At 46.6% G+C, this 43,063-nt stretch carries 33 protein-coding genes and 2 pseudogenes; 28 read left to right on the top strand and 7 right to left on the bottom strand.

Annotated elements, in window-relative coordinates; all coding sequences use genetic code 11:
• A partial coding sequence (locus QUA88_RS03910; RefSeq protein ID WP_333270335.1) for a tetratricopeptide repeat protein occupies positions 1 to 478 on the top strand: 478 nt, incomplete at its 5' end.
• Between the two features lie 280 nt (positions 479 to 758).
• Here QUA88_RS03910 and QUA88_RS03905 read toward each other — a convergent pair.
• Both QUA88_RS03905 and QUA88_RS03900 read right to left on the bottom strand, forming a co-directional pair.
• Positions 759 to 1,799, bottom strand: coding sequence for a glucokinase (locus QUA88_RS03905; RefSeq protein WP_333270333.1), 1,041 nt, complete (start codon positions 1,797 to 1,799; stop codon positions 759 to 761).
• A gap of 35 nt (positions 1,800 to 1,834) precedes the next feature.
• Positions 1,835 to 3,895: an amylo-alpha-1,6-glucosidase gene (locus QUA88_RS03900; protein ID WP_333270330.1), complete on the bottom strand. Its 2,061-nt coding sequence runs from the start codon at positions 3,893 to 3,895 to the stop codon at positions 1,835 to 1,837.
• A gap of 316 nt (positions 3,896 to 4,211) precedes the next feature.
• Here QUA88_RS03900 and treZ point away from each other — a divergent pair, with 316 nt between their 5' ends.
• The 11 genes from treZ (at position 4,212) to QUA88_RS03845 (ending at position 21,128) form a co-directional block, all read left to right on the top strand.
• The gene (gene treZ / locus QUA88_RS03895) at positions 4,212 to 6,035 is read left to right on the top strand and encodes a malto-oligosyltrehalose trehalohydrolase (RefSeq protein WP_333270327.1); all 1,824 of its coding nucleotides are present in this window, start codon (positions 4,212 to 4,214) and stop codon (positions 6,033 to 6,035) included.
• A 233-nt stretch (positions 6,036 to 6,268) separates the two neighbouring features.
• Positions 6,269 to 9,064 carry a malto-oligosyltrehalose synthase gene (treY, locus tag QUA88_RS03890; RefSeq protein WP_333051832.1) on the top strand — a complete coding sequence of 932 codons (2,796 nt, stop codon included), beginning with the start codon at positions 6,269 to 6,271 and terminating at the stop codon, positions 9,062 to 9,064.
• A 116-nt stretch (positions 9,065 to 9,180) separates the two neighbouring features.
• Positions 9,181 to 9,414 carry a hypothetical protein gene (locus QUA88_RS03885; protein ID WP_333028250.1) on the top strand — a complete coding sequence of 78 codons (234 nt, stop codon included), beginning with the start codon at positions 9,181 to 9,183 and terminating at the stop codon, positions 9,412 to 9,414.
• Positions 9,415 to 9,431: 17 nt separating this feature from the next.
• Complete coding sequence (locus QUA88_RS03880) at positions 9,432 to 9,956, top strand: GNAT family N-acetyltransferase (protein WP_333051494.1); 525 nt, start codon at positions 9,432 to 9,434, stop codon at positions 9,954 to 9,956.
• 11 nt (positions 9,957 to 9,967) lie between these two features.
• Positions 9,968 to 10,120: a hypothetical protein gene (locus tag QUA88_RS03875; RefSeq protein ID WP_333231314.1), complete on the top strand. Its 153-nt coding sequence runs from the start codon at positions 9,968 to 9,970 to the stop codon at positions 10,118 to 10,120.
• 257 nt (positions 10,121 to 10,377) lie between these two features.
• On the top strand, positions 10,378 to 12,282 hold the full coding sequence (gene dnaK, locus QUA88_RS03870; protein ID WP_333231312.1) for a molecular chaperone DnaK: 1,905 nt from the start codon (positions 10,378 to 10,380) through the stop codon (positions 12,280 to 12,282).
• A gap of 221 nt (positions 12,283 to 12,503) precedes the next feature.
• On the top strand, positions 12,504 to 13,016 hold the full coding sequence (locus tag QUA88_RS03865) for a DUF4112 domain-containing protein (protein WP_333259606.1): 513 nt from the start codon (positions 12,504 to 12,506) through the stop codon (positions 13,014 to 13,016).
• A 757-nt stretch (positions 13,017 to 13,773) separates the two neighbouring features.
• Positions 13,774 to 14,382, top strand: a complete 609-nt coding sequence (locus QUA88_RS03860; RefSeq protein ID WP_333051502.1) for a PadR family transcriptional regulator — start codon at positions 13,774 to 13,776, stop codon at positions 14,380 to 14,382.
• A gap of 265 nt (positions 14,383 to 14,647) precedes the next feature.
• Positions 14,648 to 16,429, top strand: coding sequence for an efflux RND transporter periplasmic adaptor subunit (locus tag QUA88_RS03855; RefSeq protein WP_333209262.1), 1,782 nt, complete (start codon positions 14,648 to 14,650; stop codon positions 16,427 to 16,429).
• A gap of 180 nt (positions 16,430 to 16,609) precedes the next feature.
• A complete protein-coding gene (locus tag QUA88_RS03850) occupies positions 16,610 to 19,813 on the top strand; it encodes an efflux RND transporter permease subunit (protein ID WP_333051505.1) in 3,204 nt (1,067 codons plus the stop codon).
• A 286-nt stretch (positions 19,814 to 20,099) separates the two neighbouring features.
• Positions 20,100 to 21,128 carry a hypothetical protein gene (locus QUA88_RS03845; protein WP_333209264.1) on the top strand — a complete coding sequence of 343 codons (1,029 nt, stop codon included), beginning with the start codon at positions 20,100 to 20,102 and terminating at the stop codon, positions 21,126 to 21,128.
• A 161-nt stretch (positions 21,129 to 21,289) separates the two neighbouring features.
• Here the strand turns inward: QUA88_RS03845 and QUA88_RS03840 are convergent.
• From QUA88_RS03840 to QUA88_RS03830, 3 genes and pseudogenes are all read right to left on the bottom strand, one after another.
• A pseudogene (locus QUA88_RS03840) lies at positions 21,290 to 21,436 on the bottom strand (transporter suffix domain-containing protein); the annotation flags it as partial.
• A gap of 243 nt (positions 21,437 to 21,679) precedes the next feature.
• Positions 21,680 to 22,498 (bottom strand): carbohydrate ABC transporter permease, encoded by an 819-nt coding sequence (locus QUA88_RS03835; RefSeq protein ID WP_333051507.1) that lies wholly within the window; start codon positions 22,496 to 22,498, stop codon positions 21,680 to 21,682.
• 263 nt (positions 22,499 to 22,761) lie between these two features.
• Positions 22,762 to 22,929 carry a hypothetical protein gene (locus QUA88_RS03830; RefSeq protein ID WP_333051509.1) on the bottom strand — a complete coding sequence of 56 codons (168 nt, stop codon included), beginning with the start codon at positions 22,927 to 22,929 and terminating at the stop codon, positions 22,762 to 22,764.
• Between the two features lie 64 nt (positions 22,930 to 22,993).
• Between QUA88_RS03830 and QUA88_RS03825 the strand changes: the two genes are divergently transcribed.
• The 8 genes from QUA88_RS03825 to rdgB all read left to right on the top strand — a co-directional run bounded on the left by QUA88_RS03825 (position 22,994) and on the right by rdgB (position 31,071).
• Complete coding sequence (locus tag QUA88_RS03825; protein WP_333051511.1) at positions 22,994 to 23,686, top strand: aldehyde oxygenase (deformylating); 693 nt, start codon at positions 22,994 to 22,996, stop codon at positions 23,684 to 23,686.
• Positions 23,687 to 23,835: 149 nt separating this feature from the next.
• A complete protein-coding gene (locus QUA88_RS03820; RefSeq protein WP_333051513.1) occupies positions 23,836 to 24,861 on the top strand; it encodes a long-chain acyl-[acyl-carrier-protein] reductase in 1,026 nt (341 codons plus the stop codon).
• A gap of 255 nt (positions 24,862 to 25,116) precedes the next feature.
• Positions 25,117 to 26,097: an acetyl-CoA carboxylase carboxyl transferase subunit alpha gene (gene accA / locus QUA88_RS03815; protein WP_333051515.1), complete on the top strand. Its 981-nt coding sequence runs from the start codon at positions 25,117 to 25,119 to the stop codon at positions 26,095 to 26,097.
• 241 nt (positions 26,098 to 26,338) lie between these two features.
• Positions 26,339 to 27,064, top strand: a complete 726-nt coding sequence (locus QUA88_RS03810; protein WP_333051517.1) for an SDR family oxidoreductase — start codon at positions 26,339 to 26,341, stop codon at positions 27,062 to 27,064.
• Between the two features lie 218 nt (positions 27,065 to 27,282).
• Positions 27,283 to 28,017, top strand: a complete 735-nt coding sequence (gene folE, locus QUA88_RS03805) for a GTP cyclohydrolase I FolE (RefSeq protein WP_333051519.1) — start codon at positions 27,283 to 27,285, stop codon at positions 28,015 to 28,017.
• A gap of 244 nt (positions 28,018 to 28,261) precedes the next feature.
• Positions 28,262 to 29,689: a phosphoglucomutase/phosphomannomutase family protein gene (locus tag QUA88_RS03800; protein WP_333231306.1), complete on the top strand. Its 1,428-nt coding sequence runs from the start codon at positions 28,262 to 28,264 to the stop codon at positions 29,687 to 29,689.
• Between the two features lie 158 nt (positions 29,690 to 29,847).
• Positions 29,848 to 30,468 carry a hypothetical protein gene (locus QUA88_RS03795; RefSeq protein WP_333051522.1) on the top strand — a complete coding sequence of 207 codons (621 nt, stop codon included), beginning with the start codon at positions 29,848 to 29,850 and terminating at the stop codon, positions 30,466 to 30,468.
• Positions 30,469 to 30,483: 15 nt separating this feature from the next.
• Positions 30,484 to 31,071 carry an RdgB/HAM1 family non-canonical purine NTP pyrophosphatase gene (gene rdgB / locus QUA88_RS03790; protein WP_333051524.1) on the top strand — a complete coding sequence of 196 codons (588 nt, stop codon included), beginning with the start codon at positions 30,484 to 30,486 and terminating at the stop codon, positions 31,069 to 31,071.
• Positions 31,072 to 31,211: 140 nt separating this feature from the next.
• Here the strand turns inward: rdgB and QUA88_RS03785 are convergent, their stop codons facing one another.
• Positions 31,212 to 31,550, bottom strand: coding sequence for a P-II family nitrogen regulator (locus QUA88_RS03785; RefSeq protein ID WP_006633346.1), 339 nt, complete (start codon positions 31,548 to 31,550; stop codon positions 31,212 to 31,214).
• A 350-nt stretch (positions 31,551 to 31,900) separates the two neighbouring features.
• Here QUA88_RS03785 and QUA88_RS03780 point away from each other — a divergent pair, with 350 nt between their 5' ends.
• From QUA88_RS03780 to QUA88_RS03745, 8 genes and pseudogenes are all read left to right on the top strand, one after another.
• Positions 31,901 to 33,199 carry an MFS transporter gene (locus QUA88_RS03780; RefSeq protein ID WP_333051525.1) on the top strand — a complete coding sequence of 433 codons (1,299 nt, stop codon included), beginning with the start codon at positions 31,901 to 31,903 and terminating at the stop codon, positions 33,197 to 33,199.
• A 353-nt stretch (positions 33,200 to 33,552) separates the two neighbouring features.
• Positions 33,553 to 33,726: pseudogene (locus QUA88_RS03775) on the top strand (RNA-guided endonuclease TnpB family protein); the annotation flags it as partial.
• 212 nt (positions 33,727 to 33,938) lie between these two features.
• Complete coding sequence (ilvB, locus tag QUA88_RS03770) at positions 33,939 to 35,774, top strand: biosynthetic-type acetolactate synthase large subunit (protein WP_333270315.1); 1,836 nt, start codon at positions 33,939 to 33,941, stop codon at positions 35,772 to 35,774.
• Between the two features lie 189 nt (positions 35,775 to 35,963).
• Positions 35,964 to 37,364 (top strand): serine/threonine-protein kinase, encoded by a 1,401-nt coding sequence (locus QUA88_RS03765; protein WP_333270312.1) that lies wholly within the window; start codon positions 35,964 to 35,966, stop codon positions 37,362 to 37,364.
• A gap of 214 nt (positions 37,365 to 37,578) precedes the next feature.
• Entirely contained in the window at positions 37,579 to 37,788 is a 210-nt protein-coding gene (locus QUA88_RS03760; protein ID WP_333270309.1) for a type II toxin-antitoxin system HicB family antitoxin, read from the top strand.
• A 206-nt stretch (positions 37,789 to 37,994) separates the two neighbouring features.
• The gene (locus tag QUA88_RS03755) at positions 37,995 to 39,269 is read left to right on the top strand and encodes an FGGY-family carbohydrate kinase (protein ID WP_333270306.1); all 1,275 of its coding nucleotides are present in this window, start codon (positions 37,995 to 37,997) and stop codon (positions 39,267 to 39,269) included.
• A gap of 105 nt (positions 39,270 to 39,374) precedes the next feature.
• Complete coding sequence (locus QUA88_RS03750) at positions 39,375 to 39,719, top strand: hypothetical protein (RefSeq protein ID WP_106146328.1); 345 nt, start codon at positions 39,375 to 39,377, stop codon at positions 39,717 to 39,719.
• Complete coding sequence (locus QUA88_RS03745; protein WP_333051533.1) at positions 39,716 to 39,916, top strand: hypothetical protein; 201 nt, start codon at positions 39,716 to 39,718, stop codon at positions 39,914 to 39,916. The genes QUA88_RS03750 and QUA88_RS03745 overlap by 4 nt, the downstream gene beginning before the upstream one ends.
• Positions 39,917 to 40,271: 355 nt before the next feature.
• Here the strand turns inward: QUA88_RS03745 and pcrA are convergent, their stop codons facing one another.
• Entirely contained in the window at positions 40,272 to 42,620 is a 2,349-nt protein-coding gene (gene pcrA, locus QUA88_RS03740; protein ID WP_333270304.1) for a DNA helicase PcrA, read from the bottom strand.
• Positions 42,621 to 43,063 lie beyond the last annotated feature (443 nt).

Genomic DNA, 43,063 nt, shown 5'->3' with positions numbered 1-43,063 from the left:
TATACTCAATCCTAAAGATGCAGACGCCTTCACATATCGCGGCAATGCTTACGACGATAAAAAGGAATACGATCGCGCCATTGCCGATTACAATCAAGCCCTTCTACTCAATCCTAAATACGCAGGAGTCTTCAACAATCGCGGCCTTGCTTACGACAATAAAAAGGAATACGATCGCGCCATTGCCGATTACAATCAAGCCCTTCTACTCAATCCTAAATATGCAGAAGCCTTCTACAATCGCGGAAATGCTTACAACCATAAAAAAGAATACGATCGCGCCATTGCCGATTTCAATCAAGCCCTTCTACTCAATCCTAAAGATGCAGAAGCCTTCAACAATCGCGGCCTTGCTTATGAACTCAAAGACGACAAATTAAAAGCAATTGAAAGCTATCGCCAAGCTTTAGCCGTCGCTCAAGATCCGCAGGTGAAGGAGTTAGCCCAGCGGAAGCTGAAAGAACTGGAAGGGAAGTAATTTTAAATTTTAGATTAAAACTAGAAAGGATATTCTATTTTACTTAGTCTACTTAATCCCAGCTATGATATAATTAGTCATCCGATTTTGTATATGAGTCTGAGGATGAGACGTTAATTTTATAATCGGTTGAGTTTGAGGGATATTTACGATCGCATAAAATTTGAGATTCTTGAATGAGGATAATCTAAGAAATCAGGATACGGCAATGCCCTTTTTCTACAATGAATCGGGGTAGGGACACGGCAATACCGTGTCCTCTATCATTTCGGTGTCTTAACTAAAGACCGGCCGCACAAACTGCGGCTCCAATTAACCCTACATTATCATTTAAAACCAATCTCACCGGCATCATTTCTAACAGCGAATCCATCCGGCCTTTATGGGTAAAAGCTCGCATAAAACCCCCTTCTTGAATCAGCGGCAAAATCTTAGCAGCAATGCCGCCAGCTACATACAAACCGCCGTAAGGTAAAAGTGATACAGCCATATTTCCCGCCACCGCACCGTAGGCTTCTACAAACATTTGCATTGTTTGTTCCGAAAGCCGATCGCACTTTTTGAGGGCCGCCTGTGCAATTGTCGCCCCCGGATCGACAGTCTTTTCAGTTTTACCGATTTCTGACTCCCATTTTTTGATAACTTCGCCTATCTCCGGCGATTCAGGAGCAAACTTTCTGTCCCGCAAAAACTGGTAAATTGAAACAATCCCTAGTCCCGAAACCACACGCTCGATCGATATTCTTTGAATGTCGTGTTTTGCTAACAAATATTTCAGCAATTCAAACTCCAACTCCGAACGAGGAGCAAAGTCACCGTGCCCCCCTTCCGAAGAAAATACTCTGATGCCATTTGCCTCTGGAATTCCAAAACAATTTCCCAAACCAGTACCCGCACCAATCACAGCAATTGGATCGTGTTGGCGGGGTTTTCCAACTTGCAAAGTGTGCAAATCTCGATCGTCCAAAGCCCACACGCCGTAGCCAACCGCGACAAAATCATTAATTAAACTAACGTGTGATATTCCTAATTCCTGTTCCAGACGCTTCGCCTCCAGCACCCAAGGCAAATTAGTCAGTTTTGCAGTGTTATTAACCACCGGGCCTGCGATCGCAAAACAAGCTTTTTCAGGCAATGGCGCAAAATCCAATTTCATAGCAGCTTCCGTCAAAAACTGCTGCACCATCGGTACTAAATCTGGAAACTCCCCGCTCGGATAGCGAAACTCGTAAAGAGCGTTCATTTCACCGTTAACAGTCCTTTCCACTAAGCGCAAAATTGTCTTAGTTCCGCCAATATCGCCCGCTAATAATAATGCCATAAATCTCTTTTTCCACCAAAGATAACATTCCCCATTTAAACACCGACAGTATTAATTGCCAACCAAGCCCGCAGCACCTCAGCCACAGTCCAAGCTTGAGCCGTGCAGCCCCGCGGCGAGTGGGGGGCGTCGCCCTCAAAAATTTCGCCCAGACTGCCAACTCCGCCGGCTCTTATATGATGTGCCATCGGTTCTAGGAATTCGAGCGCTTGTGCTGGGTCTTTGTATACGTGCAAGTGCGCCAAGACAAACGGGCCAATCAGCCAGCCCCAAACTGTGCCCTGGTGGTAGGCGCTGTCGCGCTGCAATTGGTCGCCTCCGTATACGCCGCGATACTGCGGGTGCTGCGGCGAGAGGCTGCGGAGGCCGACAGAAGTCAGAAGCTGTTGAGCGCAGGCGTCCACCACGCCACGCTGCTGGATGGGCGTCAGTAACGGTGTATAGCGGGTTTCCTGGCGCATCCCCGCTGACAAGGAGTTGGCGGAGTGAGGAGGAATCGAGTCTAGGGGCAGGGAAACGGCGAATATTTGGTTGGGCCGCAGGGAGCTATCGTGTCCGTCTGGGCCGTCCAGAACGTCGTAACAGTAACCAGTTGAGGCGTTCCAGAAGCGAGGGAATCCGGCGGCTGTTCGATCGCCCAATTGCTGGTATTCATTGTGAGGCTTGCCCAATTTTCGAGCAAAACTTGCCATAGCTTGTATAGCATTGTACCAAAGGGCGCTGAGTTCGATCGGCTTACCAATCCGAGGCGTCACCACCCAATCGCCGATTTTCGCGTCCATCCAAGTCAGTTGCACACCCTTTTCGCCGGCGTAGATTAAACCGTCATCGGGATCGAGGCGGATGTTATACCGAGTTCCCTGTATGTGCCAATCAACAATCTCACATAAAGTAGGCCAGAGTTCGCTCAAAAGTTCCTCGTCCCCCGTGACATCGATATAAGCGCGAATTGCCTCAAAGTACCACAGAGTGGCGTCTGCGGTGTTGTATTCCGGTGCGCCGCCCGCATCGGGGAAGCGGTTCGGCAGCATCCCCCGATCGACATACCGCGCAAATGTTCGCAAAATCGATCGCGCAATTTCCCATCGCCCGGTACAGATTGTGAGACCGGGTAGGGCGATCGTCGTGTCGCGCCCCCAGTCGCTGAACCAGGGATATCCGGCGATGATCGTTTTGCCTTGGGATTCCTCCGGTAGCGGGCGGCTGACGATAAATTGGTCGGCGGCTAGCACTAAGTGATTGATCCAGTCGGGAGATTCGCTCACTTTTGACCAGTTTTGCAGCAGTTCTTGATCCGCAGCGCGGCGCACTTCTAAAGCTGTACCGCCGTTGAGTTCGGTATTTTTCTCGGTGCTGGCTATCAATGTGAGAGAACTTCCCGGTGCGATCGTCATGTGAAAAGTCGCCGCGTGCAAGTGATCCTCGCAGTAGTCCAATCCGCGCCGCTTTTCGGCTGCTAGGTCAAATCCGTAATGCCAATTGTATAAAGGCGTAGAAACTCGAAAATTCGCCTCTGGTTCGGCATCCGTCAGCAGGTACAGGGGTACAGACTTGGGAAATGCAGTCACGCAAACCCCGCGTTCTAAGGTCTGTAGGCTCATCTGCCAGTCGCCGGCGCTCGTTGTGTGGTGGTAGTCGCGGTAGTTGACTAGGGCTTTGACAGCGAGGGCGATCGGTTGTGAGGCGCGGTGCAAGCGGTATTGAATATATGTTGTGTTAGCACCTTGCTGCATCCAAATCCGCTTTTCCAGGATAGCGTCGCCGAGAGCAAACCTCCAAACAGGCGTCGTGCCTTCGAGGTGAAAGCTTTCGATGTAGTTGTAGCCGTGGGGTTCCATCGTCGCGTCGGCCCAGCGGTTTGTATAAAGCGGATAGGCGCGATCGTGATACACCGCCGTCTCGTCCAGCTTGGCGAGCATCAAAGTTCGTCCCAGCGGGGGTTTGAGGGCGGCTACCAGCAAGCCGTGATAGCGGCGGGTGAGGAGATTTGCGATCGTCCCGCTAGCATAACCGCCGATCCCGTTTGTGACCAACCACTCGCGAGACTCCGCCGAGTCGAGATTGCAGCAGATTTCCCGTCCAAAAGCCATAACCATAAAATCCACACTCGCGCTGATTTTTTACCTACCTTTAGGTAGATTTTCGACATGATATCAACCAGAAATATTAACGATTCCAGGCCGTTAATTTGGCGATCGCCCCCGCGCCGATTCCTGCTCTAATTTCGGTCTCACCAACCGCTACTTTTGCCCCTTACCCAATTTTCCCCTTTGATGCCTCTGTCTAAAGTTAGTTGTTTGTTATATTAAGTAATATTACCGTCTAAACAGGCGCTGAACGTTAAGGGCAAGCATTTGATAGCGCGTCGGGCGATCGAACTACCAACCTATTTTATAAGGAGAACGGCTCAAAGTGAAGATAGGAGCAAATTACCTCGGCAATAACCAATGTGAATTTACCGTTTGGGCGCCCACCCTCAAACAAATCGCAGTCCAAATTGTTTCCCCAAAAAAACGCCTGATACCCCTGCAACAATCAGCAGAAGGTTATTGGCAAACCACAGCTACAGACATCGAACCAGGAACCCTTTACACTTACCAAATCGAAGGAAAAACCGACCGACCAGACCCAGCCTCAAAATATCAACCCCAAGGCGTACACGCTCCGTCGCAAGTAATAGATCAAAATATTTTTACTTGGACTGACACAAATTGGCAAGGCGTGCCGCTAGCCGAAATGATTATTTACGAACTGCACGTCGGCACATTCACCCAAGCCGGAACATTTGAAGCAATAATTCCCCATCTAAAACAACTTAAAGACTTGGGAATCAACGCCATCGAAATCATGCCAGTAGCCCAATTTCCCGGCGAGCGAAACTGGGGATATGACGGCGTATATCCCTACGCAGTTCAAAACTCCTACGGCAGCCCCGAAGGCTTCAAAACACTCGTCAACGCCTGCCACGAACACGGCATTTCAGTAATTCTCGATGTAGTTTACAACCACCTCGGCCCCGAAGGCAACTACCTCAGTCAATTCGGCCCCTACTTTACATCCAAATACGGCTCAATTTGGGGAGATCCCCTCAACTTCGACGACGCCTACAGCGACGGCGTGCGTAACTACTTTATTGAAAACGCCCTCTACTGGTTTCGAGACTATCACATCGATGCCCTGAGATTAGATGCAATTCAAGCAATATTTGAAGTAGGTGCAAGACCTTTTTTACAAGAACTATCCGATGCCACAGCAGATATTTCCAACGAACTAGGACGGCAACTTTACTTAATAGCCGAAAGTGACTTAAATGATGTCCGCACTATACGTCCCAAAGAACTCGGTGGCTTCGGACTAGACGCCCAATGGTGCGATGATTTCCACCACGCACTGCACGCCTTGCTCACCGGAGAAGACGACCGCTACTACCAAGATTTCGGCAAATGCGAACACTTAGAAAAAGCCTTCAAAGAAAGCTTTGTTTACTCCGGCCAGTACGCCCCCCACAGAAAGCGGAGACACGGCAATTCTGTCAAGGATGAACCGGGTCATAAATTTCTGGTGTTTGCCCAAACCCACGACCAAATCGGCAACCGCATTTTGGGAGACCGACTCTCAAAAATAGTTAACTTTGAAGCATTGAAACTCGCAGCAGGCACTGTCTTAATTTCTCCTTACATTCCCTTCTTTTTTATGGGAGAAGAATACGGAGAAGAAGCACCGTTTTTTTACTTCGTTTCCCACTCGGACGAAAACTTAATTGAAGCTATCCGCAAAGACAAACAACAAGAATTTAAAATCTTTGAAGGCCGAGGCGAGTTTCAAGACCCCCAGAGTCCAGAGACTTTCGATAAGTGTAAGTTAAACTGGGAAAAACAAACCGAAGGCAAACACAAAATCCTTTGGGAATGGCACCAACATCTGATTCAACTGCGGCGGACAATACCAGCCCTTAAAAAACTCGACAAAAACAGTCTAGAAGTGTCCAGCATTGAAGCGGAAAAAATCTTATTTCTACGTCGCTGGACAGATGACAGCCAGATATTCTGCATTCTAAACTTCAACACGCAAGATGTCACTTTTACGGCTACACTGCCCCAAGGCAACGGTCACAAAATTTTAGACTCTGCTGATGAAAAATGGATGGGTTCAGGTTCTAGCTTGCCTGAAAAGATAACTTCAGAGCAAAAATTGACCGTTAAACCGCAGAGTTTCGCACTCTATGAATTAGAGTAATTAAAACGGGAGGCAGAGCCTCCAATACAGGCGTTCCCAGGCAGAGCCTAGGAACAAGCAATAGGAGGCAGAACCTATGTAGTTCCCAGGCTCTGTCGCGGAATCTAGTCCCACAAGAAACGGGAGGCAGAGCCTCTCTCGTTCCCAGGCTCTGCCTGGGAATGCAGTTCAGGAGGCTCTGCCTCCTATATTACAAAAGAAAACCCTAAAAAACTTGGAGTAAAATTAACATGATGAGAATTCCCACAACAACTTATCGGATTCAATTTCATGGAGGTTTTAACTTTGAAGCCGCCAAACAAATCCTTAGCTATCTGGAAGATTTAGGAATTACCGACCTTTACGCTTCACCAATATTTAAAGCCAGAAAAGGCAGCTCTCACGGATACGATGTCGTTGACTCAAATCAGCTCAATCCCGATTTGGGAACATCAGAAAATTTTGAAGCCCTCACATACGAAATCAAGAAACGGAACATGGGATGGCTGCAAGATATTGTTCCGAACCACATGGCTTATGACACTCAAAATTTGCTGCTGTTAGACGTATTGGAACACGGGCCAGATTCCGACTATTTCGATTACTTCGATATTGAATGGAATCACGCTTACGAACATCTCAGGGGTCGAGTGCTGGCTCCGCTGCTGGGGAATTTTTATGGAGAGTGTCTGGAAAATGGCGAGATTCAACTCAAATACAGCGAAATTGGGCTAACCATCAATTATTATAGCTTACAATTGCCAGTAAGAATTGAATCTTATGCTAAATTCATCAGTCATAACTTGGGGCATTTAGCTAGAGAATTAGGCAGACGCCATCCAGATTTTATCAAGTTTTTAGGAATTCTTTATTTAATTAAAAATACACCTTCAGAAACTAAAGGTAAAACCCGATACGATCAGATAGCTTTTGTCAAAGGACTGCTGTGGGAACTCTACAATCAAAATCCCCTTGTACAGGAATTTATCGATGAAAATATCAAAGTTTTTAACGGAGAAAAGGGAAATTCCGAAAGCTTTAATTTGCTAGACGAATTGCTTTCCGAGCAGTTTTACCGTCTGTCTTTCTGGAAAGTGGGGGCAGAGGAAATTAATTACCGAAGGTTTTTTACAGTAAACGAACTTATTTCGGTAAAAGTTGAAGAGATTAAAGTTTTTCACAAAAACCACGCTCTGATATTCGACATGGTTGATGAGGGAAAGTTTACTGGATTGAGAATCGACCACATCGATGGACTGTACGACCCCACAGAATATTTGAAACGCCTCCGAGAGAAAGTCGGAGACACTTATATTACTGTTGAAAAGATTCTGGAACACGAAGAAGATTTGCCGTCATATTGGCCGATTGAGGGAACTAGCGGCTACGACTTTTTGAATTACGTAAACGGCGTTTTTTGTCGGTGCGATCGCGAGCAGCAATTTACCGAAATATATCAGAGATTTACTCGCTTGACCGTTCCCTACGAACAGTTGTTTTTAGATAAAAAAGGACTGATTGTTGAGAAAAATTTGGCGGGAGATGTAGACAATCTAGCTCAACTTTTGAAGAATATTTCCGGTCAATCGAGACAGGGAAATGACTTTACTCGTCCCGGTTTGGAAAAAGCATTGGCGGCTGTTTTGACAATTTTTCCAGTCTACCGAACTTACATCAATCAAGACGGTTTGAGAGAGTCCGATCGCACTTACGTAAAATATGCGATCGCCCATGCCAAAGAACAAGCACCCAGACTCCTCAAGGAACTTAAATTTATCGAAACGGTGCTGTTACTGGAAGAAGAAGAAACCCTAACACCCGAACAAAAAGAGCAGCGCCGGCACTTTGTAATGAAACTCCAGCAGTTGACAGGCCCATTAATGGCAAAAGGCGTGGAAGACACGCTTTTATACGTCTACTATCGACTTTTATCCCTCAACGAAGTGGGAGGAAATCCCAGTCAGTTCGGCGTGTCGCTGGGAGATTTTCACGAGTTCAACCAACAGCAGCAAGCAGCTTGGCCACACAAAATGAATGCGACAGCTACCCACGATACCAAACGTGGCGAAGATGTGCGAGCCAGAATAAACGTTTTGTCAGAAATTCCCGATGAATGGGAACAGCAAGTCAGGTCTTGGAGAGAGGTAAACTCTTCTAAGAAAGTCAACTTTGTGAATCGAATGGTTCCAGATACTAATGACGAATACTTCCTGTACCAAACTCTGCTAGGCAGTTTTCCCTTTGAGGGAATTGAAAACACTGATTATGTCGATCGCCTGAAAGATTATGTGATTAAAGCTGTCCGCGAAGCCAAAGTTTATACGGCTTGGCTGAGACCGGATAACGACTACGAAGCTGGTTTTATGACCTTTGTCGATAGCGTTCTCGAAACTTCGGAACAAAATCAGTTTCTCAACAAATTTACACCTTTCTGGAAAAAAGTAGCTAATTACGGAATTTTCAATTCTTTATCTCAAACGCTGCTGAAAATCACGGCTCCGGGTGTTCCCGACATTTATCAAGGGACGGAATTCTGGGATTTAAGCCACGTCGATCCAGATAACCGCCGTCCCGTAGATTTTGAGCGCAGAATCGAGGTTTTGCGGGAAATTAAAGAGCAAGCTCAGACGGATATTTTGCAACTAATTGAAGATTTGATTGCGACGCGAGAAGACGCGAGAATTAAGTTGTTTTTGACGGCAAGAGCCCTAGAAGCGAGAAAAAAATACTTGCAAGTTTTTCAATCAGGCGATTATCTGCCCCTGGAAGCAGTTGGCACGTTTAAAGATAATGTTGTTGCCTTTGCCAGAAGCTTTGGAGAGACTACCGTTATTGTCATTGCTCCCCGGTTTTTGACGGGAATTGTCAAACCGGAAGAAATGCCGATCGGCAAACAAGTCTGGAAAGATACTAATTTGAAATTATCCGAGGAAATGCCGTCGGTTTGGAAAGATGCAATTACAAATCAGGCGGTAGAAAGTAACGGTACTTTGGCAATTGGTGACGCTCTGAGTTACTTTCCGGCAGCTCTGCTGATCGGTAAAAAATAGCAATTAAATAGTCTGCCATGGCGGACTTTGTACAGCTAGCGGCAGGTTTCGACCTGTCGCTTTTTTAGTTATAATCATAGCAGGAAAGCAATCTTAGTAGCGGGAGGAATAGCAAAATGCGATCGCTCGTCAAAACCGAAACCAGTACCGAAACCAGACTCTCTTGGTGGGCTTACCTATTTGTCCTAGACGAATTCATTGCCGAAGCAGATGCTACTATCAACGGCCCAGCAGCTTACAATAATACACCTCCAGCACTGTCCGATCGCGATCGAGCCTTTTTACTTTCAGTCATGGAAAACCCGCCAGCACCGTCTGAAGGATTGCTCGCATTATTTGCAGATTATTAAACAAAACAGTAAAGCGAGTGAATTGGACTATTAGCCGTCTAGAAGATATAAACCGAAGCACGAGCAGTCTTAGAAAAGACCCATTTAATTCGGGAAATACAGAATTAGATGCTTATCTCAAACGATATGCAAAGCAGAACGATCGCCTCGGTACTGCTAGAACTTTTGTAGCTTTAGCAGGTGAAGATAACTACACAATAGCAGGCTATTATGCTGGCAGCGCTAATTTACTCGATCGTACCCAGCTACCACCTAACTTGCGAGAAAATCTCCCCAACTATCCCCCTCCTGCTATGCTAGTTGGGAAACTTGCAGTCGATCGATCAATGCAAGGTAGAGGCTTGGGGAAGCGGTTACTGCGCCATGCCTTCGAGAATGCACTGAATTTATCCCAAAATATGGGAATTTATGCTGTCAGGGTAGATGCTATTGACGAACAAGCTAAAGAATTTTACAAAAGGTGCGGTTTCTTGGAGTACCAAGATAGTCCTTTTTCACTGTTTATTCTGATGAGTACAATTAAACAAGCAGCAAATGGGTAGGTCTCTAACTCATGACTCTAACTGATAAATTTTACTTTTATTTTGAAGCCGATCGACCGATCGCCCCTACCAACCAAACAAAATTTATACAACAAAGACGGCAAACACAACACAACGTATACGGTTTGCCACAATACCCGAATCGATCGCACACCGTACATTAGGAAGAGTAAAGAAAAGCAGTCAACAACTGTAGCGGTGCAAGCCTCACGGATGCAACCGTCCCCCAACAGGTTCGGTAAATACCCCTTCATCGCAAGGTCTACCGCCCGCAGTATAGAGATAAGCACCCTATCGAAGACTGTATTAAAGCAGGACTCACTACCCGTAAACCGCGAGGTAAAATGGCAGTCCTGAATAACCAGACTATCGCACAGATAAAACACCAAAATTTTGTAGAGATTGGAGCCGGAACACCCCTATGGGAAAAGTAGTTGGAATTGACTTAGGTACGACAAACTCCTGCGTCGCAGTTATGGAAGGCGGCAAACCCACCGTCATAGCCAACGCCGAGGGGGGTCGCACCACACCTTCTGTAGTAGCATATGCTAAAAATGGGGATCAACTTGTCGGACAAATCGCCAAGCGTCAAGCCGTGATGAACGCCGAAAACACCTTTTACTCAGTAAAACGGTTTATCGGGCGTAGGGTTGATGAAGTAACCCACGAAACCACTGAAGTTTCCTACAAAGTTCTCAAAGTCGGCAACAGCCTCAAACTAGACTGTCCCGCCCGCGGCAAGCAATTTGCCCCAGAAGAAATTTCTGCACAAGTTCTTCGGAAACTCGTAGAAGACGCCAGCAAATACCTCGGCGAAACTGTTACCCAAGCGGTAATTACTGTTCCCGCTTACTTCAACGACTCCCAGCGCCAAGCTACGAAAGACGCAGGAAAAATTGCCGGTATAGAAGTGCTGCGGATTATTAACGAACCTACAGCAGCAGCTTTAGCTTACGGGTTAGATAAAAAGAGCAACGAAACCATCCTCGTATTTGACTTAGGTGGCGGTACTTTCGACGTATCTATTCTCGAAGTAGGCGACGGCGTATTTGAAGTGCTAGCAACTTCTGGAGACACTCACCTCGGCGGTGACGACTTCGACAAAAAAATTGTTGATTTCATCGCTAATGAATTCCAAAGAGCCGAAGGAATTGACCTCCGCAAAGACAAACAAGCCCTGCAACGCCTGACGGAAGCAGCCGAAAAAGCCAAGATTGAGCTTTCGAGCGTTACCCAAGCAGAAATCAACCTGCCGTTTATTACCGCGACTCAAGACGGGCCAAAACACTTGGACACGACTTTGACGCGGGGCAAGTTTGAAGAACTCTGTTCCGATTTGATCGATCGCTCCCGCATCCCCGTAGAAAATGCGATCCGCGACGCCAAATTAGACAAATCTGCAATTAATGAAGTCGTCTTAGTTGGTGGTTCTACGCGCATTCCTGCGGTGCAAGAACTGGTCAAAAAACTCCTTGGCAAAGACCCCAACCAAACCGTAAACCCGGACGAAGTGGTCGCAGTCGGTGCAGCAATTCAAGCAGGCGTACTCTCCGGCGAAGTCAAAGACATCCTGTTGCTCGACGTTACTCCGCTGTCTCTCGGCGTCGAAACCTTGGGTGGCGTGATGACCAAAATCATTCCCCGCAACACCACTATTCCTACCAAGAAGTCGGAAACTTTCTCGACTGCTGTAGACGGTCAAACAAACGTGGAAATTCACGTTTTGCAAGGCGAACGGGAAATGGCCAATGATAACAAGGATTTGGGAACCTTCCGCTTAGATGGAGTTCCACCGGCCCCCCGTGGCGTACCTCAAATTGAAGTTACTTTCGATATCGATGCTAACGGTATTTTGAATGTAGCTGCTAAGGATAAAGGTACTGGCAAGGAGCAATCGATTAGCATTACTGGTGCTTCTACTTTGCCCAGCAATGAAGTCGATCGCATGGTGAAGGAAGCCGAATCGAATGCTTCTGCTGACAAAGAGCGTCGCGAAAGGATCGATCGCAAAAACCAAGCTGATTCTCAAGCCTATCAAATCGAGAAGCAGTTGGCAGAATTGGGCGATAAAGTTCCCGCTGATGACAAAACTAAGATTGAAGGGTTGCTTAAAGACTTGCGATCCGCGATCGAGAGTGAAGATGACGATCGCATCAAGACACTGACAACAGAGTTGCAGCAAGCATTCTACGCTGTCAGCAGCAACCTGTACCAGCAAGCAGGCGGCCCAACTGATGGCCCTGGCGGCCCTGGCGGCTATGGAGACGGCGGCCCCACTGGTGGCGACGACGTGATTGACGCCGACTTCACAGAAGGCAACAAATAACAGGCTAAATTAAAAGCCCCCAGCTAGAAGCAAGAAACCCGGTTTTGAACAGAAACCGGGTTTCTCTGTATTCGGACTTGTATGATGTTAAATTTTGTAGGGGCGGGTTCACCAAAAATAATTGCCAATAATCGACAATCTCATCAACCCGCCCCCGCCCGCGATATAAAAGCGGTATTTAAGCCGGAATGAATATTGTATTGCAATCAGGAGTAATCTAAATGTCTCGTTCTCCCCTACAAAATTCCTCCCCAAATACTCCCAGCCCATCTCATATTGCATCCTTGCGCCGACTCCGCCGCATCAGCCATTTACTAGACAACGCAATTCCCATTCCCGGCACAAAATACCGCATCGGACTCGATCCGATACTGGGACTTATACCGGGCGGCGGCGATTTAATCAGTTCAATTTTTGCAGGCTATGTTGTCTTCAAATCCGCTCAAATGGGAGTGCCTCAAGAGACTTTAGTAAAAATGGCAGCTAATATCGTATTTGATACAGTTGCTGGTACTGTACCGGTAGCCGGAGATTTGTTAGATGTTGCTTGGAAAGCTAATGTCAAAAATATAGAATTGCTGGATGCTCATTTAGGTTCCCCTGAACAAGGCAAAAAAGCCGATTGGCTATTTGTGGCGGCGCTGTTATTGGGTTTAATTTTAATTGTCGGAGGTGTTATTTTCTTGAGTGTGATGCTTTTTGGGTTGCTATTTCAATTAATTACAGGGCGTTAAATTGGGTTTAACGCTCCAGATAAATTCCTCTCTTTATGTCATTCATAGTGATAGCATATAATCGGGAAGCTTCTCCTTGAAACTCCTTTTTGAGGATGATTGCGAACCGAAACACAACATCTGGCTTTAATTATCCATAGGGTGCGTTGCTTTTTTTGATGCCTTACTAAAGAGCAAATATTTCACATATCCGTAGATTACAAACAGGGCGATTGGAAAAAAAACAAACTGTTTTTTCGCAGCAATACTTAATAATAAGAGGAGTATTAGCTACAAAAAAACAGTGACTGCAATCAATGTTCAATAAATAAATACTAAAGTGTGTCTGGGTTTAAAAATTCAACCAACCCCTACTAATAAAAGTTCTGATCCTCTTACCAAGAAGAGATATGTGGCAGAAATCTGAGATATTGCAGCATTCTCAACAACAGGCAAGATGCCTGTTCCACAAGAGAATTCACTCTGGATATTAAAAAATATATCTTAAGGGGATTGACAAAATTTATTAAATACATATTTAATAATCAATTTTCTTTGAAACTAGGAATTGACCAGGAATTTCAAAGGTGGTACCCGCCACGTGATGTATCTCGCGCAAATCAATCCAAAATCGAAAATCCTTGCGTCCCCCGCATTTATCCGTCGGGTCGCCTCTAAAATCTAAAATCTAAAATCTAAAATCTAAAATCGATTGACCGGCTCGCCCTTGAGTCCGATATAGTGATATAATCCAGACTATAATATCAAATTGATATAAATGCTTGAATTATCAGCACTTGGACTGCTACAGTTGCAACCCCTGCACGGCTATCGGCTAAAGCAAAAACTGGAGCTGTTTATGAGCAGTTGCATCAGCGTCAACTATGGAGCGATTTACCCGCTGCTGAAGCGCTTGGAAGAGCGAGGGGAGATTTCGGTAATAGCCGAAGAAGCCGGAGATGCGGGCTGTCCGCGCAAAATCTACGGAATTACCCCCAAAGGGCGCGAACTGTGGCGGCAAAAAATGCTCGAACACCCTCAAGAAAGCTGGGTTAACAGTGGTTCCCGGTTCCAAATCAAGTTTTTCTTTTTTGGCGACTTAGAACCGGCAGAACGGCTGAAGCTATTGGAACACCGCTTGCGAGCCTGTTACACCAGGCAAGACTACATCGAAAGCCTCAAGAGCGAATATCCACTAACCGACGACTATCAATTCGCTTCTCGCGATCGCTGCAAGTCAGTGCTGGCCTCAGAGATTGAGTGGTTAACCGAGCAACTAGCCAAGGAAAAAAGCGCGATCGCCCGAGTGCGTGACTCCCCAACCTCCGCTGAATCCGCTGAATCCAAGGGAAAATCCTTCCAACTCACCCACTCAGGTGACTCGTAAGAAGGATGTGCAATCATTCCTGCCATCGTAACTTTTGAGAAATAACAAGAAGCTTTCCTAAAAATAATCACCCCTAGGCTTGGCTAACTGTGATGAGACTAAAGCCCTGCACATACCCCAACCCCATTAAAAAGAGACTTTCCCGATTCCATCCTGTTTAAAATCCCTTGTCATTATTCCCCCTTGTTGGAGGGGAACGCCGGAGAATCAAAGATTTCGCCCAAGTCTCAGTCAGAAGTTAAAAAAAATCTAAGTGGTGCTGCCCATGAGTTATTCTAAATCCCCAGAATCCGTCGTTGAAACAGAAGAGCAAAAACCTGCCACACCCGAACTGCACCCAACCGATGCAGACAGCGATCTACCAGAGGATTTTCCCGCCGTTGTCGATCGCCCGGAACCTGTTGCTAAACCACGATCGCGCTGGCCCCTAATTGCCGCGCTCGCGATCGCCACAGGCGCAGCAGGTTTCGGCTGGTACTCGTGGCAATCAGGCCAGACTCGCGCACCGCAACAGGCAGCCGCCGCCCAACCCCCAGGCATACCAGTCAAGATCGCAGCCGTACAAACCAGCTCAGTCGAAGATGCTTCCGAATTTGTTAGCAGCTTAGAAGCCAAGCGTTCGGTACAAATCAAACCCGAAGCAGAAGGGCTAGTCACGGAGATTTTTGTCAAAGCCGGCGACTTCATAAATCAAGGGCAAGCCATCGCCCGCATGAAAAGCGACAGCGCCCAAGCGGACTTGAGGCAATCCCAAGCCAACCTGATCCGCGCTCAATCCCACTTAGCCGAATTGCAAGCAGGAGCCAGGCCCGAAGAAATCGCCCAAGCTCAAGCCCAAGTCGCCCAAGCCCAAGCCAACCTCGCCCAACTGCGATCGGGCTCTCGGCCAGAAGAAATTGGTCAAGCCCAAGCCCGCGTTAGCCAAGCTGAAGCCGACCTCGCCGACGCCCAAACAGGTAGCCTCTTAGAAGAAATCGCCCAAGCAAGAGCGCAAATAGAAGCAAGCACAGCCGAAGCAAAGTTAGCCAGCCAGCAACTTGCCAGATATGAGGCCTTGGCAAAAGAAGGTGCAGAATCCGCGAACACCCTTGAGCAATACACCCAAAAAGAAGGCAGCGCCAAAGCCAATCTCCGAGAAGCTCAAAGGCGGTTTGAGCAGCGACAAAAGAACAGACAAGCCGAGATCGAGCGTCGCACAGCAGCCTTGCAACAGCAGCGGCAAGCTTTGCGACAATTGCAAAACGGTTCGCGCCCAGAGGAAATAGCTGCATCCGAAGCAGAAGTCGCACAAGCCAAGAGTAGATTAGCCCAGTTAGCCAACGGCACCCGCCAAGAACAGCTCGATCAAGCTGAAGCGCAAGTTGCCCAGGCCGCGGCTCAAGTGCGCGGCTTTGAAGTACAACTACAAGAAACTGCGGTCATCGCCCCCTTCGCAGGAGTCATCGGCGACATACCAGTGAAAGTAGGTGATTACTTGCAAAAAGGCAACGCTATCGCCACCCTGACAGAGAACCAATTGCTAGACTTGCGGTTATCAATTCCTTTGGAACGGATGCCTCAATTACGCTTAGGGTTGCCAGTACAAATGCTCGATGCTCAAGGTAAGGCGATCGCGATCGGTCAAATCAGTTTTATCTCCCCCAACGTCAGCGCCAATTCCCAAACAATTTTAGCTAAAGCCACCTTTCCCAACCCCACCGGCGAACTACTTAATCTCCAGTTTGTAAAAGCTAAAGTCATCTGGAAACAGAACCCCGGAATTTTAGTTCCAGTAACAGCAGTTACTCGTTTAGGGGGGGAAACTTTTGTCTTCACAGCTCAACAGCCGGAACAGCCAAAACCTGGAATGCCACCTTTAGTAGCGCGGCAAAAGCCCGTGAAATTGGGAGCCATTCAGGGGAATAATTATCAAGTTATCGAAGGTTTGAAAGCCGGCGAAAAAATTGTTACCGCAGGCATCCTTAACCTGACAGACGGCGCTCCCATTATGGCTCAAGAGGAAGGGAAAGGAGCAGGGGAAAAATTACCATTAGCAAGCCAAAAATAAGGTAGGTTGTTGCGCTTTAGCGCTCTTAATAGGTAAATTAAGAGCGCTAAAGGGCAACTACGTACCTTACGTGAAACTACTTGATTGCTCCGCTCTAAAAAAGGGGGCTATTTTAATTTTTGACGCAAGTGCAATTAGGAATTAGCAATTATCAACTAACAACTACCCATTACCCAAATAATGTTTGCAGATTTCTTTATTAAACGACCAGTCTTTGCTAGCGTCTGCGCCTTAATTATTGTTTTGGTAGGCGCAATAAGCATTCCCACATTGCCGATCGAACGCTTCCCCGACATCAGCCCCACCCAAATCAACGTCACAGCCAACTATAGCGGTGCCAATGCTGAAGTTGTCGAAAATGCGGTAACAAACATCCTAGAAAGGCAAATCAACGGCATTGAAGGACTGAAATATCTAACTTCCAGTAGCACTAACAGTGGAACTAGCACCATTACAGCCACCTTTGATACTTCCCGCGACAAAGATATCGCCGCCGTCGATGTGCAGAATCGAGTTGCAGTCGCTCAGCCACAACTCCCCGATGCCGTACAACGCACAGGAGTTACAGTTACAAAACAATCTAACAGCCTACTGCTGGCTATAGGATTATTTACCGAAAATAAAGAATACGATACCATATTTTTAAGCAACTACGCCGACCTCTATTTAGCAGACACTTTAAAGAGAGTAAAAGGCGTGGGCGACGTGCGAATTTTTGGGGAAAGACGCTATGCTATGCGCCTGTGGATCGATCCCAATAAATTAGCGGCTCGTAATCTAACAATGCAAGATGTAACAAGAGCAATTAACGAACAAAACTTGCAAGTTGGAGTAGGAAGAATTGGTCAAGAACCCGCCCCAGAAGGGCAAATGTATCAGATTGATTTGAGTGCAGAAAGTCGTCTCAAAAGCCCCACAGAATTTGAAGACCTAGTTATTAAAAGCGAAGCAAATGGAACTTTAGTTAAGTTAAAAGATGTCGGTAGAGCAGAATTAGGAGCAGAAAATTATAACTCTTTTCTGCGATTTCGAGGGAATGACGCGGTGGGTTTAGGGATTTACCAATTACCCGGAAGTAATGCTCTAAATGTTGCCCAAGCCGTCAAAGCAGAAATGGAGAAATTAGCGAAAAACTTCCCTCCGGGGGTGATACATAGAACCGCACTAGATACGACTCAATTTGTCCAAGAGTCAATGGCAGAAGTAGTCAAAACTCTGTTTGAAGCAGTCTTGCTAGTGGTGATAGTTATTTTTGTTTTCCTGCAAGATTGGCGCACTACGATTATTCCCACCCTCACAATACCCATTTCCTTGATTGGGACATTTGCTTTTATCAAAGCATTCGGATTTACGATTAACAGTTTGTCTCTATTTGGTCTTACCTTAGCAACAGGTTTAGTGGTTGATGACGCTATCATCGTAGTCGAAAATATTGACCGTCTAGTCCGCCAAGGTATGAATGCCCGCCAAGCAGCTTCCGAGTCAATGCGGGAACTTTTTAGTGCTGTAATTGCCACTTCCTTAGTATTGATGGCCGTGTTCGTACCCGTGGCATTTTTCCCTGGGACAACGGGAGCACTCTATAAACAATTTGCCCTGACAATTGCTTTTTCAGTGCTGCTTTCTACCTTTATGGCGGTTACTCTTACTCCCTCACTTGCCGCTATATTACTGCGCCCAGGTAAGAAGTTTGGCGGCCCGTTGGGTTGGGTTTTTAACCGGATTAATATTTTTCTTGATTGGATGCAAAAGAAATATAGAGAGTCCTTAATATTCTTAACACGATTTAAAACCCTTGTTACCCTGTTGTTTATTGCTTCTCTGGGATTCACCGCTTGGCTTTATTTAGCAGTACCAACAGCATTTATCCCAGAGGAAGACCAGGGCTATTTTCTGACAATTATTCAAGGGCCTCAAGGCGTTTCGCTGCAATACACCCAGCAGGTGATGGATGGAGTTGAACAAGAAATCCTCAATGTTCCTGAAGTGGTGGGTACTTTTTCGGTAGGTGGCTTTGGTTTTAGTGGTAATAGTTCCAACCAGGGGATTATATTTACTACCCTTAAACCCTGGAAAGAAAGGAAAGGTGAAGCTCAAACCGTACAAGCGATTATTGGTAAATTGCAGGGTAAGTTTTTCGCGATTCCAGAAGCGAGAATTTTCCCGGTGAATCCGCCGGCTATTCAAGGTTTAGGTCAATTTGGCGGCTTCCAATTTCAATTGCAAGACCGCAAAGGGAACAGCGGTTTAGATTCTCTAGTTCAGGCGATGGGCGGGATTTTAAAGCAGGCGAATCAGACGCCCGGATTGCAGGCGGTATTTAGTACGTTTGCTGCGAATACGCCTCAGTTACTTGTGGAAGTTGACCGCAATCGAGCTAAGGCTCTAGATATTCCGATTAATGATGTTTTCAGTACGTTACAAACGGCTCTTGGTTCTCAGTATGTGAATGATTTTAATCTGCAGCAGCGCAATTATCGGGTGTATGTTCAGGCGGATAAACAGTTTCGTGATAACCCTGAAGATATTGGGAAATTGTATGTCCGCTCTGGAAAAAATGAAATGATTTCTTTGAGCAATTTGGTGAAAATAACTCCGGTGGTGGGAGCGCAAACTGTTAACCACTACAATTTATATAGGTCAATTGAAATTAGTGGCTCCCCGGCTCCGGGCTCGAGTTCTGGACAGGCGATAAAATTGATGGAAAAGGTGTCGGCTGAAGTTTTGCCGTCGGGTTTTGGATATGAATGGTCGGGGAGTTCTTTAGAAGAAATTGAGTCGGGGGGTCAAGCACCAATTATTTTTGGTTTGGGGCTGATTTTTGTGTTCTTGGTTTTGGCTGCTCAGTACGAAAATTATGTCGATCCTTTCATTATTTTGCTATCGGTTCCTCTAGCGATTTTAGGTGCACTTTTAGCTCAGTCGTTGCGGGGGTTGGCGAATGATGTTTATTGCCAGATTGGTTTGGTGATGTTGATTGGATTGGCAAGTAAAAATGCGATTTTAATTGTGGAGTTTGCTAACCAGTTGCGGGAGCAGGGATATTCAATTACTAAGGCAGCAGTGGAGGCTTCTCAAGAGCGTTTACGACCGATTTTGATGACTTCTCTATCATTTATTTTGGGGATTGCTCCCCTAATTAACCCGGAAGGTGCGGGGGCTGCAAGTCGTAGATCGCTAGGGAATGCGATCGCGGGGGGGATGGTTGTTTCTACTTTCTTGAGTTTGTTTATGGTGCCGGTGCTGTATGTGGTCATTGTCTCGACTCGCGATCGCTTTCGGAAGCGCGATCGATTAACAAATCTACCCGGTGATGGTACAACTTTGAACGGCAAAACGACTCCAGGCGAGGAGGTTGAACGCGATAAAGTATCGCCGCTGTAGTGGGTAATTAGTTCCTTTAACTATCCGGTTAGTGGTTATTGTTGCAAAATATCCGACTATCTGTGCCACGGGCTTTTTGATTGTTGCGACGCTGTGCGGTAACTCTCGGAGAAGATTTTTTGTACAGGTAGCGATCGCCCCCCATCGTGCAATAATGATATGACTTGCACAAAAGCTCTATTAGTAGGTAAATCTTGCCTACCTTACCGCTACATATAGCGTCTCAACTGTCAACCCGTGCTAGTTATCAATTAAACCGGCTGTTGCACTACACAAATTTTTTCTAATGGCTGAAGTCCCCCTAAATCCCGCAGAACTTGCAGAAGCCCTCAACGGCTTTACCGATATCAATTTCCAATTGCCAGACCCCGAAGACGAACAAATACCAGACTTTGATTTTGACAATCAGGTTGACAATGCCTGGAAAGTGTGCGATCGCTTCGACTTGCAAACCGACATCTGGCGGGGACGCATTCTCCGAACAGTCCGAGACAGAGAAAAAAAAGGCGGCGAAGGACGCGGTACAGGGTTTTTGAACTGGCTCAAAGAAAGAGAAATTGGCAAAAGTCAAGCCTATTCTTTGATAGAATTAGCTAATAGTGCCGACACTCTGATTCAGCAAGGAGATTTAGACCCAGATTCCATTAGAAACTTCAGCAAAAGAGCCTTTGTAGAAACAGCCAAAGCATCTCCCGAAGTCCAGCAAATGGTAACAGATGCCGCAGCAAATGGCGATCGCATCACCCGCCGCGAAGTCAAACAACTCTCCGACGAATGGATGGCAATGAACTCAGATTTATTGCCAGAAGAAGTCAAAGAAAAAGCATCTACAGGTTCTCTACCTTCCCGCTACCTCGCTCCTTTAGTGAAAGAAATGGAGAAACTCTCTCCATCTCACCAAAGCGAAATTCAAAAAGAAGTAGCAGAAAATCCCGACGTAGATACTGTTAAACAGCTAACATCCGACGCCAAGAACTTATCAAAATATCTCGACGCCGCCGCCCAAGTGCAAGCTCTCAATCAGTCTCACTTAGATATGGAAATGGCCTTAGAAGAATCTTTGCGAGTAGGCTGTTTGGGAACCACCGCCGACGTTGTAAAACAAGCCGCACAGCTAGAACAAGCAGTAGTCAAACTCTACACCATTTGGAAACGCTTAGGCAGTTTGGCAGATAGATTGTACGTGGATACAGGAGCAAGCACACCCAATTTGCGGTTGCTTTTGGGATGCTTGGACAGTCTTTCGGGAGAAAAGATTGAAGTGGATTTCGGAGACGGAGAACGCTCTATTCGCTTGCAAATTTTCAGCGAATAGCTCAACTTTGACCGCAGATAAAAGCCAACATCACGGCTCATTATCTGCGTCGATTCCTGTTCATCTGCGGTTAAAATTTTTGATTTTTTCCAAAGATATCGGGGATGCAAATAACGCCGATATTTGGTAACTACTTCTTTCCCCAACAGCACTACGCTAATCCAAAAACAAACTTCCGCCCCAACAGCCAGAACGAAAGATAAAGTAGTTTTTTGGGTAATGTCCAGCCCCAGGAAGGGCACAACAAATAAGACTGCCAGCCAGGGCAGAAAAGATAGGACAAATAAGAACAAACCGAGCTTTTGCATAGATTCACATAATACAGCTTTGATCTGCCCTTTATCTGTTAGTCCGCTTAAAGTGGACTTCGTTTGTATAGTAGCGATTTCAATCGCCTCCTTCACTACAAACTCACCTCTGGAACCAATGTCAGCAACAGGCTTTCCGGCCTGTTCCACAAGAACATTTAGTATTGGTGGAACAAGCATCTTGCCTGTTCTTGAGAATGGTTCAACCTCTGACTACAAACTTAATTGCCAAGCATTTCCAACTCAATTCTTAATCCCCGTTGCCGCAATCCCTCGAATAAACTGTCGCTGACCGGCCAAAAACAGCAACACCACCGGCACTGTTCCAATTACCACCGCCGCCATCAACAACTGCCAACTGCTAGTAAACTGTTCCTGAAATTCGGCCAGAACCAACTGCACAGTCCGCAACTGGGGCCGCGTCGTAAACACCAGCGGCTTAAACAAATCGTTCCACTCCCCGATAAACGTAAACAAAAACAGCGTCACCAAAGCAGGGCGGGCTAAAGGTAACATCACCTGCCACAAAACCTGCCAGCGGTTAGCCCCATCCAGCATTGCCGCCTCCTCTAACTCCGCGGGAATTGTCATAAAATACTGGCGCAGCAGAAAAATCCCAAAACCGTTAGCCGCCGTCGGCAAAATCAGCGCCCCGTAAGTATTCAGCAGATGGCCCCACTTCAAAACCAAGAAAATCGGAATCACCAAAAGCTGAAACGGAATTACCAGCGTCGCCAAAACCCCCAACACAATCGCCTGTCGCCCGCGAAACTTCAGCCTGGCCAAGGCGTAACCGGCCAAAGCAGAAGTTACAACCTGAAAACCCGTCACTGCGATCGCCACTAGAGTAGAATTAAGGAATGCCAACAAAAAATTGCCCCGTCGCCAAGCCTCCTGATAGTTTGCAAAAGTCAGGCCTGCAGCCTTGACACCGACACCAGATGGTGATAATGAAACCCAAAATACAGCAGCCAGTGGCAGCAGCACCAGCGCAGCACCCGCCAGCAACAAAATAAAACTCAGCAGTTCCAGCGCATGAGACCTGTCAAAGGATTTACCCATAAATTTGTGAATTAACCTAAAATAATAAGCCTGTGACGTTCTCCAACCCGATCGCATCCCCGATTCCCATACAACAACATAATAGTCGTAGAAGGAAAGAAGGAGTACCTAGGGAGGAAGTTGTGATTAGGATATAATGTTATAGATAGAGTTGGTACTGTAAAACCCTGAAAGGTGGAGACATAGACCGTATTTCTATCATCTATTTCCGGGCAAAAGATCGACTAACGACTAATTCAAGTAATTAGTAAATAGATAGCATTCTAGCGATAGTCTTTCTGGAGTGTTCGACGGCAAAAGTCCGGCAAACACGCACGCTTGACGCCAGTTTTTCCCGGAACGTCAAAGAAAAGTTCTTTGTCGAAAGCATCCTCAGCTATAATCTGTGATTTAGATGGGGTGCGTTCAAAATAGGTAAAGTGTACTGTCACTGACCCCCCATTTTAAAGGGGTTTCCCAACATCCCGCAAGCTTATATAAGGAGACTACATATCTATGCCCCAGCTTGAGGCCAGCCCAACAATTGACTTTCAAACCGAAACTTACAAAGATGCTTACAGCCGCATCAACGCCATTGTGATTGAAGGCGAACAAGAAGCTCACGATAATTACCTGACACTGGCCGAACTGTTGGCGGACAAAAAAGCAGAGTTAGTTGGCTTGTCCAAGATGGAGAACCGCCACATGAAAGGCTTCCAAGCTTGTGGCAGGAATCTTAAAGTCACGCCCGACATGGCATTTGCCAAGCAGTTCTTTTCGGAATTGCACAGAAACTTCCAAACGGCAGCGGCCGAAGGTCAGATTGTAACTTGCTTGTTGATTCAATCGCTAATTATCGAGTGTTTTGCGATCGCAGCTTACAACATCTACATCCCCGTCGCCGATGACTTTGCTCGCAAAATCACCGAAGGCGTCGTCAAAGAAGAATACAGCCACCTCAACTTTGGGGAAGTCTGGCTGCAGGCTCACTTTGAGGAATCCAAAGCCGAACTCGAAGCTGCCAACCGCCAAAACCTGCCCATCATCTGGAGACTGCTAAACTCTGTCGCAGACGATGCCCGCGTCTTGGGAATGGAAAAAGACGCTTTAATCGAAGACTTTATGATTGCCTACGGCGAAGCCCTAGGCAACATAGGCTTTAACAACCGCGATATCATGCGGATGTCAGCACAAGGCCTCGCAGCCTAGTTAACTTGGAAATAAGGAATGGGAAAAAAATTAAAAATTAAAAATTAAAAATGGGATAACTCATTTTAAAATATAAATTTTTAATCTTCCCATCTTCCATCTTCCATCTTCCATCTTCCACCTTCCATCTTCCTTCATTTGACAACTTAATGTTTGGTCTAATCGGTCACTTAACCAGCTTAGAACACGCCCAATCAGTAGCTAACGAGCTGGGCTATCCAGAATATGCCGATCAAGGTCTCGATTTTTGGTGCAGCGCACCGCCCCAAATAGTTGATCAGATCACGGTAACAAGCATCACTGGACAAAAAATAGAAGGTCGCTATGTCGAGTCCTGTTTTTTGCCAGAAATGCTAGCAACTCGCCGGATTAAAGCAGCTACTCGCAAAATCCTTAATGCGATGGCACACGCTCAAAAAAACGGGATTAACATCACTGCTTTGGGCGGCTTTTCTTCGATCATTTTTGAGACTTTCAACTTGCAGCAAATTAAGCAAATTCGCAATCTCAAGTTGGAGTTTGAACGCTTCACCACTGGTAACACTCACACAGCTTACATCCTCTGCCGCCAAGTAGAAGAAGCAGCCCCTAAATTGGGGATTGAACTTTCAAAAGCCACGGTAGCGGTTTGTGGTGCTACTGGCGATATTGGCAGTGCTGTGTGTCGCTGGCTCAATGTTAAAACAAATGTAGCAGAATTGTTGCTCATCGCCCGCGACAAAGAACGATTGCAAGATTTGCAATCAGAATTGGGTCGAGGGAAAATTATGGACTTGGAAGAAGCCCTGCCCCAAGCGGATATTGTAGTCTGGGTAGCCAGTATGCCCAAGGGAGTAGAAATTGACCCTAAGACATTGAAGCAACCATGTTTATTGATTGACGGTGGCTATCCGAAAAATTTGGCAACTCAGGTTCAGCATCCCGGAATTTACGTACTCAATGGCGGCATTGTGGAGCATTCCCTCGATATTGAGTGGAAAATCATGAAGATTGTCAATATGGATGTGCCGGGCCGACAGTTGTTTGCCTGTTTTGCTGAATCAATGCTGCTGGAATTTGAAAAAATGTATACCAATTTTTCTTGGGGACGGAATCAAATTACTGTGGAAAAGATGGAGCAAATCGGTCATATTTCTGTCAAGCACGGTTTCAGACCTTTATTAATGTCAGTTTGATGTTAAAAGTCAACTGTTAAATTTGAAAATTTAATAGTTGACTTTTTATTTGGCATCAGAATAATATTTTTCGGAGTGCAGCGCTAGCTTCCGGCTCGCGCTATATGATAATGATGATGTGACCAAATTTGATCTCATACAAAATTTAAAATTCAAAACTTCCAAATTTCCTCTCTTTTTCAGCATCCCCTGACAGGGTAGGATCGGGAAATAGTCGATCGACTTTCACCTTAAAACCTTATAGAAATTATCAGCGTGCCAAACCCAGACCGTAAACCCTTACTCTTAGATTTTGAAAAGCCCCTGGCCGAACTCGAAACCCGAATTCACCAGATTCGCGAACTCGCCGCCGAAAACAGCGTCGATGTCACCGACGAAATTCGCAAACTCGAAGCGCGTTCCGCCCAACTGCGACAAGAAATTTTCAGCAGCTTGTCCCCCATGCAGCGGCTGCAACTGGCCCGTCACCCGCGCCGCCCCAGCACCCTCGATTACATTCAGGCAATTAGCGACGAGTGGCTCGAGCTTCACGGCGATCGGCGCGGCGGAGACGACCCGGCCCTCGTCGGCGGAATTGCCCGCATAGACGGGCGTCCCACAGTCATCATCGGCCATCAAAAAGGGCGCGACACAAAAGACAATATCGCCCGCAACTTCGGCATGGCTGCTCCCGGCGGCTACCGCAAAGCCCTGCGCTTGATGGAACACGCCGATCGCTTCTCCATGCCAATTTTCACCTTTATCGACACTCCGGGGGCTTGGGCGGGCTTAGAAGCAGAACAGCTCGGACAGGGAGAGGCGATCGCCTGTAACCTCCGCGAGATGTTTCGCCTCGACGTTCCCATTATTTGCACCGTCATCGGCGAAGGCGGATCCGGCGGCGCATTGGGTATCGGCGTCGGCGAGCGGCTGTTAATGTTAGAACATTCCGTCTACACCGTCGCCACCCCCGAAGCTTGCGCGGCGATTCTCTGGAAAGACTCCGGTAAAGCTAACTTGGCCGCAGAAGCTCTCAAAATCACTTCCTGGGATTTGAAAAACCTCGGCATTCTCGATCAAATAGTACCAGAGCCGATCGGCGGCGCTCACTCGAATCCCCTCAAAGCTGCCTCCATACTCAAACAAGCTTTGTTAGAAAACTTAGCAGAACTAACCCAGCTTACGGGTCAGCAGCGACGCGAACTCCGGTATCAAAAATTTCGCCACATCGGTGTATTCACTGAAATTGCGGCTTGAGCCGATCGATTCAGAGTTATCAGTTATGAGTTAAAAATTCTTAACTTTAAACTCATAACTCACAGCTCATTATTCTGCGGATCTGTCAGCAGTGTTATAATTTCTCAGGTGACACGGCTTAACAGTTCTTAATGTTTATCTCATAATTAACTGTTATCACCCGCAGCAGACAGTTGTCTAATTTGCCGATGAAGGCTGCAACGCTGTAGGGAGTTGCCGAGGGAAAGTATTAGGACATTGAATGAACCATCCAACAACAAAGCAGGCTCTGATTACCGGAGCCAGCAGCGGTATTGGCAAAGCGACGGCTCTAGCGTTCGCCGCCGAAGGCATAAATCTGGCCTTAGTTAGCCGAGAGTCGGAAAACTTAGAAGCCGTTGCCGCAGCGGCCCGAGCAGTCGGAGTGAAAGCAGAAGCTTATCCCTTAGACTTGGCAAAAATTGAGCAAGTGCAAAGCAGCATCAGCGCGATCGCAGCTCAATTGGGTGCCGTAGATATCCTGGTAAACAGCGCTGGCATGGGCTACACCGGCTCCTTGACGGAAACTTCCCTAACCGACTGGCAAAGCGTTCTAGACCTCAATCTGACTAGCGTTTGGCAGTGCATTTTAGGAGTTTTGCCCTCAATGCGCGATCGCCGATCGGGAATCATCATCAACGTTTCCTCGATCGCCGGCACCCAAACCTTCCCCAACTGGGGAGCCTACTGCGTTAGCAAATTTGGTCTCATGGCTTTGTCTAAAACCTTAGCCGCCGAAGAACGGGCTCACGGAATTCGCGTAACAGCAATCTGTCCGGGTTCTGTCAACACTCCTATGTGGGACACAGACACCGTGGACGCCGACTTCGATCGCAGCGCCATGTTAACCCCAGAAATCGTCGCCCAATCAATTCTGCACGCAGTTCAGTTACCAGCGAGTGCAGTAATTGAAGAAATCACGCTCATGTCCAACGCAGGAGTTTTGTGAACTTGAGATTTTAGACTGCTGGATTTTTCTCGAATTCAACAATCTTTGAATCTCTAGCTATAGCGGTTCTCAGATAAATGAGGTATACAGAAACCCTGTAATGTCAAGCTTTCCAGGTCAAAATTCGTACCTCACATTTTTGAGAAAGGCTATATATCCCCCAATCGAAAATCTAAAATCGAAAATCGAAAATCGATTCACCCTCACACCAACTTGTTATGACAATTGCATCTTCCGCCGATTCCAATGGGTCGAACTCTCTCTCGACTGACAGCATGAAACTGTTACAAACCGCAGACAACAACACCCCGCGCATCCCAACTCGACCCGATCGCAATTCCTCCCACGGTCAAGAATCCAGCGTGCCCAAACCATCAGAAGTAGGCATGGAAGAAATGATGGAGGCTGTTCGCACAATGCTGCTGGGAGTAGGAGAAGATCCTGAACGGGAAGGATTGCTCAAAACCCCAAAACGGGTAGCAGAAGCAATGCGGTTTCTCACCAGCGGTTACAGTCAATCCCTAGAAGAACTCCTCAACGGCGCTATCTTTGACGAAGGCCACAACGAAATGGTACTGGTACGAGACATCAGCGTATTCAGTATGTGCGAACACCATATGCTGCCGTTTATGGGTAGAGTTCATGTCGCTTACATTCCCAACCAAAAAGTAGTGGGATTGAGTAAATTAGCCCGAATTGCTGAAATGTACAGCCGCCGATTGCAGGTGCAAGAACGTTTGACACGCCAGATTGCTGAAGCAGTTCAGACAATATTGGAACCGCAGGGAGTAGCTGTAGTAATGGAAGCCAGCCATATGTGCATGACGATGCGGGGTGTGCAAAAACCTGGTGCTTGGACGGTTACGAGTGCCATGTTGGGCGTGTTTCAAGAGGAACAGAAAACTCGCGAAGAATTCCTGAATTTGATCCGCCACCAACCGGCATTCTTTTAGTCATTAGTTATTAGTCATTAGTCATTAGTCATTAGTCATTCACTTTTTTCTTGGTGGCTGTAATCAAGCATGAGGTCCAGAAACCGGGTTTTTTTTACGATATATTTCGTTACGCACCGTAAATTCGGTAAAAAACCCGGTTTCTTTGTCGGAGTGCGTCCAGGACCGATCTAAAATCTAAAATCGGATGACGATCGACTGATAAACCCATAAAATAGACGGGTGACTCATGACTTGTGACTAAATGAATCCTCCTATCAAATTCGGTACAGATGGCTGGCGCGGCATCATTGCTGACGATTTTACATTCGATCGCGTAGCGTTAGTCGCTCCCTTAGCGGCACAAGTTCTCGCACAAACCGGCAGCAGCGATGGCAGCAGCGGTACCGTAATTGTCGGTTACGACCGCCGATTTCTGGCTGAAGAATTTGCCTTCACAGCGGCTGTTGCCGTCCAAAACGCAGGATTTGACGTGCTGCTGAGCGAATCCTACGCCCCCACTCCAGCTTTCAGTTTAGCTGCCAAACAATTAAATGCTTTGGGTGCGATCGTCCTGACAGCCAGCCACAATCCCGGTGCATATTTAGGGTTAAAAGTCAAGGGCGGATTTGGCGGTTCAGTTTCGCCCGAAGTTACTCAACAGATAGAAGCAAAACTCGAAAATCCGGCGGCAATTTCAGCAACTCCCGGCAAATTGGATAATTTCAATCCTTGGCCAGCTTACTGCAAAACCTTGCGGGAAATGGTAGATATTGAGGCGATTAAAGAAGCGATCGCCAGCGGCAAAATTACAGTATTTGTAGATGTAATGCACGGGGCCGCAGCAGGAGGACTAGCTCAAATTTTAGAAGAAACAGTACATGAAGTCAACAGCGATCGAGATCCGCTGTTTGGTGGCGGTGCACCGGAACCTTTGCCGCGCTACCTGTCGCAGTTATTTCGGGTGATGCGTACTCACCAGCGAAAAAGTTCTGGTTTGTCCATTGGATTTGTATTTGACGGAGATAGCGATCGAATTGCAGCCGTTGACTCTAGCGGCAACTTCCTCAGTTCACAAATCCTAGTTCCCATCTTAATCGAACATTTAGCTTCACGGCGCGGCTGGACCGGGGAAGTCATCAAAACAGTCAGCGGTTCAGACATAATTCCTAAAATTGCCAAGCTGTACGACTTGCCATTATTTGAAACGCCGATCGGTTACAAGTATATAGCCGATCGAATGTTGACCACCCAAGTCTTAGTCGGCGGCGAAGAATCGGGAGGAATTGGCTACGGTACACACATACCCGAACGAGATGCTTTGCTGTCAGCGCTGTACTTATTAGAAGCAGTTGTCAAATCCGGCGAAGACTTAAGCGAAATTTACAGCCGACTGCAACAAGAAACAAGCTTTACTTCAGCGTATGACAGAATAGACTTGCACCTAGCAAACATGGAAGAAAGGTCGCGTTTGCTGTCCCTGCTGCAAAATCAACCCTTAACAGAAATCGCCGGCAAAGCAGTTGTAGATTGCAACAAAGTGGACGGATATAAATTTCGTTTAGCAGACGGAAGTTGGCTGTTAATTCGGTTTAGCGGAACCGAACCAGTGTTGCGGCTGTATTCAGAAGCAGCGACATTGAAAGAAGTCATGAAAAACTTAAACTGGGCGAAAAATTGGGCGCATAATTAATCGGACTTTTCCACCGCAGATCAACGCAGATGAACGCAGATGACTCGATCTCAAATCTCTCTTTCTCTGCGTCCTCTGCGCCCTCTGCGGTAAAAAAATCTTGTTCAGAAATCAAATAGTATGGCGGCTATATCAGGTTATTTTTAGGATACAAGCAAATGGCATACAGCGATTTCAGCCTTGCGAGAGTCAAAAAAGATTTTGGATTAACCTTAGATGAAACTCGCAATTTATTTGCCGACACAAAACCAGTTTCACCATCAGAAATTTTAACAACAATCCTGATTGATTATGTACCGCTAGCAACTTTTATTTCCACAGAAAAAGCTCGTTCAGAATTTTTGATTGCGCCGATATTAGCAGAAGTCCGGCGATTGTTAAACAAACGAGTTTCTCTTTTTTCCGGTAAGGATTTTACTGTCGATCCAGAAAGAGGTTTGCAAGGATTTTGCGATTATATTATTAGCGGTTCTTCAGAACAATTGTTCATCAGTGCTCCGGTTATAACAATTTTTGAGGCAAAAAAGGAAGATATCATTGGGGGTTTGGGTCAATGCGTAGCGGCAATGGTAGCGGCCCAATGTTTCAATCAAAACCAAGACACTGAGGTCGATCGCATTTACGGCGCGGTGACGACGGGAACTAACTGGAAATTCTTGATTTTGGAGGAAACTACTGTTTATATCGATCCGATTGAATACTATATTCAAGATGTTGATAAGATTTTGGGAATTTTGTTGCAACCATTTTTCCAATCTTTTGTTAATATAGAGCCGTAAGTTTTAATAGAAATAATGACCGATCGCAAATTGCTAGTTGTCGCTACGGGCAATCCGGGTAAACTCAAGGAAATGCAAGTTTATCTTCAGGATTTGGGATGGAAATTGGATCTCAAACCGGAAGAGTTGGACATCGAGGAAACAGGCGAAACTTTTATTGCTAATGCTTGCTTGAAGGCGTCTGAAGTCGCAAAAGCAACGGGCAAATGGTCGATCGCCGATGATTCTGGTTTAATGGTAGATGCACTCAACGGCCAACCTGGGATTTACTCCGCGCGCTACGGGAAAACCGATGCTGACAGGATATCTCGACTTCTCAAAGAATTGGGAAGCGAACAAAACCGGGAAGCACAATTTGTTTGCGCGATCGCGATCGCCCGTCCCGACGGTACAATTGCCCTGCAAGTAGAAGGAATTTGCCGAGGCGAAATCCTGCACACTCCTCGCGGTACGGGAGGTTTCGGATATGACCCCATTTTCTACGTACCCGCACAGCAACAGACTTTTGCCGAAATGACACCGGATATCAAGCGATCGCACTCTCACCGCGGCCGAGCCTTCCACGCTCTCATACCACAAATGGCGAACCTTGTCAACCCCTAACGAGTAAAAAAGCCAAAACCGGGGGGAACTGTGGCATTGGATATTGACACTTAGGTATCAGAACTAAACAGGAAATAGGTTTTTCCTGGGCAAAGACCAGTTACCAAAGACCAATGCCCAATGCTCAATGCCCCAGTATCTTAGATAGCCTCCAAGTTCTTTTCTCCAGTCCGAATCCGAATAATTTGTTCTACAGGAGAGATGAAAATCTTGCCGTCGCCAATCTCGCCCGTGCGGGAAGCCGCGATAATTTTATCAACCACCATGTCAACCTGATCGTTTTCCACAACAATCTCGACCTTGAGCTTTTGCAAGAACTCAACGGTGTACTCAGAACCGCGATAGCGTTCTGTCATGCCCTTCTGACGGCCAAAACCTCTAACTTCAGAAACAGTCATCCCCACAATACCAGCATTGACGAGTGCGATTTTCACTTCGTCTAGTTTAAAGGGGCGAATAATAGCTTCAACCTTTTTCAAGTTTTTCACTCCTAACAGTTAGTACCTTCGTTATATTACTTAAATCGCGTGACATCTTTTAATATCACTGCTAGTATTAAGTATTTTGTAAAATATACTACCTTATTTTGTACTCGCGATGAGAGGCACGCCAATCTTTAACAATATTCTCCCATTGGCCCGAGGCGCGGGCTCTCCGCTCCGATAGATCGCGGTAGAGTGAAAAAGACCCAAGCCCTCCGCCACGGATCTGCTAAAACAGAAAAAGAACCCAGGAGACAGGAGTTTTCCGAGTTTCCGCTTTGCTATGTCAGATTTGCACATATTGCTGAAAACTATAATTGCCAGAGGCGGTCAGTTAAACTATTCTTATGCACCCAGCCAGCCCTCCCCCTGACCGCAGCGGGCTTGATGCCCTACTGAGAAATCGCCCCTTCCTCGCCTTGTGGACGGGCCAGTTATTGGCCCAAGTGGCGGATAAAATCTTTTACGTATTGCTGATTATTCTGCTGAAAACCGGCGACTACCGACCCTGGCCGGTTTCTTGGCAACATTCGGAAAATTCTATGCTGTCAGCGGTGATGATCGCCTACACCGTGCCAGCGATCGTCTTTGGTTCCGTAGCCGGTATCGTGGTAGACCGCTTTTCCAAAAAGCAAATGCTGGTCGCCTGCAACGTGATTCGAGCCGGGTTGATTGTAGCTTTGCCGTTTTTGCCCAAAGCTTTTGTGGTTTTGTTGACAATGACGTTTTTAATCTCTACCGTAACGCAATTTTTTGCTCCTGCAGAAGCGGCCGCCGTCCCCCTGGCTGTGGGGCGAGAGGGACTGATGTCGGCAAATGCTCTGTTCGCCTCGTCCACAATGGGCGGGATCATTATTGGGATGACGATCGGCGAACCGCTGTTTAGTTGGGTCAAACACAGCTTCGGATCAGCTTCTCAAGAGTTTTTGCTGGGCGGGTTGTACCTGATATCAGCAGGTTTGATCTATGCCATGCAGATCAAAGAAGGTCATGTCGGCAGCAGTGGCAAAAACGTCCATCCTTGGCAAGACCTCAAGGAAGGTTTGCGGTATGTGAAACACAATCACCTTGTCAGCAACGCGATGGTGCAGTTGACCATTTTGTATTCCGTGTTTGCGGCGCTTCAGGTGCTGGCGATCGCGCTTTCAGGCAAAATAGGTCTCAAAGAAACTCAATTTGGCTTTTTACTCGCTGCAGCGGGAATTGGAATGGTCTTCGGCGCAGCCTTTTTGGGACATTGGGGTCATCGAATGCACCACAAACCTCTGCCTTTAATCGGTTTCTTGATGATGGGTTTTGTATTAGCAATGTTTGCCTTTGCCAGACACCTTTGGGTGGGATTCGGATTGAGCGCTCTGTTCGGTTTTGGTGCTTCCTTAATTAACGGCCCGATGCAGGCTCTGATTCAAGAAAAAACTCCCGAATCTATGCGGGGTAAAGTCTTTGGATTTGAAAACAATGCGATTAATATTGCTCTGAGCCTGCCTTTAGCACTGACTGGCCCGCTAACGGATGCTGTCAGTAATGCCGTCGGCGACGATGACTTGGGCTTGCGGATCGTGTTGCTGGGTTTGGGCTTTTTGGTCTCGGTGATGGGCATGGCAGCTTGGAAACATACTCGCAAAGTCTTGCAGGATGTTCTCTGAACTTTGCCAAGAAGGAAGAAGCAAGAGGGCTTGGTTTTCGCGATCGATCCATAACATAGCAACCGCCCTGATGATTAGGACGTTCTTAATTGCTCAAACGATTAGTTTTTCTTGTCGAATGCCGAATCAAGAATGCTATAGAAGCGTCATATCACGGTAAACCGACATAGAGGCAGCGATTTCCTCTGTGTCTTTCTTCCTCTGCTGTTCCACAATTTATCGCTCGGACACCGCCCGCTCGCCAAACTTTTTGTAAAATATCAGCAGTCAAATTTTCAGAATTTGACTATTGAGATTAAAGTAGTATTATAAAACATCATTAAGATTGTAAACATCAATAGACAATGGTAGTATCATATAGTCAGATGATTAATGCCGATGCTAACGGGTCTTATAATATTTTGAGAAAAGCAATCCCAAATGCGTTTAGCGATGGGATAGGGAGCTGCGTAGTTCAGCCGAGGCGGGTTAATCCGCTTAAAGTAAAAGCGAAAGGGGAGGGACTTCATGCCTCCCACGTCATGTAATATAGCAATCCTCGCATCAGTTGTAAAAATATGTAGGGGTAGTGCTACCCCTACTCCCCGTGCCTACCCCAGCCTGCATCGGTGCAACCGGGCGTGGGGAGAGCCCCTACAAGAATTACACAAATCATTTAGGATTGCTATAGATGACTATAGTTTTACAAGCTATAAAAGCTTTCATTAAAAAACATAATTAGTTTAAGGAAGGAAATACTGTGCAACTAAAAACTAAAGTGACAATCAGGCGTGCAACTGGTGGATTTGCTCTGATTGACAGCTTGATCCGCCACGGTGTCAAGCATATTTTTGGTTATCCCGGCGGCGCAATTCTGCCACTTTACGACGAACTCTACCGCGCCGAAGAAACTGGCGCTATCAAACATATTCTGGTGCGCCACGAACAAGGCGCGGCTCACGCGGCTGACGGATACGCCCGCGCTACGGGCAAAGTTGGAGTTTGTTTTGCTACTTCGGGCCCCGGCGCAACTAATTTAGTGACGGGGATTGCGACGGCCCACATGGATTCGATCCCGATGGTAATTATTACCGGTCAGGTGCCCCGTGCGGCGATCGGCACTGATGCGTTTCAGGAAACAGATATTTACGGGATTACCCTGCCAATTGTCAAGCATTCCTATGTAGTACGCGACCCCAGAGATATGGCGCGAATTGTGGCAGAAGCTTTCCACATCGCCAGTACAGGGCGGCCGGGGCCAGTCTTGGTTGATGTACCCAAGGATGTGGGTTTAGAAGAATTTGACTATCTGCCCGTGGAACCCGGATCGGTGAGAATTCCGGGCTACCGCCCGACGGTGAAGGGAAATCCTCGGCAGATTAATCAAGCAATCTATTTGCTGCAGGAAGCAAAGCGTCCTTTGCTGTATGTGGGCGGCGGGGCGATCGCAGCCGGGGCCCACGAAGAAATTAAGGAACTGGCCGAACTTTTCCAATTGCCGGTCACGACAACACTGATGGGCAAAGGTGCCTTTGACGAAAACCATCCTTTGTCGGTGAAAATGCTGGGGATGCACGGCACTGCTTACGCTAATTTTGCCGTTACCGAGTGCGATTTGCTGATTGCTGTGGGGGCGAGGTTTGACGATCGCGTGACGGGCAAATTAGACGAGTTTGCCGCGCGCGCTAAGGTGATTCACATCGATATCGATCCGGCGGAAGTGGGCAAAAATCGCGGCCCTGACGTGCCAATTGTGGGAGATGTCCGCCAAGTTTTGCTCGATTTGCTGCGCCGCTGTCGGGAAACTGGAGTTTCGGGGAAGGCCGGACAGACTGCGGAATGGCTGCACAGGATCGATCACTGGAAACAGGACTATCCGTTAGTTGTGCCTCATTACCCAGACATTTTGTCTCCGCAAGAGGTGATTTCGGAGTTGGCTACTCAAGCGCCGGATGCTTACTACACAACAGATGTCGGTCAACATCAAATGTGGTCGGCTCAATTCTTGAACAACGGGCCGCGCCGCTGGATTTCGAGCGCTGGTTTGGGCACGATGGGTTTCGGGGTGCCGGCTGCGATGGGCGCGAAAATGGCGCTACCCAATGAGCAAGTGATTTGTATTGCTGGCGATGCTAGCGTGCAAATGAATATTCAAGAGCTGGGAACGCTAACACAATACGGCATTAATGTCAAAATTGTGATTGTAAATAATGGCTGGCAAGGCATGGTGCGGCAGTGGCAGCAAGCGTTCTATGGGGAACGTTATTCGTCGTCTAATATGACTGTAGGGATGCCGGATTTTGTGATGCTGGCTGAAGCTTACGGCGTGAAGGGGATGCTGGTTTCGCGGCCGGAGGAACTAAAAGATGCGATCGCTCAAATGCTCGCTCACGAGGGCCCGGTGCTGATGAACGTGAAGGTAACGAGGGACGAAAACTGCTATCCGATGGTTGTTCCAGGTAAGAGCAACGCTCAAATGGTGGGTTTGCCCGAACGCAGCAAGTTGCAATCTGCGGAGTTGATTTATTGTCCGAGTTGCGGCGCGAAGAATGTTTCGACCAATAAGTTTTGTCCTGAGTGCGGGACAAAAGTTTAAGTAGAGACAATGCCTTGTCTGGCAGGGGTTTAAACCCCTGCCAAGCTTTCGGGTGAAGCGGTTTTTCGGGTTAAGTTTACACGCTTTGGGCAATGCGATGTCCTTACCCGGATCGGCTGTTTCAGATTTAACACCATCTCCGCTGGCATCGCATCCAGAGCTTTAATCTTTAATCTCTAAGCATATTTTATGAGCCAGTGTCTAAACCCTGATTGCCTATTCCAAAACCCGTCTGGCTATACAAAATTCTGTCAAAAATGTGGGAATAAACTGCTATTGGGCGATCGCTACGGAGCCCAAAAAATTATTGGACAAGGGGGATTTGGGCGCACTTTTCTAGCTATTGACGAGTATAAACCATCTAAACCTCCCTGCGTTATTAAACAATTCTACCCCCAACTTCAAGGCACTTCTAGTATCCAGAAAGCTGCTGAGTTATTTGAGCTGGAAGCAGTACGCCTAGAACAGTTGGGTAAACATTCTCAAATTCCCGAATTATTAGCATATTTTAGTCAAGATGAACGGCAGTATTTAGTCCAAGAATTCATCGAGGGTGAAAATTTAGCCGAAGCACTAGAATCTAAGGGATATTTTAGCGAAACGCAGATTCGCGACTTGCTTAATAATTTATTGCCAGTATTCGAGTTCATTCATTCCCGCCAAGTAATTCACCGGGATATCAAGCTAGAAAATATTATTCTCAGACAAGATGGGCAACTGGTTTTAGTTGACTTTGGAGCCGCGAAATATGCGACACAAACGGCTCTAGGGCTAACGGGAACGAGAATCGGGACGGCTGGATATACGGCACCAGAACAAGCCAACGGTAAAGCTATTCATGCGAGTGATATTTATAGTCTGGGTGTCACTTGTCTGTGTCTGTTAACTCAGGTTGAACCTATTGATTTATTCGATGATAGCGAGTTTGAGTGGGTGTGGCGAGAACACTTAAAAACATCTGTCAGTTCGGAACTGGGTCAGATTTTAGATAAAATGATACAACCTGCTATTAAAAAACGTTATCAATCTGCTACTGAAGTTTTGCAGGATATTGGTACTCAATCACCTCAATTATCAGCTCAAACACCTCCACCGGCATCGCCACCAGACTCGCTTAAATCAGCGCGGGGTGTTGACTATACTCGTCTCCGGGATTTATTAGCAGCAGGAAAGTGGAAAGAGGCGGATCAGGAAACATTCAAAGTGATGTTAAAAGCTGCTAGACGGGAGAAGGAAGGTTGGTTCGATACGAACTCGATCGAGAATTTTCCTGGCGATGATTTGCGGACGATCGACCAGTTGTGGGTAAAATATAGTCAGGGTCGTTTCGGCTTTAGTGTCCAGAAAAAAATCTGGTTAGAAATAGGCGGTAAAGTTGATTATGACACTGAATGCAAGCTAGGCGATCGTGTCGGTTGGCGAAAAGGAGGCAGTTGGTTGGACACAAAAAACCTAACTTATAATAAACAAGCACCTGTGGGCCACCTCCCTAGGCAACTGTGCGGATGGTGGGGTGGGTTCCGGGGTTTGGGTGTGAAGTGGCGTTATGGTTCTTCTCTCGCATCAAGAGCTGTAAGCTGTAATTTATAGGAATTTCAGCCTTTTTTCAAGTCTTTTTTATCGAATCTTTTTTTACGAAATTATCGATTTTAGTCATTTCATTACGTGCTAATTGGATGGGTTTCACAAAGACACGACTTACCCACTAAGGCCAAAGAAACCGGGTTTTTGGCCTAATCTGTGGGTGACAACGAAAGATTTTCGTAAAAAAACCCGGTTTCTGACCACCCGTGGGTATCAACTAATGCGTTATGCGATTGTCATTGAAAAAACACCGAATAACTATTCAGCTTACGCGCCGAATTTACCCGGATGTGCAGCCACAGGCGCTACCCTTGCGGAAGTACAGCAGCAAATTAAAGAAGCAATAGAATTTCACTTAGAAGGATTGCGAGAGGAAGGTTTACCGATTCCCGAACCAACTAGGCTATGTGAATATGCCGAAGCACGATAATCTCAGAAACCCGGTTTCTTTCTAGATTTCTCGTCACTCAACGCAAAACTCGTAGAAACCGGGTTTCTAGCCCCCATGCTTAAGCGATGAACTTACGCACTAATGCCAAAGAAACCGGGTTTTTTACCTAATCTGTGGGTGACAACGAAAGATTTTCGTAAAAAAACCCGGTTTCTGAGATATAGGAAAATTCGCGGGAGTAATCAATGAATCTTTATTTGGGAATAGATTTCGGCACCACGGGCGCCCGATCGACTGTCATCGACTCCCAGGGTACAGTACATTGTGAGACAGAACATACTTTTGCCAACAACGGGCAACAACAGCCTGAATTGCCCTCGGTGTGGCAAAATGCGCTGTGGGATGTGATCGAGCAAATTCCCCCAGCAATCCGCAATCAGGTAAGGGCGATCGCCCTTGACGGCACATCTTCCACTGTCATGCTGTGCAATACCGACGGTATACCAGTATGTGAGCCGATTTTATACAATGATGCGCGCGGTGCAGCGGTGACAGAGAGGTTGCGGGCGATCGCCCCCGACAACCACACAGTAATAAGCGCTACATCGAGTCTGGCAAAACTCCTGTGGTTGCAGGAGGGCGGGCACGGGGGCACCGCCCCTACATTTTTCCTGCATCAAGCTGACTGGCTGGCCTTTCTGCTGCACGGAAAATTGGGAATTAGCGACTATCACAATGCTTTGAAACTCGGTTTCGATGTTGATACTTTGTGCTATCCGAATTGGCTGATAGAGGGAATTGCGGGCGCTGCAACTCCTGAATTGCCACAAGTTGTCGCACCGGGCACGCCTGTGGGGGAAGTGAGTGCTCAAGTGGGCGATCGCTTCGGTTTTTCCCGCGATTGTATGGTTTGTGCTGGTACAACCGATAGCATTGCCGCATTTTTAGCAAGCGGTGTCAATTTACCAGGGGAAGCAGTAACTTCTCTCGGTTCTACACTAGCAGTCAAACTGTTAAGTCATACCCGCGTAGATGATTCTAGATACGGGATTTACAGCCATAAATTAGGCGATTTGTGGTTAGTTGGAGGTGCTTCTAATACCGGAGGTGCGGTGCTGCGACACTTTTTTACTGATGTTGAGTTGGATAATTATAGCACACAAATTGATCCAGAACAAGAGAGTTTGCTGGATTATTACCCATTGTTGAAAAAGGGCGATCGCTTTCCGATTAATGACCCGAATTTGCCGCCCCGACTCGAACCGCGTCCCACTGATTCAGTGGAATTTCTGCACGGTTTGCTAGAAAGCATAGCGCGGATTGAAGCGCGGGGATATCAATTATTGCAAGAATTGGGTGCAACTCCTTTAACAAAGGTTTATACTGCTGGCGGCGGGGCGAAAAATTCGGTTTGGAGTGCGATTAGAAAGCGTTATTTAAAAGTGCCTGTAGTAACGCCAATTCATACTGCGGCTGCTTATGGAAGTGCGTTATTGGCGAAGCAGGGAACGCAAATTTAAAGGTGGTAAATTTGGACTGATATCGCTATCGATTAAAACTAAAATGAGAGGAAGCAAACATTCTGATATATTGTTTTAAGTTGTTATCCCTAAAAATTAAGGACAATGGCAAAGCTACCTGATGACATCCTGAACACAATTTTCACATTGCAGCGGCGGCTAGTGGAAATCCTCAACGAAACAACCGCCACAGAATATATATTCATGCAGCAGTTTGGCGAGACAGAAGCGACACTCCCCGAACTAGAATCCCTGGATAATATTAAGGAAAGGTTGAGAACCTCTTACAATCGTTTGTACAGGCTTTTGCAGCAGGTGGCAGAATCTCAACCCGCTGCGACTGCGGATACGTTAAACTTTCTGTATGGAACGATAGAAGACGGAGAGGCAATTGTCGATGCCTCAGCAGCAAGCATTCAAGAAATCAAAATGGATTGGAACTTACGATGAATCAACAACCTAGAATCCCCGACGCTGAAACCAGAAAGCGACACGTTGAAAAGATGCGTGAAGTCTGCCGACAGTTGGACGCTTTCAATTTGAAGTTAGATGAAGCGATTGCCATATTTGAAGCTGATAACCGCCGCCAGCGTCGAGAACGTTTGGCGGGTAAATACAGGCGTGTGGAATCTCAGGTAGTCGAATAAGATATGAGATGTTGCATCATTGTTAATAAGTCTTTTATGAACAGGCTTTTCGGCCTGTTCCACAAAGAGTGAATTTTCTTGTGGAACAGGCATCTTGCGATGTTGCATTATTGTTAATAAGTCTTTTATGAACAGGCTTTTCGGCCTGTTCCACAAAGAGTGAATTTTCTTGTGGAACAGGCCGAAAAGCCTGTTCTTGAAAATGGTGCAAGATGTGAGATAAGATCGATCGAGGGGCGATTCCCTACGGGAGAGTCTTGAATCATTTCTTTTGAGTCCCCTCTGTTCGGACGCAAGGTTGTGTAGTAACGGTTTTAACCGCCGACTCCTATCGGGAGTTTTCAACACTTTTTTATTACACTCGCTGCAACTTAGCTGTTCTCGGATCGATGATTTTTCGACCCAAACCCGAAAACTTAATTGCCAGATTAGTTCTCTCGCCTTCCCCCAAAACATGGGTAATTTCTCCAACTCCAAAAGCATGATGAAAAACCCGATCGCCCGTTTTCCACTCTGCCGATTGAGAATTCCCAGAATTAGCTGCTGAATTATTAGTTTTTCCCTTGGAAACAGCCGTTTTCCCCGCTTTAGTTTTCTTCGCACTTCCCGCCAGCAAATGTGTCGGCAATTCCCCTAAGAATAGCGAAGGGGTGCAGTGTTCCCGGTAGCCTCCCCAGAGGCGGCGTTCGCGAGTGTGGGTAAGAAATAGCAATTCCTGGGCGCGAGTGATGCCGACGTAGCACAAACGGCGTTCTTCTTCGATCGCTTTCGGGTCGTCCAAACTGCGGAAATTCGGAAATAAACCCTGTTCCATCCCGACTAAAAATACCACGGGAAATTCTAATCCTTTTGCGGAGTGCAGCGTCATCAGCGACACGCGGGAATCTTCTTCCTGCAAGTCATCTAAATCGGATGCTAAAGATGCTTTTGCTAAAAACGATGTCAGCGTCGGTTCTTCGTTTTGTTCTTCAAATTGCAGCACTGCATTGTACAATTCTCTGACGTTTTCTATGCGATTTTCTGCTTCCTCGGTTCCTTGATTTTTCAAATCTTGAATGTAGCCTGAATCTTGGATAATTCCTTGGACAATTTGCGAAGCCGGCAGAGTTTCAACTTGCGATTGCCAACGACCAATCATTTCGGCAAACTTAATAATAGCTTTTGCCGATCGCCCTGCGAGAGTATTGACAGAAGATTCATCGCTGAGGATTTCCCACAACGGAATGCCCAATTGAGTTGCAGCGTCTTCGACTTTGGAAAATGTGGTATCCCCAATGCCGCGGCGGGGAGTATTGATGATGCGTTTGAGGCTGACGCTATCGTCGGGATTGGCAAGCGTCCGCAGGTATGCTAGGATATCTTTGATTTCTTTGCGATCGTAAAACTTCAGCCCACCGACAATATTGTAAGGAATGTCTAAACGCATTAACGCTTCTTCAAAGGAGCGAGATTGAGCATTTGTGCGGTAGAGAATCGCAAAGTTACTGCCGTTTTCGTATTCGGAGTTTTGGCGCTTTAAGGAATGAATTTGACCTGCTACAAATTCCGCTTCATCTAATTCGTTGTCGGCGCGCCAGACAACAATCGGAGCTCCCGGTTCGCGAGTCGGGCGCAGAATTTTTTCGATCCGTTCGGTATTGTGTTCTATCAAGTGGTTCGCGACTTGCAGGATGTTTTCGCGCGATCGATAATTTTCCTCTAATTTTACCATCGTCTGAGTTTTCTCGTCAGACAAACCATCTCCAAAATCCTCTTGAAATTCCAGCAATATGGTATAATCTGCCATCCGAAAGCTGTAAATTGATTGATCGACATCGCCCACGACAAAAATCGAGCGGTTTTGCCATTTATCGAAGTTTTTCGGGTCGGCGTTATTTGTCACCAACATCCGAATCAAATCGTATTGAGTGCGGTTGGTATCTTGGTATTCGTCAACTAAAATATGGCAAAACTTTTTATGCCAGTAACTTAATACTTGCTCGTTTTGGCTCAAAAGTTTAACGGGAACGAGGATTAAGTCGTCAAAATCAAGGGCATTGTTGGCTGCTAAAGCGTCTTGATAGCGACTGTAAACATCCGCAATCACCCGACCTCGATAATCCGGTTCTGCTGCTTGGTACTCTTGAGGCGAAAAACCTTTATTTTTAGCGTTGCTGATGATATAGCGGACTTTTCGAGGGTCAAATTTCTTGTCGTCAAGGTTCAGGATTTTGGTGACGATTTGTTTAACGAGACTTTGAGCATCTGACTCGTCAAAAATCGAAAAGTTTTTTTTCCACTGGCGGCCTTTTTCGTCTTGGTATTTTTCAATATCGTAGCGGAGAATGCGGCCGCACAAAGAGTGAAAAGTCCCCATCCAAATGTGTTTGGTAATTCTTTGGTAAATGTGCGATCGCAATTTCGTTTGCACATCCGGGGCTAAGTCTACCAAAGGTTTGCCATATTCCGCTTCAGCTTGCTGAGTTGCCAGCAATTTCTCAATTCTTTCTTTCATCTCCCTGGCGGCTTTATTGGTAAATGTCACCGCCAGAATATTTTCAGGATCGACTCGATGCGTGCGAACTAAGTTAGCAACTCGGTAAGTTAGAGCTCTGGTTTTGCCGGAACCAGCGCCCGCTACTACTAACAGCGGCCCGTTATAATGGGCGACTGCTTGGCGCTGAGATGGGTTGAGGTGGCTGAGGAAATCAGTGGTTTGAGTCATAGGTAGAAAGTTAGTTTAATTTTTAAGGGGTAAATAATACTTGGTATGGAATACCGCGATTTTTTTTAAGGTAAGGTGCGCTCGCCCTACAATATAATATCAGATCAGACGGCGGTTTAAACCGCGTCTACACAAACGATGTCCGCCTCCGCGGACTTAAGAGAATAGCGTAAAACATAATTTTCACCGCCTATTCTTTAACCCGCGTCGGCGGGTTTTGTCTGTATAGCCGCGGTTGAAACCGCCCGGTATTCTAACGTTTAAATATTCGTATCAGCCACATTGCTGCTAATATTCCTAAGCCAATCCAGATGGCAATAATTACAACAGATGCAGTGCGCTCGCCCTACAATATAATATCAGATTAGACGGCGGTTTAAACCGCGTCTACACAAACGATGTCCGCCTCCGCGGACTTAAGAGAATAGCGTAAAACATAATTT

This window comes from Microcoleus sp. D3_18_C2 (assembly GCF_036702395.1).
Lineage (GTDB): Bacteria > Cyanobacteriota > Cyanobacteriia > Cyanobacteriales > Microcoleaceae > Microcoleus.
This window is presented reverse-complemented; position numbering and strand designations above follow the sequence as displayed.

Bases quoted from the DNA above. Each gene is read 5' to 3' on its own strand.
- QUA88_RS03905 (WP_333270333.1), bottom strand. From the start codon at position 1,799: ATGGCATTATTATTAGCGGGCGATATTGGCGGAACTAAGACAATTTTG.
- QUA88_RS03900 (WP_333270330.1), bottom strand. From the start codon at position 3,895: ATGGTTATGGCTTTTGGACGGGAAATCTGCTGCAATCTCGACTCGGCG.
- treY (WP_333051832.1), top strand. From the start codon at position 6,269: ATGAGAATTCCCACAACAACTTATCGGATTCAATTTCATGGAGGTTTT.
- QUA88_RS03885 (WP_333028250.1), top strand. From the start codon at position 9,181: ATGCGATCGCTCGTCAAAACCGAAACCAGTACCGAAACCAGACTCTCT.
- QUA88_RS03875 (WP_333231314.1), top strand. From the start codon at position 9,968: ATGACTCTAACTGATAAATTTTACTTTTATTTTGAAGCCGATCGACCG.
- dnaK (WP_333231312.1), top strand. From the start codon at position 10,378: ATGGGAAAAGTAGTTGGAATTGACTTAGGTACGACAAACTCCTGCGTC.
- QUA88_RS03865 (WP_333259606.1), top strand. From the start codon at position 12,504: ATGTCTCGTTCTCCCCTACAAAATTCCTCCCCAAATACTCCCAGCCCA.
- QUA88_RS03860 (WP_333051502.1), top strand. From the start codon at position 13,774: ATGCTTGAATTATCAGCACTTGGACTGCTACAGTTGCAACCCCTGCAC.
- QUA88_RS03855 (WP_333209262.1), top strand. From the start codon at position 14,648: ATGAGTTATTCTAAATCCCCAGAATCCGTCGTTGAAACAGAAGAGCAA.
- QUA88_RS03850 (WP_333051505.1), top strand. From the start codon at position 16,610: ATGTTTGCAGATTTCTTTATTAAACGACCAGTCTTTGCTAGCGTCTGC.
- QUA88_RS03845 (WP_333209264.1), top strand. From the start codon at position 20,100: ATGGCTGAAGTCCCCCTAAATCCCGCAGAACTTGCAGAAGCCCTCAAC.
- QUA88_RS03835 (WP_333051507.1), bottom strand. From the start codon at position 22,498: ATGGGTAAATCCTTTGACAGGTCTCATGCGCTGGAACTGCTGAGTTTT.
- QUA88_RS03825 (WP_333051511.1), top strand. From the start codon at position 22,994: ATGCCCCAGCTTGAGGCCAGCCCAACAATTGACTTTCAAACCGAAACT.
- QUA88_RS03820 (WP_333051513.1), top strand. From the start codon at position 23,836: ATGTTTGGTCTAATCGGTCACTTAACCAGCTTAGAACACGCCCAATCA.
- QUA88_RS03810 (WP_333051517.1), top strand. From the start codon at position 26,339: ATGAACCATCCAACAACAAAGCAGGCTCTGATTACCGGAGCCAGCAGC.
- folE (WP_333051519.1), top strand. From the start codon at position 27,283: ATGACAATTGCATCTTCCGCCGATTCCAATGGGTCGAACTCTCTCTCG.
- QUA88_RS03800 (WP_333231306.1), top strand. From the start codon at position 28,262: ATGAATCCTCCTATCAAATTCGGTACAGATGGCTGGCGCGGCATCATT.
- QUA88_RS03795 (WP_333051522.1), top strand. From the start codon at position 29,848: ATGGCATACAGCGATTTCAGCCTTGCGAGAGTCAAAAAAGATTTTGGA.
- rdgB (WP_333051524.1), top strand. From the start codon at position 30,484: ATGACCGATCGCAAATTGCTAGTTGTCGCTACGGGCAATCCGGGTAAA.
- QUA88_RS03780 (WP_333051525.1), top strand. From the start codon at position 31,901: ATGCACCCAGCCAGCCCTCCCCCTGACCGCAGCGGGCTTGATGCCCTA.
- QUA88_RS03765 (WP_333270312.1), top strand. From the start codon at position 35,964: ATGAGCCAGTGTCTAAACCCTGATTGCCTATTCCAAAACCCGTCTGGC.
- QUA88_RS03760 (WP_333270309.1), top strand. From the start codon at position 37,579: ATGCGTTATGCGATTGTCATTGAAAAAACACCGAATAACTATTCAGCT.
- QUA88_RS03755 (WP_333270306.1), top strand. From the start codon at position 37,995: ATGAATCTTTATTTGGGAATAGATTTCGGCACCACGGGCGCCCGATCG.
- QUA88_RS03750 (WP_106146328.1), top strand. From the start codon at position 39,375: ATGGCAAAGCTACCTGATGACATCCTGAACACAATTTTCACATTGCAG.
- QUA88_RS03745 (WP_333051533.1), top strand. From the start codon at position 39,716: ATGAATCAACAACCTAGAATCCCCGACGCTGAAACCAGAAAGCGACAC.
- pcrA (WP_333270304.1), bottom strand. From the start codon at position 42,620: ATGACTCAAACCACTGATTTCCTCAGCCACCTCAACCCATCTCAGCGC.